This is a genomic window from Marinomonas sp. THO17, assembly GCF_040436405.1.
GTDB lineage: Bacteria > Pseudomonadota > Gammaproteobacteria > Pseudomonadales > Marinomonadaceae > Marinomonas.
On record NZ_AP031575.1, the window covers coordinates 2095795 to 2153465 of the forward strand.

A 57671-nucleotide genomic window follows, 5' to 3' on the forward strand; every position below is an offset into this window, starting at 1 on the left:
CTTACGCCTTCATGACCAAAACGATCATAAGCCGAACGTTTTTCTTCAGAAGACAATACTTCATAGGCTTCAGCCAGTTCCTTGAATTTATCAAGTGCTTCTGGGTTATCTGGGTTCTTGTCCGGGTGATACTTATTCGCTAAAGAGCGATAAGCTTTTTTAATCTCTTTCTTATCCGCGCTTTTGGACACCCCAAGAACGTCGTAATAGTCTCTTTTGCTCATCGCAGGTATTCCTGAATAGTAAAAGTCTGCATATCTTATTTAAACAAGCATTCAAGCCCTTGATTAAACAGCAAGGCACGGTATTAACCGTGCCTGCCATCGCCTGCCTCACAATGAGGCGGTTTTTTCAGCATCGACGATTATTTTTTATCGTCTTTTACTTCTTCAAACTCCGCGTCTACTGCATCGTCCTGAGGTTGCGCTTGTTCTGCACCTTCAGCCGCACCTGCAGCCGCTTCAGCATCTGCGTACATCTTCTGAGCCAAAGAACTAGACGCTTGCGTCAAGGCATTGGTTTTCTCTTCGATTTTCTCTTTATCGTTAGAAGTGAGCGCTTCTTCCAATTCAGAGATCGCTGTTTCGATCGCCGTTTTCTCTTCTTCAGTGGCTTTATCACCAGCATCTGCAAGGGTCTTACGTGTCGCGTGGATCATACCGTCAGCTGTGTTACGAACTTGTACAAGCTCTTCAAACTTACGATCTTCTTCCGCGTTCGCTTCCGCATCTTGTACCATTTGTTCGACTTCTTCATCGCTTAGACCAGAAGACGCTTTGATGACGATAGACTGCTCTTTACCAGTCGCTTTGTCTTTCGCAGAGACACTCAAAATACCGTTGGCATCAATGTCGAAGCTTACTTCGATTTGTGGCACACCACGTGGTGCAGGTGGAATGTCTGCCAAGTCGAAACGACCTAGAGATTTATTCTGCGACGCTTGCTTACGCTCACCCTGCAAGGCATGGATAGTTACCGCATTTTGGTTGTCTTCTGCCGTCGAGAAGGTTTGCGATTTCTTAGTAGGAATCGTCGTGTTCTTCTCAATCAAAGTGGTCATCACGCCACCCATTGTCTCGATACCTAAAGACAGAGGAGTCACGTCTAGCAATAGAACGTCTTTCACGTCACCGGCCAATACTGCACCTTGGATAGACGCACCAATGGCAACCGCTTCGTCAGGGTTCACATCTTTACGTGGCTCTTTGCCAAAGAACTCAGAGACTTTTGCTTGCACCAAAGGCATACGAGTCTGACCACCTACCAAGATAACTTCGTCGATATCAGAAGCAGACAAATCAGCATCTTTCAGTGCTTGGCGGCATGGTTCTAAAGACTTAACAACAAGCTCTTCAACCAAGGCTTCCAACTTAGAACGCGTCAATTTCACATTCAAGTGCTTAGGACCAGTCGCATCCGCGGTGATATAAGGTAAGTTCACTTCTGTTTGAGAAGAAGATGACAGCTCAACTTTCGCTTTCTCACCCGCTTCTTTTAGACGCTGAAGCGCTAATGGATCGTTGTGTAGATCGATGCCTGTGTCTTTCTTAAATTCAGCTGCTAAGAATTCGATCACACGCATGTCGAAGTCTTCACCACCTAGGAAAGTGTCACCATTGGTAGACAATACTTCGAATTGCTTCTCACCATCGACATCTGCAATCTCAATGATAGAGATATCGAAAGTACCACCACCAAGGTCATATACCGCGATAGTAGAATCACCAGAGTTTTTATCTAGGCCATAAGCCAAGGCAGCAGCTGTTGGCTCGTTGATAATACGTTTTACATCAAGACCCGCAATTTTACCTGCGTCTTTAGTGGCTTGACGCTGAGAGTCATTGAAGTAAGCAGGAACCGTGATAACCGCTTCAGTAACGGCTTCACCTAGATAGTCTTCTGCTGTTTTCTTCATTTTCTTTAGAACTTCAGCAGAAATCTGTGGTGGTGCTTTTTTGTCACCCTTGATTTCTACCCAAGCATCGCCATTTTCCGCAGAGATGATTTTGTAAGGCACCATAGAAATGTCTTTCTGTACCACATCATCCTCGAAACGACGACCAATCAAACGCTTAACAGCAAACAAAGTATTGGTTGGGTTGGTAACCGCTTGTCGTTTCGCTGATTGACCCACTAACACTTCACCGTCGTCTGCAAAGGCAACAATAGAAGGTGTCGTACGATCACCCTCGGCGTTTTCAATTACACGCGCTTTTTCACCATCAAGAACAGCTACACAAGAGTTAGTTGTCCCTAGGTCGATACCAATGATTTTACCCATCGCTTGTTTCTCCAATAAATTCGTTTATAACAAAGTTAATTCTGTATTTGGGTCCGCTTAAATACTTTTCAAGCGTCCAGTGTCAAAAAAATGACGGTATTTTATGCCGCGCTTGAAACCACCACCATTGCTGGTCTCAACAGACGTCCGTGCAGGGTATAACCCTTTTGCACAACATCCATTACCGTATTGGGTTCCAATTCAGGATTGGGCACCATGGTCATGGCCTGATGCAATTCTGGGTTGAAAGGTTCGCCATGTGGATCAACGGCTTTAATTTCAAAACGTCCCAAAGTTTCAAGCAAATCTTTCAGGGTCAATTCCACCCCTTCGCGTACCGGGTCGGTTTCTTCTGTGTCGGTCGCTGACGTAAGGGCTCGCTCTAGGTTATCCGCTACGTTGATGATGGCTTTAGCAAATTTTTCCAAGCCAAACTTGTGCGCTTTTTCAACGTCTTGTTCCGCACGACGACGAACGTTTTGCGCATCCGCCTGGGCACGCAGCGCCGCTTCTTTGTATTGCGCTACTTCTTCCAACGCTTTGGCAAGCTCATCGTCTGCTTCGGCTTCTAACACTTCCACTTCGGGCTCAAGCAGCTCTTCTACTGCTTCGGTTTGCGTTTCATTTTGCAAATCTTGCTCCGCCTCTTGGTTAGCACTTTTTTGCTGATCACTCATCTTTATAACTCCAAATAACAGAAACTCTCTTTCTCTGTGCTGGGTATATGGGGACAGCTTTTTACCTTTCAATACTAAATCCGCATAAAATTTATGGCGATTAATTGTCCAAGCAAGACTTGTCAAAAAACAAACAAATACTGTATAAATAACCATATAAAAATTTTCTCTTTATGGAGCCGACTATGCTAACCAGCATCGCCATTTCGAACTTTGCTATTGTGGAGTCCTTGGAGCTTGAGTTTAAGCAAGGCATGACAGTGATTTCCGGTGAAACGGGTGCCGGTAAATCCATCATGGTGGACGCCTTATCTTTGTGCTTGGGCGACAGAACCGATGCCGGGGTGGTGCGTCATGGGGAGAAAAAAGCCGATATTAGCGCCAGCTTCGACATTCAACTTTACCCTGACGTGCAAGAATGGCTTGAAGAAAGAGACCTAGAACAAGACCAGCACTGCATATTGCGTCGCGTGATTAGCAAAGAAGGCCGCTCTAAAGCCTATATTAATGGCCGTCCTTGCACTTTAAACGATCTCAAGGAAGTTGGCAGTCAGCTCGTCGACATTCATGGTCAGCATGAACATCAGTCGCTTTTAAAAAAGCACGCACAGCGTCAACAATTAGACGAATATGGCCAACTCACCGAACTCGCAAAACAAGTTCATCAACAATATGCTGTCTGGCGTCAATTAAAAGACGAACTCTTTGCTAAGCAAAATCAATCGGCTGAACAGGAAGCCAAAGTACAACTACTCTCTTATCAAGCTCAAGAGTTAGCACAGCTCGATCTAAAAGAAGGTGAAATCGAATCTTTAGAACAAGAACAAACCTTTTTATCCAATATTGCTGACTCGCAAATGAAAGCCTATCAAGCGAGCAATCTATTAGCAGATAACGAAGAAGGCAGCATTTGCTCTTTATTGAATCAAGCCATCAACAGCGCCAGCCAGATAAACCCTCAAACTCAAGCCCTTGAAGGCGCATTGGAAATGATGAATTCCGCTTTGATTCAGGCACAGGAAGCTACGGAAAGCTTACGCCACTATCAAGATACCCTTGAACAAGACCCGGAGCGATTAAGTGTCATTGAAAGCCGCTTATCAGATATTTACGACACAGCTCGTCGTCATAAATGTCTACCAGAGGCCTTACTGTCATTGCGCGAAAGCGTGGAAAACGAGCTCACTCAAATTCAAGGTGGCGAAGAAAGTTTGGAAGTTTTGAAAGAAAAAGAAGAGCAAGCTTACGAGCAACTTACCGCTCTGGCCACCACGCTAACCGAAAAGCGCATCGTCACCAAAGACGAATTGGCTCAAAAAGTAGAAGAGCAGATTCACGCTTTAGGCATGCCTCACGCACGTTTCTATATTCAGTGCCAGCCACTTAACCAAGTAACGGCCAATGGCTTTGAAGATATTGAATACATGATTGCCTCTAACCCGGGTCAACCTGCGCAAGCCTTACGCAAAGTTGCTTCTGGTGGTGAATTATCGCGTATCAGTTTGGGCATTCAGGTAGTAACGGCTCACACTTCCACCATTCCCACCTTGGTATTTGATGAAGTAGATGTGGGCATTAGTGGCGGTATTGCCGAAGTGGTTGGTCGTATGTTGCGCTCAGTAGGCCAACGGGGGCAAGTCTTCTCGGTCACTCACTTAGCGCAAGTAGCTGCCCAAGGTCATCAACATTTACGTGTCAGTAAAAAAGTCGCCAATGATGCAACCTCTTCACAGGTTGAAATATTGAAAGAGCAGGATCGCACACAAGAAATAGCGCGTTTACTAGGCGGCATTGAACTGACGGAACAAACCCTAGCCCACGCTCGTGAAATGCTTAGCAACGTCCAGTTGCAATAGTGTTCAGTGTCATTAAGACAGATCACCAAGGTTATTTAGTCTTTAGCCAATCATCCAATAAAGAAAAAGGGCTTAAACCCTAAAAGTTTAAGCCCTTCCGTTGCTCACAAAGAATGCCACCGTAAAGCGGCATCCTTCGCTATTGCTCTTAAATTCATTATTTTTGAATGAACTGTGCTTGAATTAATCGCGTTTTACTTATTTTTTCTTTGGACGCACGTATATAATCAAGCTGTGATCTTCAATATCGTAACCATGCTCTTCTGCAATCTCATGTTGACGCTTTTCAATCACAGGGTCAACAAATTCGATCACTTTGCCAGTATCCAGACAAATCATATGATCATGGTGATCGCCTTTTTCCAATTCAAATACAGCCGTACCTGCTTCGAAGTGGTGACGCTTAACTAGCCCTGCGGTCTCGAATTGAGTTAATACACGATAAACCGTTGCCAAACCTACGTCTTCACCTTGATCCAATAAAGTACGATAAACATCATCTGCACTTAGGTGATGGTCACCCGCTTTTTCAAGAATTTGTAAAATTTTCACTCTAGGCAAGGTTACCTTGAGTCCTGCTTTCTTTAGCTCTTGATTTTCACTAGTCATGAGTCATTCTCTATTTCGATCTTGTTGATAATTACTTTATCATTAGCATACCAGACTAAGGATAATACAAATGAAAAAACCAGTTTTAATTTTATGTACCGCCATGACGCTTAGCGCCTGCAGTCTTTTTCCACCGCCTTACAAAGTGCCAGTTGCTCAAGGCAACCTAATAACACAAGAGCAGTTTTCACAGCTCGAAATCGGCATGTCAGAATCACAAGTGACATATCTACTGGGCAATCCAATGATCAGAGACACTTTCAAACCCGACGAGTGGCACTATCAATACACTTCTCTCTATGCCACCCCAGAGACAAAAAAGAGCGAGATCACCAATTTAGTTCTAACGTTTGACAATGGCGTATTAACAAACATTAAAAACAACTAAGCCTTAGAGCTTTTTGCTGCTCGGTTGGCCCTAGCCTGTTTAGGGTCAACTTTTAGCTCACGATACAACTCAACTCGCTCACCTTCTTTTAGTGCTTGCTGATCGGCATTGCGTACTGCTTTACCAAAAATACCCAGTTTAACACTTTCCACATCCAGTTCAGGAAAGAAGGCATTAATATTAGAACGCCTTACCGCCTCACGAACGGTGCAGCCTTCTTCCACTTCTAAAGATACAATTTTCTGCTTTTCCGGTAGAGCGTAAGCCACTTCTACTCTCATATTATTCACCATACACGACTTTCGCACGCTTACTGAAAGAATCCACCATGGTATTGGCAATCTGACTAAACACACCACCAAAAGCAAACTTAAGCATGCCGCTTAATTCAAAATCAATACTCAAGGCAATTTTACAGCTGTTTGGCGACACTTCCGTAAAACTCCATACACCATGCAAACGCTTAAATGGCCCTTCCACTAACATCATCTCAATACGACGATGCTGCGCCAATAAATTTTTCGTAGTAAACGCCTGCTTTACGGGCCCTTTACCCACTTCCAATGAAGCCACTATTTCGGTCGGAGTTTGCGATATTAACTTAGCACTTAAACAGCCCGGTAAAAATTCAGGGTAAGCATTAATATCATTCACTAAATCATACATTTGCTCACAAGTATAATTAACATGAGCAAAACGCTCTATATGACTCAAACTAAGCTCCTATCCAACCTGCCAAGGTAATCACCACCATAGCAGGGATACTGATGTATTTTAACGTTCTATACCACCATTCAAAATGGTTACTTTGTTTGGTGATCATTTCATTTTGCAACATGGTACGAGGAATAAACCAAGCCACTAATACAGATAACAAAATCGCCACTACAGGCAATAAGATCATTGAAGTAATTTCGTCCAGTAATTCAAAAAAGTTCAAATCAAAGACAATTTTGTTGTCCCAATGATTAAAAGACAACAACACAGCAATACCAATAAACCAAACTACAATACCCAACAACAAAGCCGCTTTTAAACGAGCGATGTAAAACTTTTCATGCAACCAAGCAACAAACAATTCCAGCATGGAAATGGCAGAAGTTAACGCCGCAATCACCAATAAAGCAAAGAACACTCCTGCCACAACTTGACCTGCAGGTACACCACCAAAAATAATAGGCAAAGACACAAAGGTCAGACTCGGACCCGCTTCCACATCGATTTGAAACGAAAAGACCAAAGGAAAAATTAACAAGCCTGCTAGCAGTGCCACTAACAGATCTACACCAACCACTATGCCACATGCTCGCGTAATAGACATACGTTTACTCATGTAAGCACCGTAGGAAAACATGGCCCCCATACCCACACTTAAACTGAATAAAGCCATCCCCACTGCCGCCAACACCACATCAAAGGTAATGTCTTGCCAAGACCAGGCAAACATAAACTCCAATGTTTTTGTCATATTGCCTATGGAAATAGAGTAGGCGGCTAAACCAACCAAAATCAGTATCAAGGCGGGCAACAATATACGCACCAAAGCCGACAAACCTCGCGTAACTGATTGACCTACGGTTAATACCACCAGCACCATAAACACAGAATGCCACAGCAACATTTCCGTTGGATTTGCCAACAACCCCTCAAACATAGCTTCAGCGCCAAGCTGACTGATGTCTTTAAATTGTCCTGACAAAGCGCGTTCTAAATAGGCAATGGACCAGCCCGCAATCACACTGTAAAAGGTGAGAATGAGAAAGCCGGAAATACCGGCAAGCCAAGGTACAATCACCCAAGCTTTATGGACAATGCGACGTTCACTTAAATCATTCACCGTATCAATTGGGTTAGAACGAACCGTTCGACCTAATGCCACTTCTGCTACCAAAACAGGCAAGCCCACCAGCAACAAACATAGACAATACACCAATAAAAAAGCACCGCCACCGTTTTGCCCTAGTACATAGGGAAACCTCCAAATGTTTCCTAAGCCGACTGCCGACCCACTGGCCGCAAAAATAAATATCCACGGACTTGACCAAATACCTTGTAAACATCGACTTTCAGGCATAAATATAGGCTCTAATAAAACAACTTAGACATTTGAGCAAGCATAGCTTTCCTAGATGACGCACACTTTGCTCAGATATAATTAGTAAACAGATGTGAATTTTCCAACATTCGGACGCATACCTCAAGAAAAGCATAGGTTTTTGATTCTATCGACCGTATAATTTTCAACTATGAGTAAAGTTAAGAAAAAACCCAAAAGCACTGGCACCATCGCCCTCAACAAACGCGCTAAGTACGATTACTTTGTTGACCAGAAATTTGAAGCTGGCTTAGCCCTAGCTGGCTGGGAAGTAAAAAGTCTACGTGAAGGCAAAGCGCAACTTGTGGATTCCTTCGTTGTGATTCACCAAAACGAAGCTTGGTTGGTGGGAGCACGCATTACCCCATTATTGAGCGCCTCTACCCATGTGGTGTGTGAACCCTTGCGCCAACGCAAACTCTTGCTCAACCGCAAAGAGCTTGACCGCATCATCCAAGTCACCGAGCAGAAAGGTAAAACCTGTGCTGCCATGGCTTTGTATTGGAAAGGCAACAAGATCAAATGTGAAGTGGCATTGGTGACAGGTAAGAAAGACCACGACAAACGTGACACAGAGCGAAACCGCGACTGGTCTCGTGACAAAGAACGCCTGATGAAACACAAAATATAACCTGTGGAATCATAGGATCTGACTAGCGAAAGCCGCAAGGATTCGTTAGAATGGCCGCAACTTCGGGGATGACATGGTTTCGACGCCGGTTACAAAACCTGAGGTGCATGTCGAGAGCGATACGAGATCTCGTAAATCCACTTGTATCATTTAAATAGTCGCAAACGACGAAAACTACGCTCTAGCAGCTTAATAACCTGCTAGTGTGCTGCCCCCAGGTTGCTTGTAGCCCGGGATTCCGCAGTATCATAAATTACAAGATGCTATCCGATGCCCTGCCTGGGGATAAGGATCTAAGATTAATCAGGCTCGCCGATTACACCCTGTCCTTCGGGCGGTAATAGGTCAAAAAATAGAAGTGACTAAACATGTAGAGCCGATGGCAGAGGACTGACGGACGGGGGTTCGACTCCCCCCATCTCCACCAAATCGCAATAAGCCCTAACGACGTCAGTCGCTAGGGCTTTTTATTAGCTCGCAACTTTTATTGCATCTATGCACATCAACGAATACTTAGCTCTCTTTGCTTCATAAGTGTCTGATATTCATTCATAGTAATTCTTCCTACATCTACATTGCCATAGTCCCATTATGGGACTATTATTAACTTTATGAGAATCATCGCCATATCGACACTAAAAGCTTTCTGGGAAGAACAGCCAGAGCACATGGATGCGAAAGAGCCAACGCTTGCTTGGTATCGGCATGCCTTAGCAGCCGACTGGAGCGCACCGGCTGAGGTAAAGCAGGACTTCAGAAATGCCAGCATCCTCAAAGATGGGCGAGTGGTTTTCAATATAGCAGGTAACAAGTACCGACTGGTCGTTTGGATCAACTACGCCTACCGTGTGGTGTACATCCGCTTCATCGGTACTCATGCGCAATACGATAAAATTGATGCACAAACTATTTAATTACCCCAAAGGTAGATACGAGAGGTAAAAATTATGGACATCAAACCGATTAAAACTGATGCCGACTACCGAGCGGCATTAAAAGATGTTGAAAGTTTAATGATGGCAGGTCCTGATACACCTGAAGGTGATAAGCTGGATGTCATGGTCACGCTGATCGAAGCATATGAAGCCAAGCATTTTCCATTGGATCTGCCAGACCCTGTTGAAGCCATCAAGTTTGAGATGGAACGTAAAGGCTTAACAGTAAAAGACCTTGAGCCCATGATAGGAAAAAGCAACCGAGTCTATGAAATTCTCAATAACAAACGCTCGCTTACGCTCAAAATGATCTGGAAGCTTCATGAAGGCTTGGGTATTCCTGCTGAATCCTTAATCAAGCCACCGCAAGCACAAGCTTAGTCTTAATGCGAACATAAACAGCTTGATGACTTGGTGGCGATCACCTCAGACAACAAAAACTACCGTGATATGACCATCCCACTGCAAGGCCTAAGCAAACTTAAAATAATTGGCCGTGATTAGCTGCTCATCAGTGCCTAGCCACTACGCTAGGCAGACGCGGCGAACCGCGTTTCGCTTAAATAGCAAAAGAGGTTTTCACAAATTCCAAGCCATCTATCTTTTTGTATTTGCGTTGTATAGATGCGAAGGTTTTAAAGAAGGGTTCGTACCACTCGATTTTCTTATCCAAGTCTTCAAAGTCCTTTTTGGCTCTACGCTTTCCAAAATCCTTCTCGATCCTTTTCATTTGAGTAGTTGAATAAACAGACCTAAAGCGTTTATTCCAAAGCTGCTCGACGATAGGATCGTAGTGGTCGCCAGCCCAGCCCATGGATTGCATCAATTCACCATCGATAAAAACGCAAATCGCCAGTACGTTCTCTTTGATAAAACGTTTTCCAGTGCTATCTCTTTCTCACCTAGTTTGAATTTGACGACTCCCATAGAACCTTTAAGCGCCTTTCCGATTTCTTCCCATTGCTCTTTGCTGATCATGTTTTTCTCCTATTGCACTTGCATTCGAACAGGTTTAATCATTTCTTCATCTGCGATGGCGGCATTTAAAAAATCCGCCTTAAATTGCTGGCCTTCGATGCCGTGAATCGTCTTGATACAGACTGTTGCTAGGAATGAAGAAATGTCACTAATTTCACTTTCGCATTCATTCATTAATGTTTCGAAAGCACTTAGGGCTAATTTCATATGTTCTTTTTCATGCTTGTCTCCTTGGTGGTTCAATCATGTAGCCAATGCCATTAAGATAAGCGCCAACGTATTCAGGTGTTTCCAGCTCGCTCAGATTCGCACTGGCTAAGGCAATGACATGCATTAGGAACTGTCTGTATTCGCTCACCGCTACGGGTTGATTGAGTGCAGCTTGCGCCGCATTTTGAATGTCGTTATCAGCCATAAATCACTCCTTAAAGAGATGCGATATCTAATGAGATAGGTTTGAATTGGTCTGTATCACCAACTCGTTCATAAAAACGCACATAGCTTTTACTGCCGACGGCGATATACGCATCTGATATGATCGCTAACGCTTTAATCCAACGCTCATCGGTAATAGCAAATAGACGAAGGCCCCGAACACGATCCGTTTGAATTTCTCCATTTCCATCAACATTGAAAAAATCATTAACGAATAGCTTTAGTTCTGGCTTTGCCCCTTCACTTAAATCTGATAGATATTCATCTATAAGTGCTTTTGCGGCCTGCAAACGCTCATCAAACGCCATTTTTTTATTAACTGATCTTTGCACCTTGTATCTGCCGTCAAAGCTATAAAGAGTAATATTTCCTTGCTTTCCACCTAGCTTCACCCCGTACTCTTCAGCTGACATTTCAACAAATGCAGCGATGTCTCCAAAGGCGCAAGCTTTGAAATCTGCCATTTCTTCATGAAGCACTTTCACTTTTCCTATTAGCTCATTCACGAAAGAGTCCCGTGCTTGATCAATTGGTCTAATCATGTTTTCCGGTACAAAGTGGCCTTCAGCATTGACGCGCATACCTTCTGGCACCTTGATGAAAGTTTCTTGTTGTTGGTTAATGGACATTGTGGCTCTCCCATTCGATGTTGCAGTGGTGAACGTTGGCTCTTCTTGGCGCAAGTAGTCAGACTTAATAAAGTCCCACGCTTCTGGCGTGATATACGCAAAACGGTTTTTACGAATGCTCGTGGCCGCTTCTTTGTTCTTTGGCAACAGGACGGGCAACCAGTCCGCTTCATCAAAGTTCTTTAAGCTAGAAAACTCACGACGCACGCTGGCGAATGCCACACCAAATTCTTCGCACACAGACTCATAAGCCTGCATCTTTGGCACACCGCTGTTAATCAACTGGCTCAAAACCGTGAGATAAGACAGCTTCGCTTTTGCCTTGGCTTGCGCTTTGTTGCCTGCATTATTCCAGCGTGACCATAGCGCCTCGCGGCAATAACGATCCGACTTGGCTTTTCCCGTAGGAATATCTAAAACCTTATCGCCAACTTGGAGTTTTCCAGCGCGTTTGTATAACGCGGCTTGAGCGGCGACAGGCAAGATGCTGATATGGTATTCAAACGCTTTTGTGCCTTCGCGTTTGCGTTTGGTTGCCTCTGTTGATAGTAATTCAAGTCGAGCGCGTACATTGCTCACGTCCGTTGGGAATCCGTTTACACCTGCACACTCTTTAGCTGATACCCACATAGCAGCCTCCTTATGCGCATTTATCTGCGTAACGGGAAGGCCATATAACTTTAGGCGATACACCTATTTTTTTAGCTATGATTGCCTCACATTTTGGGTACTTGAAGCGCAAAGCATTTCTCAGTGTTGAACCTGCTAAATTGTTTTCTTTTGCTAATTGCTCGAAGTTCGTACCAGCTTTTTCAAGTGCGGCTTTAATATCTGCTACGTGCCAATCTCGATTGATTTCTTTCATCGTGCTACCCTTATGTGTTACATATCTGCGCAAACAACTAACGCTGCGCATTTGTGTTGCATATACTAGAACAGAAAAATACGCATTTCAATAGGCTTGCGCATTTTTATTTTATCTGGTGCGCATTTAAATATTTAAAAAGATTTCCTTTTATGTCAAACACTTACGAAGAAAAAAGCACTGATGAAGCAAAAGATGCGATTTACTCTATCAAATGAAGCAATAAATTGCTTTCCACATCGCTTAAAACAGACAATAGGCAACACATCAATTCGCACTTTTGCGAAGAAATGTGGCGTCTCCGAAGCTGTGGTGCGCAATTATCTAGCGGGAAAAACCTTTCCATCTTTGGATAAACTGGCGCTAATGGCTGAAGTTGGAGAAAAGAGCTTAGAGTGGCTATGTTCAGGATCATCCAATTACCTGTCAGGTGAGGGTGTTGAGGATCTATCCAATTACCTGTCAGGTGAGGGTGTTGAGGATCTATCCAAAGAGTTCGCCCTAATTCCTGGATATACAATTCAGGTTTCAGCAGGTCATGGAGCATTAAACACTGACAACCTAGAATCTAGTAGGTATTTAGCGTTCCACCGTAAATGGCTTAAGTTCAGAGGTTTTTCTGAGAAGGACTTGGCAATTGTGTGGGCAAAGGGGGATAGTATGGAGCCAACTATAAACAACAATGATATTTTGGTTGTGCATGTTGGTCGTAAGATACCGCAGGATGGTCATATCTACATATTTAGGGATGAGACACAATTGTTTGTTAAACGCTATCAGAGCATCATAGGTGCCTGGCGTTTGATTAGTGATAATCCAATGTATACGCCGCTGGATATCAAACGAGAAGAACAGCATCAGTTTGAAGTCATCGGCCAAGTCGTTCACATCTCAAAAGACATCGGCGACTGATTAAAGGTTTAAACGGTGTTTAAAGATTCGTTGTGCATCCGTTGCCGTTGCTCAACTAACAAGACTCAAAATGCCAATTTTAAAACCACTGCTCAAACTAGCGTAATTTTTCCACGCTGCTAAAATGCAAACGGGGCCAACGTCTAAACAGACCTCAACCCCGCTAATTCACTGGCTCTCTAGTTTTAAATCCCGTTCATTCTCTATGAATCCCGTTTAATCCCTAGATTGATCATTTAAGTAGTCCTTATACATAGAGACTGGAACCCCCTTCCTTCTAAATATAGAAATCAACCATATAGGAGCCAGCACCTTGGAAAATGAAAGTGAATTAACGATCCCATTCTCATATGTGAATCTGAATGGAGACTTATGCAAAGAATTTTTGAAGATTATCAAATTACCTGAAGAGTTTATGTGTGCTGTTAGCTTTAGAACAATTAGGAGAAGCTAGATATGGCCATTAAAAAAATCTCTACAGGTTTCGAAGTTCGTTTCCGTGTTGCTGGTCGTGGCAGTCGTGAATATAAGCGCACCTTTCCCACCAAAGGCGAGTGTGAACGCTTTATGCGTTACACCATTTCCCAACATGAGACCCAATTCGATGAAAAGCCTTGGTTAGAGAAACCCAAGGACAACCGTAAGTTATCCGAGCTTATTGATATTTGGGACGACATACATGGTCACTTTTTGAAAGACGGCAAACGCATCCAAGGAAATAACCTGTTTACCTTCTCAATCTCGGCCTTTCGTCGTGCCTTGAAACGCACCAGCATAGAACTGCCAACAGGCCAAGCCAGCCACGCATTTTCTTAAAAGAGCCGTCACACCTTCGCGAGCCACTTCATCATGAACGGCGGCAACATCTTGACCTTACAAAAGATACTAGGCCACACTGACATCAAAATGACCATGCGCTACGCACACCTAGCGCCGGATTATCTGAATTTATGCTTTCTTACTTTATAAATAGAAAAATCTATATTTACGTATTTTAGTAAACTTGGTTAAGAAGCCTGACAACAATCCAGCACGCCCAATCACCATTTATGCTTGAAGCAAGCGACGCTGAAGAAGTGATTGCATATCACGTCGGCCATCAACAATTGCCATCACATAAACATGCTTGCCAATGACTCGATAAATAATACGGTAGGGCTTGCAATAGAGCTCTCGATACTCTCGCAGTCCTACAGAGAGCAACTCATTTGGGTAGGCTCCGCGCTCTGGATTGTCCGCTAGGCTTGAGAATGTCTCCTCGATTTTGTCGAGAAGATACTCTGCTTTTTCGGGCGCATTATGAGATTCAATATAGTCGTATAAATCTTCAAGATCGTAAGCAGCATCGTCTGTAAGAAATATCTGGTAACTCATTAGCCATTCTTGTTCCGGCTACGCAGTTTAGCAACAACATCTCTCGCAGACTGAACATTTCCCTCATCAACCTGACGCTGGCCAAGTGCCAATATCTTAAGCAACGCCATCGTCTCTTGTGTTTGCTCATAACTTTTAATGTCCTGCATTACCGCCTTGGCCTCACCGTTTTGCGTGATCACTATGGGCTCCATCTGAGTAGACAGGTTACGTATGACTTCTGCAGCATTGGCTTTCAAATAACTAATTGGTTTGATTTGATCTGATAATTTCATAAGCACCTCTAATTAGGACCAAATATAGACCGTAAAAAGGTCGCCAGTCAATTTAAACAGTTCTCTACTACCATGTCTCGAACGACTTTTTATACTGATAATAGCAACAAAACATCCACTTTTATCTGAAACTAAAAACAGGCACCATCCATTATTCCTTGACGAGTTGAGCACGAAAAAAAGCCCTAACGACGTCAATCGTTAGGGCTTTTTTCATTTTAAACGCTCTATATCTATTAGGCCTTCAGTGTAAACGCCTGTGATAACGCATCTTTTAGGGATGCATCCATGTCTGCGTCCTTCATTACACCCGCTTCGGAATCAAACACTTCGTAGAATTTAGGCACGGATAGTGCGGCTTTTACATCCGCGGCAAAGTAAGGTGCAGAAGCTTGCGCCGATGCCAATACGCTGGAACCGCCCATTGAACCTGGAGAAGAGGCCAGCAATACCATTGGCTTGTTTTGATATACTTTCATATCGATGCGAGACATCCAGTCGAACAAGTTTTTGTACGCTGCTGTGTATGAGCCATTGTATTCTGCAAAGGAAATGATCACGCCATCTGCACTGCCAATCTTGTTGAAAAATTGGGTGGCCAATTCAGGCATGCCTTCTTCATTGCGCTCTGGACTGTATATCGGCATTTCGTAATCATTGATGTCTAGAATTTCAACTTCCGTTGCCTCGACCAATGACGATGCATACTGAACAAGCTGCTTGTTAATGGATTTTTGGCTATTGGTAGCTGCAAAAGCAAGTAGTTTCATGTTGTCTCCATTTGATGTGTTTGAATCACAAATCTCGTTCGACGAGTTGATACCACTCACTATAAATAAATTAGGTTAAGAAATTAATAATCGGATGGTTAAATCATCATTTCTGTTTTCTCAATAATGACACCTCTTACCAAGCATAAGCTTCTGGAGCTGGCTGATTTCTTAGTTGCTTGCCAGCTTGAATAGGAAATAATGTGTCTAATTGAGCTAAAGTATCATGGCTCAAATTCGCTTCAAGCGCTGCTTGCAAACCGTTAAATTGTGCCACAGTTCTGATACCAACAATCGCGCTGGCGACCGCAGGGTTAGCTAAAATCCAAGCGATGGCTAAAGCGTTACCAGACATATTCAAGGCTTTGCAAAGAGCATCATAGTCACGTAATTTTGGCTCATATATGGCTTCATCTAAGCCATACCAATCCATTACCGCTCTCGCACGCGAATCTTGTCGACTACGCTCGCTACCGGCAAGTAAACCTCCAGCTAATGGCATGTAAGCCAGTATCCCTATGCCAAAATCCTCTGCACATGGCATTAAATCCAATTCAGAATAACGACAAATTAAGCTATACATGGTTTGTTCAGAAACAAAACCCAAATGGCCTAATTGAGCCGCTTGCATTTGGTGTTTTGCCAATCCCCAGCCATTGTAGTTACTTGCACCAGCGTAAATCACCTTGCCCTGATTCATCAGACGATGAAAGCTTCCCCAAAGCTCTTCCCCACAAATGGTTCGATCCAAATGATGCACCTGATACAGGTCAATTCGATCCGTTTGCAGGCGAGACAAAGACTCCTCGATTTGTTTATGTATTTTATAAGCCGACAAACCCGCTTCTTCATTGGGTAAATGTGGAGCAGGTTTTTCTTGATATACCTTTGTCGCTAATATAATACGATCTCGCTTGGTTGGATTTTTCGCCAGCCAGTTCCCAATAATGGTTTCACTCGCCCCCCAATTCGGATTGCCATAATCATTAGAGGTGTCGATAAGATTAATTCCCATATCGAGCGCCATATCGAGAATGCGATGACTCTCTTTTTCTGTCGCAGTCACACCAAACGTCATAGTACCTAAGGTAATCGGACTGACTTTAAGATTGGTTCTACCTAGTTTTCGATAATACATTTGGGGATAACGCCTTTTAATATTGAAGGGAAATTCATAATGACTAAAGGCTAAGAAATAAATACTATGGCGTAAATGACAATAAAGAACGATATTCTGCCAATGCACTTTACTAGACGTATTTACTTTGTTCTCTACCCTAACTCTGCATTGCTCGATTATTCCGGGCCATCAGGTGTTTTTGCTGTAGCAAACGAACTCATTAAAGATACTGTCTACTCGCTTCATTGCGTTTCATCCACAGGCGGACTCATTCGACAAAATACCAATGTTTATATTGATACCTTAGCATTTGACCAAACAGAGTTAAGCATCGAAGACACCGTTTTAGTCATGGGCGCTCCAAGCTCGGCCATACAAGAGGCCATGGCCGACCCTGCCATCAAACAATATCTTGAGTACTCCAGTCAGACATGTGGTCGTTATGGCTCGGTTTGTACGGGTGCTTTTATATTGGGTGCGGCAGGCCTTCTCGATCATAAACAAACCAGCACACATTGGGCGTCACAAAAGTTATTAAAAAACAGTTATCCTTTGGCAAGGGTGAATCAAGACGCTTTGTATACGGTGGATGGAAACCTTTGGACATCCGCAGGTGTAACAACGGGTATAGATATGGCCCTTGCTATGGTCGAACAAGACTTAGGACGATCAATCAAATCACAAGTCGCAAAACACTTATTGGTTTATGCTCAACGCGCTGGACACCAATCACAATTTAGTGACATCTTACTCGCTCAAACCCACCATGATGATAGGTTCGCTCCTTTGGTTGAATGGCTGCAAGAACATTTGCATCATCCAATAAAGGTGGAAGACATGGCACACTTTATGGCCATGAGTAGCCGAAGTTTTCATAGGCATTTTATTCATGCATTTGGTCAATCCCCAGCCAGTTTTTTTGTTCAACTACGTTTAAACCAAGCGCAAAAATTATTGCAGGCTGGCGTTCCTGTTACACAGGTTGCCTCCAAGGTGGGTTTCAAATCTGTGTCCGCTTTTCGTACTGCATTCAAAGATTTTACCGGCATAACGCCGAAGTTTTTCAGTGGACTTGAGTAATCTCTAAGGGAAAGATGCGAACCCTCTGTTAAACCAACAAATTCATCGAAATGATAGGCAATTCTGTTCATCTCCCTCTACACTAACAGTAAGCATTGACTGGGAGAAAATAAGTATGAAAACAGGCACACTCTTCGTAAGAGACATTATGTCCCATGACGCTTATTACGTTTACCCTGATACCAGCATAGTAGATTGCGTAAAAGGGCTAACCAAACGTCATTTAGCCGGTGCTCCGGTGGCAGATAGACAAGGCCATTTGATTGGTTTTGTATCAGAACAAGATATTTTGCCTGCGCTAATGCAAAGTGCGTATTACAGTGAAGAGCCGAAGGACGTTAATTCCGTCATGAAGACCAATGTGCTCAGTGTCAGTCCGAATGATCATATTATCGAAATTGCTAAAATGATGTCTGAACCCAAACCCAAAATGTACCCTGTTGTACAAGAAGGACGTATTATTGGCATCATTACGCGTTACCATGTCACGAAAGCTTTACTCGCCGATCTGGAAATGGCTGTACCAGTTTAAGACAACTCATTGATCTGCTTAGTTGCAAATCGACACTGTCACAAGGAACAACACAATATTCCTTGTGACCCTGCTGTTAATCATCTGTGTTCAGAGTCTGATGGTTGAGATAACTCTCAGCCTGGGTTCTGTCCATGTATTTTGTTAATATTTTTAGTGGCACTTTGGTTAAGTCGACCATAATCAGGCCGTCTAATGCATCATTAAAATCATGATCCAGATTGAAACAGATCAATTTGCCATTCATTTTAAGGTATTGTCTGAGCAATACAGGCAAGCCTTTCCCTTGCTCCATGCGCGCCAATATTTTGGACAAGAGTTCTACACTGGTTAACGCTGACAAAAGATTCGGCTGCCAAAACTCCGCTGTATCCTTAGCCAAAGGCGTAGTTGCTTTAACTAGCTTGGCTCTTTGCTGATCATAATGATGCAAAGACAAGGTTTGCATCATAAGCTGTCGTGCGCAGTTGCTGTAATCTTTACTGATACTGACTGGTCCGAATAAGTGGGTGTATTGCGGATTACGCGATACTATTGTGGCAATGCCTTTCCATAACATCAGCAGAGAATTCAAGTTCTTTTGATAGGCCTCGGCCACCACCGAACGCCCCACCTCAATACTCATGCCCATACTGGCCAAAAAGCTTTGGTCATATTGAAACAAACTGCGTGAATACAAAGCTTGCAGACCTTTCTGCTCAAGTAACTGATCAACAAATCCAAGGCGATAGGCCCCAACAATTTTTTTATCCGCGTTATGCCACACAAACAATTGTTGGTAGTAATAATCGTATTCGTCCAGATCACAGGCTAAACCACTGCCTTCACCTACCGCACGAAAACTTAGCTCTCTAATGCGTCCTATTTCCTGCATTATATTGGGCAGTTGCTCGCGTCCAGCACAATACACAGCAAAATCCCCTTGCTCCAATAGCAGGGCCTCTACTGGCAAAGTTGCGATGTCATTTAACAAATTTTCAGTCGCTACAGGCGCTATCACCTCAGGCAAATTTGCTTGCCCTTTATCAGAGGACAATAAATAGGTGTTAAGGCGCAAATAATGCACCAAATCCTTCTCTTCATTGAAGCCTTTGAGCTCAGAGTAATCAATCGCTTGACCAATTGATAAACGAATTTTTGAGGCACGCTTATTGAGCAATTCTTTGGCCAACATCGCGGTTCTCAATAAGGGATGAATTCGCCCAGCGCGATAAAACATAGGGCTGTTTTGTCCATCAATAAAGATAGGCACCACAGCGGCTTGGCTGCGATTGATAAACTTAGCAACCGAATGACGCCATTCGGCGTCTGCCAATACCCTACTGCCTTTAGGATAAGTGGATACTTCTCCAGCAGGAAAGATAACCAACACGCCACCATCAGCCAAATGTTGATTGGCCTCGCGAATTGCCATACTGTTGGTTTTCGCAGCTTTACTGCCACCAAACACATTCACACCGATAAAGAGGTCACGAATTTCAGGTAAGCGTTTGAGCATTTCATTTGCCAGTACTTTTACATCTTGACGTACACTGGCCAACAAATCTGCCAATATTACACCTTCAATGGCCCCCAACGGATGGTTAGCAACGATCACAACCGGGCCTTTTTGGGGAATGTTCTGCAAAGAACCCGAAGCCAGTTGATAGTCTATTTCCAATGCTTTGAGGGTGTAATTCATAAACTCAAAACTGGACTGAGTGGGGGTTCGTTGCTGGTACAAGGCATCCAACTTACTCAACCCAGTCAGCCATTCTACACATTTTTCAGCAAGACCAAATGGTGTGACTCTGGGCAAACGAAATGGGCTATCTATCATCTTCTTCTCTCTTTTCTTGACTTACTTTGGCATCATTTCTGGCCAGTTTTGGTCCGCTTGAGTGATGTGCAAACTACGATCATCATCCCATTTTTGTTTTACCGATTTGTTATAGTTGAGATATAACTTGCCATCGACAATCGCCCATTGTTTTGGATCCGATGAAGCAAATCCCTTGTTTGCAGAGACAGCCCAAGCACAATAGCCACCATATTGTGGTGCGTATTTTTCAGGTTCAGCTAAAAACATGTCCAAATGCTGTTGCAAAGCAAAATACCAATCGGCTCCCTTGTACTCGGTTTTGAATTTGCTACTGCCTTCAACCGCTTCTTGCTCGGTAAAATATGCAACCGTGTCGTAACCACTGAGGGCTTTATTACTAAAGAAACCCGTTGAAATGGGATCTTCTGCCCACACCAATTGGCTGACAAAAAGACTGACAATGACGATAAATTGTTTCATTACATACTCCTTAGGAAGCCACCGACATAGCGGTTTGTTTGGATAAGGTAAGACGATTATTCGCTAGACTGCTTGGCGTCAAATAACGACAAGGTGAGCCAGCCACATAACTCATGTGCTGCTCGGTAGATGTCACAGAGACATGCGTAAAACTAACGGTTTGCGCATCGTCACGATGCATACAAACCGATTTATAAAGTTGCTCTTTATGGTGATGACAATGAAATGCCAAGTGCAGCGCTTGATCCATATTGTCCGCCACCATATCTTGATAAGCTTGGTGTCGATATTCACTGACGTCGGCTAACTCAACAGCAGAGGAAAAAACGGGAGAGTGCATGCCATCAATCCACAAGTTCTCACCATTCCAATGAAAGGCTCGCACTGGGTTTTCTTGTTTACCTAGATCAAGGTCAAAAGCCAATAAAATAAAAGGCGCAAACTCTTGCAGCTCAACCTTGATAAGGGCTTTTTCAACTTCCGCCGTATCAATATGTTTGGCCAAACGACTGAGCAGCAGACCACGACTGGTCAATGGAGGTGGCGGCATCTTGCCTTGATAATTATTTAATAAACATAAACTTAACCCTGCATCATTAGTGCTAATCCAACTGCCTTGTCCTACGGGATCAATTGGCATCATCACTTTCACTCCTGCCAACTCAGTCACCCTTGGAGGCAAGGCTTGAGCGCGCGTTATTTGCTCATCGCGATTAAAATAAATCTCATAGCCTGTCGGCGAAATTGACCAACTCACAGAACACATAATTAAGCCTTCCTCATGTAAGACAAAGTGGCCGCTGCGTAACCGAAATCATATTGGGTCTGACCACCCAACAGATTGACCACCACCTTAGTCATGGCAAAATGATGATTGGCATGCAAAGATACGAAAGTCAGTTCGCGCTCTAATGTCGAGGACATCGCAGCGGATTGGCAACCACAAACAGACACTTCCGATAACACCTGAACTGACTGCTTGATATCGTTTAATTCAAGCTTTTCCAACCTATCAATTAATTGTTCTGTCTCTAAAATCGCCTGATAACGACAGCTCTCCACTAGGTGACCACGCCGCCTTTGGTTATAGTCAATAAGGTTTTTATCAAGCCCTCCTGTCCCCATAACCAGCAGCACCTGATACATATCCAACAAATGACGAAAATGTTCACCAATACTGCTATCCACATAGGGTTTTGCTGTGCCTTGATACATTTCATCCGTTAAATCCGATAAAAAGTTTCTGCCTTGCTCTAAGGTATCAATCGCACCTTGAACAACAGCTAATTCACGCCCCATCAGAACCTTTTCAGCGGTACTTTTATTCCATTTGGATAGCATAAATTTATCTCTCCTTGTGTCTTTGTCAAAGAACGAACCCATCACTTAATCCGTTGCTGGATATTGTTCTGTTAAACGCTTTTCTTCACGCCACGCACTAAGCAATTCCTTCAATGAAGGTGGCTGGTATCCCTGCTTTTTTTGTTTGGCACCAATAGCAAACAAAAGGCGATACTGCTTGAGCAGCACACTAAATATGCTGATCAAGGAAGCATTTCTGTCCCAAATATGAGCCGCTTCGCTACTGGCTCCATTGAGTTCCAAAATGGTGAATTTTTCTCCCTGCATAAAGTCATGCAAGTTATCGAATTTGATGTCCAAACGGCCGTAGTAGTAACCTTTTACGTCCTTCAGAATATGATCTAATTTGCGCGTGAGTGATTCGGTGATGTATTGATTACCATCTCGAAAAATGGAACCACGACTGTGACTGCCGGCAAACGCCAGTTGGAATTCCTCACCTTGCGCAGGCACCCAATTCAATAAGGCTTGATGACGTGGCAAGTAGAGATGAGCAAGCTGACCCGCTCTCGGGTCCTGTCGAATCAGTTCTTCTAAAGTGAGTCGCCCATCGCCTACTACAGACGGAGCGTATTTCAGAGTAATGGAGAAAATTTCGCCACGCTCTGCATCAGGTTGACGCACATAAAACACACCTGCTTCCGCCTTATAAGGCGCTTTTTGCTGCAACACAAATCGAGCCTCTTGTGGAAAAGCCATAAAATAATCCACAAGTTGTTGTTCTGATTTCAATAATTTCACACCAACACCACGACACCCTAGATCCGGTTTAGCGACTATTGGCCAATTGAGCTTAAGTTCAGTGAGCTTTTTCAGTGTGTCTTCTACTTGTGTCCTAATGGCATCAGAAGTTTTCTCAACAGTGCAATAAGGGGCGATCCAAGGCCGAGCCGTTTCTCCAGCGAGACTCATAATGTCGTGCTTCGACTCACCCACCATGCCACTAAGTTTAATGCTAGGATTGGCAATTAACGGCAAACGCAAATCCCTGTAATACAAGGCTTGAAACAAACTTTGCACTACGACTGGTGTATAAAAAAACCAAGTGGGCATAAATTCAAAAGGCGATATAGCACCTTTATCATCAGCCTCTAACAAGGGCATCCCCCCATTGACTCGATGTGCTGGAATCAACTCAATGCCTGCTAATTTTTCCACTGAAGCCCTCTCAAAAAACTCAACTTTATTAATCGATTCACCGCCAACAAAACAACCAATGACCCAACAATAAACCACCATTGATAGGCCGCTATGTCTAACCAAGCTTGGCGACCAAACCAGTAAATCACACCGAATACCAAACCTGTCCAAAGCGAGGTGGCCAACAAGACCACCGCCAAAAATTGCCAGATAGGAAGGGCAATAAAACCTGCCAATGTGAACCCTAAGGTTCTAAAACCGGGAATAAAACGAATCACAAAAAGATTAAGCCTTTGCTGATGTTGAAAACGTCTTTTGACCATTTGAAAGTAGGGCATTTTATAAAGACGCCATCTGATCCAGCGCCATCGTTTTGCGCCACGACCCAAGGCATAAAGCCCTAAATCACCTGTCGCAATACCAAGAAATATTGCCAACAAAGCCAACGACACAGGCATATCACCTTGTACTGCCATGACAGCGGCACTGACAATAGCCAAATCCTCCAATAAATAGGACATCAGAACGATGCCAATAAACATCACACCCAGCGATGAGGAAGACTGAATTAATAAGGTATGCAACGCGTCTAGCACTCTTTTTCCCTTGGATAATCTGTTGGGTACTTAAGTGTTAGTCGTACGTAATGTGAAAATTGTTACAACAAAATTATGTTTAATCGAAATGAACGACGTTACTCAGATTCTCTGCACTTCAATACGGCTTTAAAGCAAGCCTCTTTCTCAGTGTTAATGTGGCGATGAGCCTATCCAGCAACATAGCTCAACAAAACAAGGCGTATTGCATAATAAACAACGTTAATGTTATGTTATAACATTAACGTTGTTTATTTTAGTGAGCGCCTGCCATGAACAAACTTCCAGTTACGGTACTGTCAGGATTTCTTGGTGCCGGTAAAACCACCGTCTTGAGCCACATTCTTAACAACCGCCAAGGTCGTAAAGTAGCAGTAATCGTCAATGACATGAGTGAAATCAATATTGATTCCGAAATTGTACAGAACGAAGTGTCTTTTAATCACAACGAAGAAAAGCTGGTTGAGATGAGTAACGGCTGTATTTGTTGCACGTTACGAGAAGACCTTCTAGAAGAAGTAGGCAAACTGGCTCAAGCCGGAAAGTTTGATTATCTCGTCATTGAATCAACCGGTATTTCTGAGCCGTTACCAGTAGCGGAAACCTTTACTTTTACCGATGAAAACCATGTCTCTTTATCTGATGTCGCCAATCTCGATACTATGGTCACAGTAGTGGATGCGGTTAATTTTCTAGTCGATTATAACCAAGCCAAATATTTAAAAGACACTGACCAATCTCTTGGTGAAGACGATGACAGAAGTATTTCCGATCTGTTGGTGGATCAAGTGGAATTTGCTGATGTGATTCTCATCAGTAAAACAGACCTTGTCGATGTTAAAGCAATCGACAACTTAACTGCCATTCTAAAAACACTTAACACGCATGCTCACATCATTCCAATTGCAAATGGCAATATCGATGTAGACCACGTTCTTAATACTGGACTGTTTAATTTTGAACGCGCGCAACAAGCCCCTGGCTGGTTAAAAGAAATGCGAGGGGAACACATTCCAGAAACCGAAGAATATGGGATCAGTAGCTTTAGTTACCGAGCGCGACGTCCCTTTCATCCAGAAAAGTTTCATCGTTTCATTGACGACATAAATACATTTGGCAAATTGATTCGCTCAAAAGGCTATTTTTGGCTCGCCTCAAGACCAACATTCGCTGGTCAATGGAGCCAAGCTGGAAGCATGGCACATTATGGGTTTGCTGGCGTATTTTGGCGAGCTATCCCCAAAGAAAACTGGCCTACCGACAAAGACTATTTAGCGAACATAGAAAAACTATGGCAAGAGCCTTTTGGAGATATGCGTCAAGAGTTGGTGTTTATCGGGCAGAATTTAAACAAAAGTGCCATGATCAGAGCCCTAGACGCGTGCCTATTAAATGAATACGAAACCTCTCTTGGCAAAGATTACTGGCTGAAATTAAAAGACCCTTTCCCAGCTTGGGGGCCTAACCACCCTTCCATCACAAGTTAAATACAAGGAAAACAATATGAAAAAGCCATCTGCTCTTATCATAAGTGCCCACGCTGCTGACTTTGTTTGGCGTGCAGGTGGAGCTATCGCCCTACATGCCGATATGGGCTATGAAGTGACTGTAGTTTGCTTATCCTATGGTGAACGAGGTGAAAGCGCTAAGTTATGGAAACAAGACGACATGACGTTGGAACAAGTGAAACAAGTTCGGCGCAAGGAAGCGCAGGCAGCAGCGGAAGCACTAGATGTCCATGACATACAATTTTTTGACTTAGGAGATTATCCGTTAGATCTGAACAATGAAGCGCGCAATCGTCTTGTCGATGTGATTCGATCTGTACAGCCGGATTTCATGATGAGCCATTCCCTGTGGGATCCATACAATACTGACCACATGAATACCACTCGATTTGTCCTAGAAGCACGTATGATAGCGCAAGCTTGGGGACATAATCCTGGCGAAAAAGTACTTGGTGCTCCTCAGTTGTATTTATTTGAACCTCACCAAACAGAACAAATGGGATGGAAACCCGATACTTTTTTAGACATCACCCAAGTTTGGCACAAAAAACAAGCCGCCATTGAGTGTATGCAAGGACAAGAACACCTCTGGCATTTCTATACCAATGTTGCCGAAAATCGGGGCAATCATTTTCGACGTAACTCTGGTGGTCAGGCTGGTGGACGCAACACCGAATATGCTGAAGGTTTTCAGTCAGTGTTCCCACGAACGGTAGACAAGTTATAAGTCAAAAAATTGTATCTCGGAAAGTTTATACAGTTTTTAGCTAGCAAACTTTGGAATGATGAAAGCCTAGTTAATCGCATGGTATTCATTAATAAGGATCTGGATGTAAACTACATCCAGCAATCCTTACCAAGCTGTTTGGCTTAAGAAAGGTACAAATATCATTGAAGAGTTAGGCGGCATGAAAGACATTAAGAATATTTTCCGTAATCTTGAAAAAAAGCTCAAACAATCAAAATGGTTTGAGGAGGATTGGGAAATTTATAACCGTGGACCTTACTTACAACTTTATAAGACCAGTTGGCATAATCATAATCAAGGTGGAATTCACTTCGAAACCTATATTGAAGCATCTCAAATAAAGCAAAAGTCTTTTCCCATTTGCCTACACGCAGAAGAAGATTGCCCATCCAGAACGGAATTTATACAGCGACTTTTAGATCGAGAAGAAGATACAATCAAAGCTTGGAAAGGCTATCAAATTATCGCTAAAGATTATCATATTCTGCAAAAGACAATGCCACTCAACTTTAAAAATCTAGAACAGCGCCTTTATGATGAGTTGAATCAATTAAGAAAACTGGCACCAAGTATAGAGCTAGTTTTACAAGAACTTGAGGCAGATACTGAAAGTTAAGGAAGCAAAAAATGAAATCTCAAAAAAGTCCTTGTATTGATGTCTGCGTGTTTTCTGGTCCAAAAGGTTGGTGTATTGGTTGCGCACGCACTCGACAAGAGTGTCAGCAATGGAAAAACATGAAACCTTACGATAAAAATTTGCTCAAAAAAGCTCTCACAAAAAGATTGCACCAATTACAGAATCAAGCCACCAAATAGCTGGCCAACATAAAATAAAAATCAACAAATTGACTATAAACACTACCTAGTAGTAAAGCAAACTAACCTTAACCCCAATCGATATTCCCAATCTCTATTGGGACCTTAATTGTGAAGATAGCACCTTACAAAATACAGCGTCCTTCTTTGAGCAAATCAAAAACAAAGCATCATCAGCCCCTATAACGCCATAAGATCTTAAAACCTATTTCTTTATAACAAAATTTTATTAATCCTTCCGTTGTTTGCTGCGTATGCAACTATACTGATGGTAAGCCACATGAGATGAGGGCGTGGCTGTATCAGGCATTTTCCAAATATTTAAGCGTTAGTTAGATAGCAACGAGGGGGAATCCATGATCAATCATGTTTGGGGTCTTATTCATCATCCAGATAAAGAATGGCGTGCCATCAACGAAGAGCACGAAACCGTTAGTCACATGTACTACCATCATGTGCTGTGGATGGCAGCTATTCCAGTAGTGAGTGCTTTTATCGGCACTACACAATTTGGCTGGTCGATTGGTGGAGAGTCCATTAAGGTATCACTGATGACTGGTTTAGGGCTGGGCGTCTTATTCTATGCTTTAATTCTGGTTGCCGTGGCCATGGTCGGCAGTGTCATTCACTGGATGGCACGCAACCATGCTAATCGCCCGCCACGACAAGAATGTATTGTCTTTGCAGGTTACATAGCGACACCACTCTTCCTAAGCGGTATCGTTGCCATTTACCCAATTATCTGGCTGTGTTTACTGACCTGCGTTTTGGCTGTTATCTACACAGGCTACCTGCTGTATCGTGGCACACCTAGCTTTTTAGGCATTAGTAACAAACAAGGCTTTATCCTTTCCAGTACCACATTAGGTATTGGCGTCTTAGTACTTGAAGCATTATTGGCCATAGTGGTCTTAGTGTGGAGCCTAGGTTCTGAGCACAGTATAGTATGGAAATTTTTTCAATAAGATTTTGATTCATAAAAACAATCTATCACTTCTTGTAACGATCGACGGAACTTTTTCCGTCGATTCTCGTCTCAAATTTACTTATTCTCAAACGCAATCTGTGATAATTTTGTCGGATATCGTTTTAGGTAGTGGTTTATCGGGCAAGGATGAACCAAACATAGTACTATGACAAAGTGCATTTATTGCCTATATTTTAGGAAACAACATGCTAGCACTCTGTTTTAACTCTGTTTTATTACCATTAACTAGGAAGGAGTTATTCCCTTGAGTTCACTGATCTGGCTGCCATTTCTCCCTTTATTAGGGACTCTGGTTCCTCTTCTTAGTGCCCGCTTAAGCCGAACGGCTTGCGCCTTTCTTACGGCAGCACTACCCGCACTCACTCTTTTGCTCGTGTTGGCCTATGCTGGAGACATTTTCCAAGGCGAACGTTTTCAGGCCATATTACCTTGGATTCCGACCATTGGACTGAATTTATCCTTCCGTTTGGATGGCTTGGCTTTGTTGTTTGCCATTTTAATTCTTGGCATAGGTTTACTGATCATTTTGTACGCTCGATATTATTTATCGGCACAAGATTCCATCGGTAAATTTTACGCTTACCTGATTTTATTCATGTTTGCCATGCTGGGTGTAGTGTTATCTAACAATCTGATTCAAATATGGTTTTTCTGGGAATTAACCAGTATCAGTTCCTTCTTATTAATCAGCTTCTGGGGACATAAAACCGAAGCCCGTAAAGGCGCCCGTATGGCGCTCACCGTAACAGGGGCTGGCGGCCTTGCCTTATTGGCAGGCCTGCTTATCTTAGGCAATACGGTTGACAGCTTTAACCTACAAGACATTTTAGACAGCGGCGATTTCATTAAAGCCAGCGCCAACTACCCAATCATAGTGGTACTTATTTTGCTGGGCGCGTTCAGTAAATCCGCGCAATTCCCGTTTCATTTTTGGTTGCCCAATGCCATGGCGGCTCCCACACCAGTCAGTGCTTACTTACACTCTGCCACTATGGTAAAAGCAGGCATTTTCTTAATGGCTAGATTCTATCCAGCCCTAGCAGATACCAATCTATGGTTCATGATAGTTAGTTTGACTGGTTTAGCCACCTTCCTCGTAGGGGCTTACATCGCTATTTTCCAGCACGACCTCAAAGGCCTATTAGCCAACTCTACCATCAGCCATTTGGGCCTCATCACTCTATTATTGGGTATGGGAACGGATTTGGCAGCCGTGGCGGCCATATTTCATATCATTAACCATGCGACCTTTAAAGCTTCCTTATTTATGGCAGCAGGCATTATAGATCACGAATCCGGCTCCCGTGATATGCGGCAACTAAATGGTCTTTGGAAATACATGCCCTACACAGCAACCCTTGCTATGGTGGCATCGGCTTCTATGGCTGGAGTGCCTTTACTCAATGGTTTCTTATCAAAAGAAATGTTCTTTACTGAGACTCTACACCAAGCCTCATTGGGCTCATTATCTTGGTTCATTCCTATCTTAGCTACCTTGGGAGGCGTGTTTGCTGTTGCCTACTCAACCCGCTTTATCCATGATGTATTCTTTAATGGGGAGCCCATTAACCTCCCCAAAACCCCGCATGAGCCACCACGCTATATGCGCGTTCCAGTGGAAGTGCTGGTTGCCTTGTGTTTGCTAGTCGGTATCTTCCCAAGCCTAGTGGTAGGAGATTTGTTATATGCTGCTGCAAGCGCAGCCCTAAATACGCCTCCACCAGAATACAGTTTGGCAATTTGGCACGGTTTCAACTTCCCATTGCTCATGAGTGTGGTGGCCTTAATCGGCGGTTTGTATATGTACTACAACCGCACTCATTTGTTTAAGTTCCAAGCACAATTCCCTGCCAGTGATCCAAAACTGGTATTTGAAAGTGTGGTTCAATACCTGACCAACAAAGCAAAGAGCATCATCACATTTACCGAGAATGGCTCTTTGCAACGCTACATTTTCTTTACCCTAGCATTAGCAGTGGTCATGACAGCTTCTTCCCTGATGAAACTGAACGCAACGGCAGGACAACGCCCAGAAATCCCTGTTGACGCCTTATCTATTACCTGCGCCGTTCTGCTCACTATTTCAGCACTGGCGACGGTAATTTGGCACAGACGCCGTTTAGTGGCCTTGTTAACCCTATCTGTAGTGGGGCTAATTGTTTCCTTAGCCTTTGCCCAATTCTCCGCACCAGACTTGGCTCTAACGCAACTATCGGTGGAAGTTGTCACTGTGATCTTGCTGATTTTGGCCCTGTTCTTCTTACCACAAAAAACCCCTAAAGAATCCTCTCCGCGCCGTGTTGTTCGTGACCTAGGTTTGGCTTCTTTAATCGGCGGTGTGGTTGGCACCATCAGTTATGCCTTGATGACCCGCCCATTGGACACAATTTCAACCTTCTTTACTGCCAATAGTAAAACCGGCGGCGGTGGCACTAACGTGGTCAACGTGATTTTGGTGGACTTCCGTGGTTTTGATACCTTAGGTGAAATTACGGTATTGGGCATTGCCGCACTAGGCATTTACAAGCTTATTGCGCGAATGAAGTTATTCATGCCATCCTCAGACGATAATGGCATGGCGTGGTCAACCGACCGTCATCCTATTCTTTTGTCCGTGATCTCACAAAGTTTATTGCCATTAGCCTTACTGGTGTCGGCCTACATATTTTTACGTGGGCATAACTTGCCTGGTGGTGGTTTCATTGCCGGCTTAATCACTTCTGTTGCTATCATTCAACAATATATTGCGCATGGTGTAGAGTGGATCAAAACCCGCATCAAATTGGATTATCAAATCATGATAGGTTGCGGCGTTGGCATTGCTACCCTAAGTGGTCTGGGCAGCTGGATCTTCGGCCATACTTTCTTGTCCTCATGGTTTGATTACTTCTATTTGCCTGTGATAGGTAAATTTGAGTTGGCCAGTGCCATGATTTTCGATTTGGGTGTCTACTTGACGGTTGTCGGAGCCACCATGTTAATTCTCGCCAATCTAGGTCAGCTAACCACCAGCGAGCGTCCTATTCAAAAGGAGCATGATTAATGGAAGGTTTATATGCATTCTGTGTCGGCTTGCTTACCGCTTGCGGTATTTTTTTAGCCCTTCGAGGTCGCAGTTTCTCAGTAGTTATCGGTCTGACTTTACTGTCCTATGCGGTCAACCTCTTCCTGTTTGCCAGTGGCCGTTTGAAGTTAAACGCGGCAGCGGTATTAGGTGAATCAGAACAATACAGTGATCCATTACCGCAAGCCTTGGTACTGACTGCCATCGTAATAGGTTTTGCTATGACAGCCTTTGCTGTCATTCTCGCCATGCGTGCTCGTGCCGATTTAGGTAATGACCACGTTGATGGCACCTTACCAAAACCACCCGCAGAAGCGCCGACTAAGTCATCTGGAGGCAATAAGTAAATGCAGCATTTGAGCATTTTCCCTGTTTTAATTCCGCTGCTGTTTGGCGCGATCATGTTGTTACCACCCATTTCGCGAGATTTGCAATCGCAACGCGTGGCCTCAATGGTAGGAACGCTATTTTTAATGATTTCTGCCGCGTTTTTGCTTTATCACGTCGATAGCGAAGGAACTCGTCTTTACGCATTAGGTGGCTGGCAAGCGCCTTTTGGTATCGTCCTAGTGGCGGATAGGGTATCTAGCTTGTTGGTGTTGCTCACCAGCTTTCTAGGCTTTGCAGTCATGCTGTATGCCATTGCTGGACGCGACAAAGGCGGCGCCTATTTCCATCCATTGTTTATGTTCCAATTAATGGGCATAAACGGGGCTTTCCTGACCGGCGATTTATTTAATCTTTTTGTCTTCTTCGAAGTGCTGTTGATTGCTTCTTATGCCCTGTTAATTCACGCCGGTGGCAAACAAAAAACTCAGGCCACGGTTCACTACGTTATTCTCAACCTAGTGGGCTCTAGTTTGTTCCTATTTGGCTTAGGTATTTTGTACGGCACTTTAGGCACCTTGAACATGGCGGATATGGCCGTCAAAGTAGGGCAATTGGAAGGGGAAACAGCCACTTTAGCAAAAACGGGCGCTTTATTTTTACTCGTGGTATTTGGTTTAAAAGCAGCCATGTTGCCAATGCACTTTTGGCTGCCTAAAACCTATGCCATTGCCTCCGCCCCCGTAGCAGCCTTGTTTGCCATTATGACCAAAGTAGGCGCGTACAGTATTTTCCGCGTTTATACAGTGATCTTCGGCGAGCACGCAGGTGAATTAGAAAACATTGCCACTCCGTGGTTGTGGCCCTTAGCTCTGTTAACCATCACCATCGGCAGCATTGGTGTGTTGGCCAGCCCAAGCGTTAGAACCTTGAGTGCCAACTTAGTCATAGTATCAAGTGGCAGCATATTGGCTTGTGCGGCTATCAATTCAATTGAAGCCACTTCAGCCGCCTTGTATTACATGGTACACAGCACTATTGCTTCTGCCGCTTTGTTCTTATTAGCTGATATCATCAGTCGACAACGAGGACAAGCGGAAGACCGCTTTGTAAAATCTCGCATGTTCTCAACACCTAAGTTGTTAGGCTTTGGCTTGGCAATCGCTGCACTCAGTTTGATTGGTATGCCGCCTTTTTCCGGCTTTGTCGGCAAAATCATGATACTTCAAGCAACTCAATCTTCGGTACAAACCATGTGGGTTTGGCCATTAATATTATTGGGCAGTCTAGCCGCTTTAGTAACCTTTTCTCGTGGCGGCACAACCTTATTTTGGCGTCATAGTGGTTCCCCAGCAACTGAAAGTGAACCTGCGAAAAACAGTGAAATTGCAGCCATCGTCTTATTGATGCTAGCCGCACCTTTGCTGGTCATCTTTGGTGGTGTAATCACGGAATACACCTTACAGGCCGCCACATCATTACATGATATCCAAGCTTCAGCCTACGACTTAATTCCAGGAGTAAGCCGATGAAACTTTTACCCATGCCATTTCACAGTGTTTTACTCTTTGTCGTTTGGCTGCTGCTGAATAATTCAATGAGCGCTGGACACATTGTTTTGGCCTTATTTTTTGCCATCGGCATTCCTTTGTTAATCAATAGCATGCATGACCAGCACCCCAAAATACTCAAGCCTTGGAAGGCCATTGGTTATGTTTTAATGGTAATGAAGGACATAGTGGTAGCAAATGTAGAAGTGGCACTCTGGATCATAGGTCCAGTGAAAAAGTTAAAACCTGGCTTTGTCGCCATTCCTATCAAAATTGAATCGGATTTAGGCATTACCATTCTCGCCAGTACCGTGTCTTTAACGCCGGGTACCGTCAGTGCAGAAGTATCACAAGACAAACAATGGCTGTATGTCCATGCTTTACATGTGGAAAGTGAACAAGACTTGATTGACTCTGTCAAACAGCGCTATGAGATGCCGATTAAGGAGATTTTTGGATGCTAACTTACACTATCTTTATTGTGGCTGTCTGTATCTGTATCGCCTTATTTTTAAACTTATGGCGTTTGATGACAGGCCCAACTATTTCTGATCGCATCTTAGCCTTGGATACCATGTACATTAATGCCATTGCTTTGATTCTGCTGTACGGCATTTATGCTGGTACCGCTTTATACTTCGAAGCGGCCTTACTGATTGCCATGCTAGGATTTGTTAGTACTGCAGCACTTTGTAAATACTTACTTCGCGGCGATATTATTGAATAGGACAAAATCATGCCATTGTATCTGGAAATTATTATCTGCATTTCGCTATTACTAGGTGGGATCTTTTTGTTGATAGGGTCGTATGGATTGGCACGTTTACCCGATATTTATATGCGCTTGCATAGCCCAACGAAAGCCTCTACCTTGGGGATCACTGGCGTGCTAGTTGCGTCTATGATCTTCCAAAGTCACTCCAAAGGCTTTTTGTCTATTCAGGAGTTTTTAATTACTTTATTCTTGTTAATTACCGCTCCTGTGGCAGCCAACATGATCGCCAAAACCGCTTTACACCATAGAACCAAAGCCCTCGACAAAACCCAAGGGCAGGATCTAATGGAAACCATTCGTGAGCGTCACTCCCCTAACCAGCAACACGATGCGGAGTAAATGCATCCACCATGGCATCCCCTATCATCGGACGTTCGAAATAATAACCTTGAAATATTTCACAACCGAGGGATGCCAAAGTCTCTGCCTGAGATAGTGTTTCCACTCCTTCCGCAACAATCAATAACTCTAAATTGTTTGCCAGATTAATAATAGTTTCACAAATCTTCGCGTCCTCAGTGTGACTATCACACTCTTCTACAAATGACTGATCGATTTTCAAGGTATCCAACGGCAAGCGTTTTAAATAACTCAAAGAAGAATACCCAGTACCGAAGTCATCAATCGCTATTCTGATATCAAGCGCTTTTAAATCTGCCAGCACTTCAACGCAACGAGCTATGTCTTGAAGCAAAACGCCTTCAGTTATCTCAATTTCCAACAGGCTGCCAGCCACATCATATTCCACCAATTTTTGTGCCACAAAAGGCACCAAAGAATCTGAAACCAAATGACGACCTGACAAATTCACCGCCACGGGCACCGCCCTCAGACCTTGCTGTTGCCAATGTTGAATTTGCCATAAGGCTTTATCTATTACCCACTCGTCTATTTTGACAATCAAGGACGATTCTTCTGCAATCGGAATAAATTCAGCTGGTGAGATCATACCCTTGTCAGGATGCTGCCAACGAATCAGCGCCTCTACTCCATAAAGTGTCTTACCATCACGTGCCACTTTCGGTTGAAAAACCAAAGAAAACTGACCATCGACCAAAGCTTCATGAATTTCTTTATCAAAACCAAACTTCTTGGTCACCACGTTCGCCATTTCTGGCGTAAAGAACTGCGCATTATCTCGTCCTTTTTCTTTGGCATAGTACATAGCAATATCGGCTTGCTGGATCAATTTATCCGCAACAATCGGTACATGATTAGTAAAGGTAATGCCGATACTCGTTGGTATAGTAAAGTCTTGCTCATTAATGTGAACAGGCACACGCATCGCCTGCAAAATATGTTGGGCTCTTTCCAGCAACAGACTTTCTGTGACATTTTGTGTAATCATTAAGACAAACTCATCGCCCCCCCAACGCGCAATTACATCCTGTTCCCCTGACACCGAGGATAAGCGCCTAGCCACTTCACACAAGAGCTCATCTCCGGCTTTATGCCCTAGGGTATCGTTAATGATTTTGAAATTATCGAGATCAAGGAACAATAAGCCTACCGAGGTTTTTTGCTTGGTGGCAATCAATAGAGAACTCACCAGTGCATCCATCAAATAAGTACGGTTATACAAGCTAGTCAAAGGATCACTGTAAGCTAAAAATCTGAGTCGTTCTTGCAGTTTAAGCTGCTTACTCATGTCTCGAATGTGCAAGGTGTATTCGCTATCTGAATTGCTATCGGTATTGGCCTTGGTAATGGCGATTTCTGCTGGAAAATCGTTGTTCGGACTGCGCTGCAAACGGAACGGATTTCGTCGATTCAATATCAAACCACTGGAAGACGAAAAGCCTGAATTCAGACTTTCAAAGATTTTTTTACGATCAGCCTCAAGTACAAACAAACCTATGAAACTCTTTCCTTCCACCTGTTTTTTCAAACAGCCAAAAGTACGCTCAGCTGCCGGATTAAATTCGATAACTGAGCCAAAACGATTGATGGTGACAATACAATCCATGGACGAATTCAAAATAGCGGACTTACGCATTTCACTCTTTTGGAAACGCATCAAGGCATCATCTCGCTGCGCAATTTCACTGCTAACTCGATCAATCACCTGATTATACTTATGGGCAATCTGTCCCACTTCCGTAAAAGGCTCTTCCGGAACAGGCTTAGAAAAATCGGCGTTATTCTGCTGATATTGCATAGAAGTGAGCAAATCCAACAATTCCGTTGTGGCCTTGTGTTCCGCCACGTTCAGCCCTTGTTCCTCTTGCTCTTTTGTCGCACGAAGCGGCATCACTCGATTTAGCAACCAAATACCTGCGTAACCCACGACAAAACAATAAGCTCCAATGGCAATCACACCCAATGACTGCACTCCCAATTGCGCCCAAAAGCTCAAACCATTATCAATCAATTTAGCATTGCCAAACAAAGCTACCGCAATTGTGCCCCAAGCCCCAGCAAACAGGTGGGCGGGCACCACATCCAGAGCATCATCCAAACGCAATTTTTCCATAAATAGGCTGCCGTAATACACAATCACGCCAGAAACCGCTCCAATAACGATGGCACTGCCTGGCAACACCACATGACAAGACGCAGTAATACCTACTAAACCAGCAATGGTGCCATTGAGCACAAAACTGACTTCCACAAAGCCATCACGAAGGTAATTGATCCCCGCCGCAATCAAACCGCCCCATGCTGCAGAAATAAAAGTATTGAGAATAATCATGGGCACATCATTGGTTAACGCCAAGGTGCTACCACCATTAAAGCCAAACCAACCAAACCAAATCAGTAGCGCACCCAACGCGGACAAAGGTAAATTATTTCCGGGCGGTAAACGAATACCTTGCTCAAAACGACCTAACCTTGGTCCAATAATCATAATCGACGCAAGCGCCACCCAACCGCCAACCGAATGCACTACGGTCGAACCTGCGAAGTCAATAAACCCCATACTCTCTAACCAACCCTGTGGCCCACTCCCGCCATATATGCCTGACCATGCCCAATGTCCGGCGACAGGGTAAATAAACGCACTCAGAATAAGGGTTACGGCCAGATACCCCATGAAGGTCATACGTTCAGCCACAGCACCAGAGGTTAACGTAGCAGCCGTACCACAAAACATCATTTGGAAAATAAAGAAGCTAATCTGCCAAGGTGAATGTTCATTGCCAAAAGCAAAATCACTAGTACCGAACAGACCCAATACAGAATCGCCGAACATGATGCCAAAACCAAAGCACCAGAAGAGCGTAGTGGAAACGATAAAATCAGAAATATTTTTTGCCGCCACATTGATACTGTTTTTACTGCGAATACGGCCACTTTCAAGACACAAAAAACCTGCTTGCATGACAAACACAAATGCCGCGGTCACTAACAACCAATTAAAATCTGCCATTTTCACCCTAACCATTACAATCTAAGAAAAAAACGCACCAAAATGAAACACACATTCAGAATGTGAATCAAAACACGAACGGTCTAATCCTTCAGACTAGGTAAAGTACGAAGTAAAAACGGATCCCCATACAGCTCAACATAAGAGGAGAGCGGACCAGAGCAAGGTAAAACAATGCCTTAGCCAGTGGAATTCGTACCTTCCTTGAGTATTACAGCCTAAATGCCATGCTTGACGGGGGTAAATTTTACTATTCAATAGTTGCGCCAATGTTGAGGTTAACAAAAGATTTTATTGCCTTTTCCTCATTAGCTGCATAAAACAAAAAGCAATACACAAGCGGATTGGCTTTTTCATTCAGAAAGACCACTTTCTATATTCCAAAATAGTTTATCCAGACGGATTGTAATAACTAAATCTTTTAATTATTCTTACCCACAATTAAGAATGAATAGCATTAAAGCTGAGGTTAGGCATGCAATTTAAATCTGGTATTTTCAAAACCATACTCGTAAGTTTGCTGCTTAGTAGCGCCGTTCAGGCGTCTGCTGCAGATCAAACCATCTTGAACACTTCATACGACATCGCACGTGAATTGTTCGCCACTTATAACCCGACCTTTCAAAAACATTGGCAAGAAAAAACGGGGCAAACTGTTGAGATCAAACAGTCTCATGCCGGCTCTTCTAAGCAAGCCAATGCCATCATGAATGGGCTACAAGCGGACGTTGTTACTTTTAATCAGGTGACGGATGTGCAAGTCTTGCACGACAAAGCTCGCATGATCCCAGCAGATTGGAAAGCAGAGTTTCCGAATAACAGCTCACCCTATTACTCCACAACGGCCTTCTTGGTACGTAAGGGCAATCCAAAAAACATCCAAGGTTGGGGTGATCTAGTCCGTGACGATGTTGCTCTAGTCTTTCCAAATCCAAAAACCTCTGGTAATGGTCGATACACTTACCTTGCTGCATTGGGCTACGCACAAAATACCTTTGGTAAAAACAACGAAAGCCAAATCGATGATTTTCTCAGCACCTTTTTGAAAAACGTATCTGTATTCGATACTGGTGGTCGCGGCGCAACCACTACCTTTGTTGAACGTGGAATTGGTGACGTACTGATCACCTTCGAATCAGAAGTGAACAACATTCGCAATCAATACGGTGCAGATCAATACGAAGTGGTGGTACCTAAAACCTCGATCTTGGCAGAATTTCCCGTCGCAGTTGTGGCGAAAAATGCTAAAAAACACGGTACGGAAGAAGTGTCTCATGAGTATTTGAATTACTTATACAGTGAAGCATCACAACGTCTATTAGCAGGCTTCAACTACCGCATTCACAACCCTGTAGTCAAAGCTGAGTTCGCACAGAAGTTTCCTGAAGTCACTTTGCTGACGGTAGAGGAAATTGCTGGCGGTTGGCCAAAAGCCACCAAAGAGATCTTCCGCAATGGTGGTAAACTTGACAAGTTACAACGTCGCTAAATTTTTCATTAAGCGATGGCCGAGTACGTTCACGTATTCGGCTTTTGTCGTTTAAAAATGGACAAAAATACGCAACACACTAACCTTCAATAGGCAATACCATGGCAACACACCTAAGCGTGGTGGAAACACGTCCCAAGCACAAAAGAGTCTTACCCGGGCTGAGCTTAAGCCTCGGCACCTCACTGCTCTTTATCAGTCTGATCATGCTACTGCCGATGACCGGCTTAATCATGCAATCAGTCGATATGGGGTGGGACGAATATTGGTACGTCATTACCAACGAAAGGGTGGTTGCCAGTTATAAAGTCACCTTGTGGGCGGCCTTTTTTGCGTCCATTTTTAACGGTTTATTTGGTTTGCTACTGGCGTGGGTTCTAGTACGTTATGATTTTCCCGGGCGCCGTATACTAGACGCTTTGGTTGACTTACCCTTTGCTCTACCCACCGCAGTAGCAGGTATTACATTGGCAACCTTGTACTCACAAAATGGTTGGTACGGTGATCTCTTAACGCAATTAGGCATCAAGGTAGCCTATACGCCGGTTGGTATTATTCTCGCCATGGCGTTTACCAGCATTCCTTTTGTGGTTCGTACGGTTCAACCCGTGTTGGAAGAGTTATCCGTTGAGGAAGAAGAAGCTGGTATGACCCTAGGTGCGTCCGATTGGGCAGTATTTCGTCGGGTTATTTTCCCAGCCCTTTGGCCAGCGCTGATGACGGGGATTGCCCTTTCATTTACTCGCAGCCTAGGAGAGTTCGGTGCCGTGATTTTCATTGCCGGCAACATGCCATACATAAGTGAAATTACCTCATTGATGATTTTCGTCAGTCTCCAGGAATTTGATTTTCCAGCGGCCAGCGCGATTGCCTCTGTGGTCTTGATGGCGTCCCTCATTCTGTTGTTTGCGATTAACCTATGGCAAGCGCGTTACTTACGTCGCTTGCACGGACGATAAAGAGGAACTTGATTCATGTCTAAACCCTCATCACAAGGTCATCAGCTAAGAGTCGGTGACAGTCCGCTGGTTAAATACAGTTTGATTGGCATCACCTTAGTATTAACGCTGATTTTATTAGTGGTCCCACTGATCGCCATTTTCCAACAAGCCTTAGTGGAAGGTGTGGGCCATTACCTGAATAGCATAGTCGAAGCAGATACACTTCATGCTATTGGTCTGACACTCTTCGTGGCTTTGCTTACCGTGCCCATTAATTTGGTCTTTGGTGTGTTGTTCGCTTGGGCAGTGACACGTTTTGAATTCCCTGGTCGCAAGCTCTTAATGACCTTGATGGATATTCCTTTTGCCGTGTCACCTGTCGTGGCAGGTTTGTTGTACTTATTGCTCTATGGCAACAATGGCTGGATTGGATCTTGGCTCTATGATCAAGACATACAACTCATGTTCGCATGGCCCGGTATCGTCATGGTCACAGTGTTTGTCACCTGCCCCTTTGTTGCCCGTGAATTGATCCCATTAATGCAGCAACAAGGCCGCGAAGACGAAGAAGCTGCGGTAATTCTTGGCGCTTCTGGCTGGCAGTTATTCCGTCGCGTCACCTTACCTAATATCAAATGGGCCTTAATCTATGGTGTCATTTTGACCAATGCCAGAGCGGTTGGCGAGTTCGGTGCCGTGTCGGTCGTATCCGGTAATATTCGCGGTGAAACCAACACCTTACCTTTGCATGTGCAACTGCAATATGAGGACTACCAAGCGGCAGCGGCTTTCGCCAGTGCTTCGTTGTTAGCCTTAATCGCACTGATTACCTTGCTGTTCAAAACTTATATTGAATGGCGCCAAGAAAAGTTATTGAACCATGAGTCTGAAAAACAACAGCAGGTAGCAAAATGAGCATTCTGATTAACAATATTTCCAAACACTTCGGCTCATTTCAGGCCCTATCACCCTTATCACTGGATATTCAAGAAGGTGAAATGATCGGTTTGCTTGGACCTTCTGGTTCAGGTAAAACCACTTTACTGCGCATCATTGCCGGCTTAGAAGGTGCTGACACAGGCCGCATCCAATTTGGTGATCGCGATGTGACCAACCTACATGTTCGTGATCGTCGTGTTGGTTTTGTGTTCCAAAACTACGCTTTATTTCGCCACATGACAGTCGCAGACAATGTCGCCTTTGGCTTACAAGTATTGTCCAAGTCAAAACGACCAAGTAACACTGAAATAAGCAAACGCGTCAGTTATCTACTCGACATGGTACAGCTTGGTCATTTAGCGCAACGCTATCCTTCTCAGCTTTCTGGCGGACAAAAACAACGTATTGCTTTGGCACGTGCCCTCGCCACCAAGCCAGAAGTACTATTACTCGACGAACCCTTTGGCGCTTTGGATGCCAAAGTACGTAAAGAACTACGCCGCTGGTTACGTGGCTTGCACGACGAGCTAGGCTTTACCAGTGTGTTTGTAACCCATGATCAGGAAGAAGCATTAGAGTTATCCGATCGCGTTGTAGTAATGAGCAACGGCCACATTGAGCAAGTAGATAAACCTGGTGATTTGTACGCATCGCCAAAAAGTCGCTTTGTGTTCGATTTCTTAGGCAACACCAATGTATTTGAAGCCAAGCACCAAAATGACCAATGGCAAAATGGCCTAGCTAACTTACAATTACCTGCCAACGCACCGCAAAAATCAGGACAAGTGTATCTTCGCTCCCATGAGTTTTTTGTGTCTTCCGTGGCGACAGAAACCGCCTCTTTGCCTTTAAAAGTCATCGCCATTAACTTAATTGGCGCGGAAGTACGTTTAGAATTGTCGCCTCTCGATTGGCACAGTGACGACATATGGGAAGTGGACTTACCACACAAAGCTTTTGATAAGCACTGTTTTGAGAAAGGGCAAAGGGTATTTGTGACACCCAAGTCTGGATATTTTTTCCCTAAGGGAGAACAAGAACACATTCAGATACATTGGGCGTAATAAAGCTTGCGCCCATATTGAATTAAAGTCTCATTAAGCTCTTAATGTGACAAAAGGCGGCACGACCTAAGGCATCTAGGTTGTAGCCGCCTTCTAACACAGACACAATGCGTCCATTACAATATTCATCCGCCACGGCCATTAATTGCTCAGTAATCCATACATAGTCACTTTCATCCAAACGCAGCTGTCCCATTGGGTCTTCTTTGTGTGCATCAAAGCCTGCTGAGATCAAGATCAATTCGGGCTGAAATGCCTGCAAAGTCGGTAACAATTGCTCACTAATGGCTTGGCGAAAGACTTTACCATTCGAACCCGCCTCCAATGGAATATGCACAATATTATCATGGGACGCACCCGGGTCTGCAAAAGGATAAAAAGGGTGCTGATAACTGGATGCGTAGAGAACCCTTTGATCACTTTGAAAAATGTTCTCTGTGCCATTGCCGTGATGAACATCAAAATCAACAATGGCCACACGCTCTAAACCCAGTTCAGTAACCGCGTATTTTGCTCCCACCGCAATGTTATTGAACAAACAAAAACCCATGGCTTTATCAAATTCTGCATGATGGCCTGGCGGTCGAACCGCACAGAACGCATTTTCCACTTGTTTATTCATTACTAGATCAATGCCTTGAATCACAGCTCCAGCAGCATAAAGAGAAGCATTTAAGGTATGTGGCATCATAAAAGTATCTGGATCTAACTCAACCTGCCCTTGCTCCGGAGAGCGTGCAAAGATGGCAGCGACATAATCTGCATCATGAGTTGCCAAAAGTTGTTCACGGGTGGCGGCTTGCGCTTCAAAGCAACGCAAAAAATCCAACAATTGTCCGTTAATCAAACGATTCTGAATGGCACCAAGACGCTGCGGAGATTCTGGATGATCCGCGCCTAAGTTGTGTTTGTCGCAAAGATAGTGAGTTATATAGGCTGTTGTCATAAAATTTGGTAAGTGCGTCACAATTTTTATTAGTGGCTTGCCCTATATCAAGCCACACCTTTACCAAGACAGTCTACCCTACCATAGTCTACAATTCTTGAGATAACCCCTTGTGTTATCTTTACCACAACGATTCGTATTGCAAGGAATAACCAAAGTGAGCTTGCACGCCTTAGAACCGCTTCTGGCCCCAAAATCCATGGTGATTTTGACTGGTGATGATCCGCACAACCCTTTGCTGTTGGCTCTACTCTCGTCCCTCAATAATGCGCCAAAGCAATGTCCTATTCAATTGGTTGGTGTGGTGCCAGAACATGACAATGACTTCCCCCATGTCGTCAATTTAGATAGTTTAAATCAACCGACTGATTTGGCCGTTTTAGTAGGCGAACATCAACAGCAAAGCATGCAAGACATCATTCGCGAGTGCGGACAGGCAAGCATTCATTCTCTCCTAATGTTATCTTGGACGAATACTCCAACTCAGGAATTAAACGATTGTCTTCGCGAACACAATGTTCGCTTACTTGGCCCCAACAGCTTTGGCGTTTGTCGTCCCAAACAAGGCGTGTACGCTTGGCTTGGCTTAACCCACCCTTTACAGGGCAAATTAGCGCTTATGTCTCAATCAGGCACAGTCGCCAGCGCCTTGGTCGACTGGGCAACGTGGCAAGGCATCGGCTTTTCCCAAGTGGTTGCTATGGGAACCCCTATCGATGTGATGCCGTCACAGGTCTTAGACTACTTATCACGGGACTTTGATAGCCAGGCCATCTTGATGTATTTGCAAAAAATTGGCCGTCCGACTCGTTTTCTCAGCAGCCTTAGAGCCACAGGTCGAAGCAAACCTGTCGCCGTGGTTGCCGAGCACGCCTTGGGTGCCGATCAACGGGTCCTGGACGCAGCCCTAAGTCGTACGGGCGCAGTACGTGGTCGTCGCCTTAATGACCTCATCGCCGCCGCTTCCGTCATGACCAATGCCAGACGCGTCAAAGACGGCTCATTGCTTATCATAGGCAATGGTGCAGGCCCAGGAGAACTAGCAGCACAAAGAGCAATGGAATTAGGTATTGACCTATTGAACCCTTCTGGAGAATTACAACATAAGTTAGAGCACACCATGGCAGGCCGAGGAGGAATAGGGCCAGTCACCACAGTATGGGCCAGCACTGCTAGCGACCTTTACATAGAGCTCGCAGCCGCTGCACTAAGCTCAGAAGATTGTGGTGCAGTACTACTCACTCTGAGTCCAACTGCTCTGATGGACATAGACAGCTTGTACGATTTAGTTACTCAATTGCACCGTACTCAGAAAAAGCTGGTAATGGTGTGTCTATTAGGCGGTGGCGGCATGACACGAATGCGTACTCGTATCAACGAAGCGGGTATACCAACCTTTCGTACACCAGAAACCGCCATAGAAGGCTTTCAATTCTTAGTACAATTTCAACGCAACCAACTGCTTGCTAAACAGGCTGCAGACAGTCACGCTTTTCGTTTTCAAATCGACGTACAACAAGCCAGTCAGCATTTGTTAAAACTCAATCGTCGCAAACAACAAACATTTGGTTTAGATGACTTAAAAGACTTATTCGAACTTTTCCATATTCGCCTAACCTCAAGAAGACAAGCTCAGCACCTACTCAATGCACCCATTCACCTTCGAGTCTTCCAAGACCCAGTGTTTGGCCCTACTATCGGTTTGGCACTGGAAGGCGCACAACAACATCAGCAAGCCGAAGCTGTGGCCTTGCCGCCTCTGAATACTCTTCTGGCGAAGGATTTAATATCACGGGCTTTTCCCGGTGAAAGCAGTTATGAGCTGGAAAGCTTGTTACGCAACCTATCGACTCTGGTGTGTGAACTAGCTGAGATAGACACTTTAGACTTAGCCGATGTGCGTTTACATGACAGTGGCAGCATCTACGCACATGTTGAAGCCAGCTTAAAAGACAGTCGATCGTTACGACGTTATGAGCATTTGGCAATCCAGCCTTATCCACGCCAATGGGTGACAGAACTCACCCTCAAAAACCAAGCGCTAGCAGTCATTCGCCCGGTATTACCAAGAGACGCTATCATTATGGCCGACTTTGTTAAAAACCTATCTCATGAAACACGCTATTTTCGGTTTATCTCCAACATAGAAGAACTTACACCAAGAATGCTCGCCACCTTATCACACATCGACTATGACAGAGAAATGGCGTTGCTGGCCGTGATACAACAAGACGGACAAGATCTACTCATTGGTACCGCCCGCTACATAGACAACTTTGATGATCAGAGCTGTGAGTTCGCAGTGGTATTGGACGATGAATTCCAAGGACTTGGACTTGCTTCCTATCTTATGCGACAACTCTTTAAAGTAGCTTATGACAAAGGACTCAAAGTCATGAAAGGCATAGTGTTAGCAGAGAACAAGCGCATGATACAGTTCTGCAAACACCTAGGCTTTAGCATCCAACGTGACCCAGATGACATAGGACAAGTGATTGCTACCATTAGATTGACGAAAGGACTTGTTGGGGAGTGAAGATTGCTTGCCCAGATACTTGTCGCATCTCAGGGGTCAGATCCCTGTAAGCGTATCAGATTCTTGCCATTACCAATGGCTTAGGGATCTACCCCTTTACAATTGCCCTATTTCACCTTCTTGTAGACGTAAAAAAGCCCCAACCGTTTCCGATCAGGGCTTCTTAATTAAGATCTTGATAAAGACCTATGCTTATCCCCTTGTGGGACTACCATAGACATAGCGAGCGCCTGTGGCGTATAAAGAGCCACTTCTGAGTTCGGGATGGGATTAGGTGGTTCAATCATACCATCGCAAGAATTGCGCCTTGGAGATTTACTCCCCTGCTTTTATTTTGAGCTTCTTCCAGACGTAAGAAAGCCCCGACCGTTTCCGATCAGGGCTTCTTAATTAAAATCTTGATAACGACCTACTCTCACATGGGATCTCCCACATGCTTATCCCCTTGTGGGACTACCATAGACATGGCGAGCGCCTGTGGCGTATAAAGAGCCACTTCTGAGTTCGGGATGGGATTAGGTGGTTAACTCGTTAGAACGCCTTTATCCTCTGAAAAGCACTTTACCTATATTCATTCTGACTTTCTTACAGACGTAAAAAAGCCCCGACCGTTTCCGATCAGGGCTTCTTAATTAAAATCTTGATAACGACCTACTCTCACATGGGATCTCCCACACTACCATCGGCGATGGCGCTTTTCACTTCTGAGTTCGGGATGGGATCAGGTGGTTCAACGCCTCTATGATTATCAAGAAAACTCGGATGTGCTCAGCACAAATTCGTCAACTTGGTATCTTTAACAATCAACTTCTGAAACAGCGATAATCAAGTATCAAACCGGAACCTCCAAGGATGGAGGAAATACTGAAAATTGTCTGGAACAATTTCAGTACTATCGTAAATTCTTTGTAGTTCACTCTGTTTTCTTCAGAGTTCACCAAAACCACTTTGGTGTTATATGGTCAAGCCTCACGAGCAATTAGTATTGGTTAGCTCAACGCCTCACAACGCTTACACACCCAACCTATCAACGTCCTAGTCTCGAACGGCTCTTTAGGGGACTTAAGTCCCAGTGAGATCTTATCTTGAGGGAGGCTTCCCGCTTAGATGCTTTCAGCGGTTATCCCGTCCGAACGTAGCTACCCGGCAATGCCACTGGCGTGACAACCGGAACACCAGAGGTTCGTCCACTCCGGTCCTCTCGTACTAGGAGCAGCTCCTCTCAAATCTCAAACGTCCACGGCAGATAGGGACCGAACTGTCTCACGACGTTCTAAACCCAGCTCGCGTACCACTTTAAATGGCGAACAGCCATACCCTTGGGACCGGCTTCAGCCCCAGGATGTGATGAGCCGACATCGAGGTGCCAAACACCGCCGTCGATGTGAACTCTTGGGCGGTATCAGCCTGTTATCCCCGGAGTACCTTTTATCCGTTGAGCGATGGCCCTTCCATACAGAACCACCGGATCACTAAGACCTACTTTCGTACCTGCTCGACGTGTCTGTCTCGCAGTTAAGCGTGCTTTTGCCTTTACACTCTATGCATGATTTCCGACCATGCTGAGCACACCTTCGTGCTCCTCCGTTACTCTTTGGGAGGAGACCGCCCCAGTCAAACTACCCACCACACAGTGTCCTCGATCCCGATAAGGGACCTGAGTTAGAACCTCAAACATACCAGGGTGGTATTTCAAGATCGGCTCCACTAAAACTGGCGTCTTAGTTTCAAAGCCTCCCACCTATCCTACACAAGTAGGTTCAAAGTTCACTGTGAAGCTATAGTAAAGGTTCACGGGGTCTTTCCGTCTAGCCGCGGATACACAGCATCTTCACTGCGATTTCAATTTCACTGAGTCTCGGGTGGAGACAGTGTGGCCATCGTTACGCCATTCGTGCAGGTCGGAACTTACCCGACAAGGAATTTCGCTACCTTAGGACCGTTATAGTTACGGCCGCCGTTTACTTGGGCTTCGATCAAGAGCTTCGCCTAAGCTAACCCCATCAATTAACCTTCAAGCACCGGGCAGGCGTCACACCCTATACGTCCACTTTCGTGTTTGCAGAGTGCTGTGTTTTTAATAAACAGTCGCAGCCACCTGGTATCTTCGACCGACCAGTGCTTACGGAGCAAGTCCTTCACACCGGTCGGCGTACCTTCTCCCGAAGTTACGGTACCATTTTGCCTAGTTCCTTCACCCGAGTTCTCTCAAGCGCCTTGGTATTCTCTACCTGACCACCTGTGTCGGTTTGGGGTACGGTTCACACATATCTGACGCTTAGAAGTTTTTCCTGGAAGCAGGGCATCAACCACTTCGTCCAAAAGAGGACTCGTCATCAGTTCTCAGCCTTCTCTAAAAGAGGGCGACCCGGATTTTCCTAAGTCACCAGCCTACAACCTTAAACGCGGACAACCATCGCCGCGCTGGCCTAGCCTTCTCCGTCTCTCCATCGCAATATGCATAAGTACAGGAATATTAACCTGTTTCCCATCGACTACGCTTTTCAGCCTCGCCTTAGGGGCCGACTCACCCTGCCCTGATTAACATGGGACAGGAAACCTTGGTCTTCCGGCGAGGGAGGTTTTCACTCCCTTTATCGTTACTCATGTCAACATTCGCACTTCTGATACCTCCAGGGTGCCTTACAGCTTCCCCTTCAACGGCCTACAGAACGCTCCTCTACCATACTAGTAAACTAGTATCCGTAGCTTCGGTGTACAGTTTGAGCCCCGTTATATCTTCCGCGCAGGCCGACTCGACTAGTGAGCTATTACGCTTTCTTTAAAGGGTGGCTGCTTCTAAGCCAACCTCCTAGCTGTCTAAGCCTTCCCACATCGTTTCCCACTTAACTGTAACTTGGGGACCTTAGCTGACGGTCTGGGTTGTTTCCCTTTCCACGACGGACGTTAGCACCCGCCGTGTGTCTCCCGTGCTCATACTCATTGGTATTCGGAGTTTGCATGGGGTTGGTAAGTCGGGATGACCCCCTAGCCCAAACAGTGCTCTACCCCCAATGGCAATACACGAGGCGCTACCTAAATAGCTTTCGAGGAGAACCAGCTATCTCCGAGCTTGATTAGCCTTTCACTCCTATCCACAAGTCATCCCCGGACTTTTCAACGTACGTGGGTTCGGTCCTCCAGTTAGTGTTACCCAACCTTCAACCTGCTCATGGATAGATCGCCCGGTTTCGGGTCTATTCCCAGCAACTATACGCCCTATTAAGACTCGGTTTCCCTACGGCTCCACTACATGCTTAACCTTGCTACTGAAAATAAGTCGTTGACCCATTATACAAAAGGTACGCAGTCACGGTGTCACTCAAACTCCCTGCTTGATTTTTTGCGGTTGGCCTTGCTTCGCTAAGGCAACCATCAAGAAGCTTGAGTTGACACCGCTCCCACTGCTTGTACGTACACGGATTCAGGTTCTATTTCACTCCCCTCACTGGGGTTCTTTTCGCCTTTCCCTCACGGTACTGGTTCACTATCGGTCAGTCAGGAGTATTTAGCCTTGGAGGATGGTCCCCCCATGTTCAGACAGGATAACACGTGTCCCGTCCTACTCGTTTTCATTCAAAAGGCGTTTTCGTATACGAGGCTATCACTCTCTACGGCCGCTCTTTCCAGAGCCTTCTACTAACACCAATTAAACTTAAGGGCTAATCCCCTTTCGCTCGCCGCTACTCAGGGAATCTCGGTTGATTTCTTTTCCTCCGGGTACTTAGATGTTTCAGTTCCCCGGGTTCGCCTCGTATGGCTATGGATTCACCATACGATACCCGCAAGCGGGTGGGTTTCCCCATTCGGACATGTTCGGATCACAGCGTGTTTATCCACTCCCCGAACCTTTTCGCAGATTACCACGTCCTTCATCGCCTCTGACTGCCAAGGCATCCACCGTGCACGCTTAGTCACTTGACCATATAACCCAAAATAGTTTTTTAACTTTCTAAGTGATACTTAGTCCGTCACTACTCTGAACTACATACCAACGCCGCTTTTGTCTCAGCATTGGATTTACGATCTTAGATTGTCGTCATTCTTAATCAGAAGGAAGTAAGATTAAGCACAACGCAATCCACCGGTTTGACGCTTGATTATCGTCTATTTCAAAAATTAAATTGTTAAAGAGCAAGTTTAGTGCAAAGCACTAAGTCAGATGCTTGATGATTCCATCAAACCTCTTGCTTAGAACTCTGTCTAATTCGCTTTAAGATAAGTAACCATGAGAACTCATGGCCATCAGATAATTTGTGTGAACGCTCACCAGAACTTTCATCGTTTAAGGAGGTGATCCAGCCCCAGGTTCCCCTAGGGCTACCTTGTTACGACTTCACCCCAGTCATTGACCACTCCGTGGTAACCGCCATCCCTAAGGTTAAGCTAGCTACTTCTGGAGCAATCAACTCCCATGGTGTGACGGGCGGTGTGTACAAGGCCCGGGAACGTATTCACCGTGGCATTCTGATCCACGATTACTAGCGATTCCGACTTCATGGAGTCGAGTTGCAGACTCCAATCCGGACTACGACGCACTTTATGGGATTCGCTTACTATCGCTAGTTCGCAACCCTTTGTATACGCCATTGTAGCACGTGTGTAGCCCTACTCGTAAGGGCCATGATGACTTGACGTCGTCCCCACCTTCCTCCGGTTTGTCACCGGCAGTCTCCTTAAAGTTCTCGGCATCACCCGCTAGCAAGTAAGGATAAGGGTTGCGCTCGTTACGGGACTTAACCCAACATTTCACAACACGAGCTGACGACAGCCATGCAGCACCTGTCTCAGAGCTCCCGAAGGCACCAAAGCATCTCTGCTAAGTTCTCTGGATGTCAAGAGTAGGTAAGGTTCTTCGCGTTGCTTCGAATTAAACCACATGCTCCACCGCTTGTGCGGGCCCCCGTCAATTCATTTGAGTTTTAACCTTGCGGCCGTACTCCCCAGGCGGTCTACTTATTGCGTTAGCTGCGCCACTAAGTCATTACAACCCAACGGCTAGTAGACATCGTTTACGGCGTGGACTACCAGGGTATCTAATCCTGTTTGCTCCCCACGCTTTCGCACCTCAGTGTCAGTATCAGTCCAGGGTGTCGCCTTCGCCACTGATGTTCCTTCCTATATCTACGCATTTCACCGCTACACAGGAAATTCCACACCCCTCTACCGTACTCTAGCCTGCCAGTATCCGGTGCCATTCCAAGGTTGAGCCCTGGGATTTCACATCAGACTTAACAAACCACCTACGCGCGCTTTACGCCCAGTAATTCCGATTAACGCTCGCACCCTCTGTATTACCGCGGCTGCTGGCACAGAGTTAGCCGGTGCTTCTTCTGGAGCTAACGTCAAAATACTTGGGTATTAACCAAGCACCCTTCCTCACTCCTGAAAGTGCTTTACAACCCTAAGGCCTTCTTCACACACGCGGCATGGCTGGATCAGGCTTGCGCCCATTGTCCAATATTCCCCACTGCTGCCTCCCGTAGGAGTCTGGGCCGTGTCTCAGTCCCAGTGTGACTGGTCATCCTCTCAGACCAGTTAGAGATCGTCGCCTTGGTAGGCCTTTACCCCACCAACTAGCTAATCTCACGCAGGCTCATCTAATAGCGGAAGGCTCAAAAGAGTCCCCTCCTTTCCCCCTAAGGGCGTATGCGGTATTAGCATGCGTTTCCACATGTTGTCCCCCTCTACTAGGCAGATTCCTACGCGTTACTCACCCGTCCGCCGCTCGTCGGCAAGAAGCAAGCTTCTCCCGTTACCGCTCGACTTGCATGTGTTAAGCCTGCCGCCAGCGTTCAATCTGAGCCATGATCAAACTCTTCAGTTAAAATCTTTTAACTAATTGCTCGAAAGCAAAAGTTTGCTCACTCAAATATCGAAACACTAACAATTACTTTATAAAGCGAATTGACGTGTTTGACTCTCGTAAGACTTCAATTTTCTCGAAGCCCCAGCGAGCGCCCACACAAATTATCTGATTATCTATTTTAAAGAGCGTCTGACTTAATATTGGATGTTTCATTGTTCTGAAGAGCACCCCGTGTCAGTGGGTGCGTATACTACCTTGCCAATTTTTTTAAGCAAGCACTTTTTTCATTTATTTATAAAAAAGGCGGTAGAGCTTCTACCGCCTTTTGCCTAGACTCACCAAACCAACAGCTTATTTAACTTTGATAAGTTGCCATTGTTGTTCTTCCGCTCCATCGTAAGTCAACAACTTCACTTCTTTATCTGAAGATATTGTCGCTCCATGAGGATCAAGACTTAAAGATGCTGCGTATTTAGAGCTGATATGGAAGTAACCATCTTTAGTTCTAGTGAATCCCCAAAGCTGGTTATCACCTCCATTATCATCCCAAAGGCCAATATCAGAGCTGTCACTATTACGAAAGCTATAATCGTCCATCATACGACCACTTGTCCCCATCACTTTGTAGTAATTACTACCAAGGTTAGTCAAAGTCCACTGCTGATCATCCGCGCCACTATACTGATCTTGAACCAGTAAGGTGTTGTTTGATGTGCCACCATCTTTAGGTGTCAAAGCTAATCCACTTTTACGGGCAACAATTTTATATATACCGTCTTCTATGTAGGCTGGTGAGTTATTCGCTTCATTCGGAATGTTAGCCATTGAGTTTGTATCCCAGTTATAGATATCTTGTATCTCCTGATCAGTAAGCGCGCCTCTATAAATACGAAACTCATCGATTGCCCCTTTAAACATAGGCCAACCAGTGTCATGAGCTTTACCAAGCATATTAACTGGCAAGATTCCCAACTGATTTGGATTGAAGCGAACAGAATCACTCGATGTTTTCTCTTCCCCATTGATATAGAGTTTTACTGTTTTACCAGAAACACTAATCGCAACGTGACGCCAAGTACCACTGGATAACGAGCTTATATTGAGTCGATCTTCACCTGTTTGCCCTGTTTTCGTCGTCGCGTAACGCGTTTCATTCGAATTTGTCTTTGGAATGAAGGTCATGTATTGCAGAGTGTTCTCACCCAAAGCAAATAATTGCGCCCATACTCTTCCCTCAGATTGCTTAAACCAAGTCGAGATAGTGTAATCAACCAATCCTGCAGTTGATATTTTTGGCAACTCGACGTAATCATCGTCACCATCCAAAAATACAGCCTTACCATGAACACCGTCGGTTAAAGTCGAACCATTTTTCAAAACCGCATCACCAAAGCCCACTTCGTTCGACACTTTATTGTTCGACTCGCTATCAAACGTCCAGTTGAACAATAAACGAGGGCCAGCTTTCCCAACCGCCACATTTGAATCAATACTTTCAACACTGTCTTTAACAGCACTCACTTTATAGTAATAATTCTGGCCAGAGGTTATGTTGTTATCAGAATAGGTAAGCGTATTACCCGATTGAACCGTGGTAACAGTTGAATAGGCTCCAGAAGCAGAAGTCGCACGTTTTACATTATAACTATCTGCACCAACAGCACCCCACCATGAAAGAGTAATGCTCGATGTACTGGAATCAACACTAAGATCAGAAGGGGCTCCACCCTCTGTAATACGATCCCGACTAAAAGTTAATGTGCCGTAACCTAACTCATCTCCATTTCGAAAACCTTCTGGGCGCACTTCAGCTGCCATTTTTTTGGACCAAGGAGCTGCGACCCCCAAGATATTCTCGTAATAATTGTAGATTAGCTCCCAAGCAGGACGCTTAATACCACGATCGTCATCAGAAATTACATCTTGTCTTGTACTTGCCCCCGTGCAATTTTGACCATATGGAGTATAAGGAACCTCTTCATTGAGATTGTATTTAGCAACGTATTCGGATATTGCAAGCACCTGTTTGTTATTGTACGCAAAGACATCATCACCTTGGTTATGAATTGTCTGTCCAATCACCCCCATCATTGAGACACCAAGAGTTGAATGCCCTTGGTCTCGGCCGCTTTCTTGGTATTGCCACATATACCCTGGATGTTTGTAATAAACCATGCTTTTTAGGGCACCATTACCATCGCCATCATGTAGATAGCTAATAGCTTCATCATACTTATCTTGGTCATCAGCGAAGATAGCAATCGACACAATTCCAGCAATACTAATCATGTCCCAATTAGCCCAATAGTTCCCTAAACAAGCGCCGTTATGATTTTTCAAGAAGTCAGAGCTTATTGGATAGAAAAGATTCACCAGCATATTTTTATATGCAGTTTGATCACTGGAAGCCCAACCACTGTAATCGCGCATCATCTCGCCGATATTTGCTAGTTCATATCCATAAAGCCCGGCTGCCAAGTAGCGATCATTATTCCCCGTGACCTCAGTCAAAGTCGAAGACCAAGCATTCATAAACTGAACAACAGAGTCAGCGTATGCAGTATCTCCCGACACCTTCCAACGTAGCCCCATCGCATACATTTTGTGAATATCAGAAACTAAGGTGCCAAAATTTGAGCCGTCTCCCCCCCTAACTAATTTTGTCAGTGGATTGGGAGACTGTCCGAGTTTTGATGCATCGTCAGACGTCAACTCATTGTAGCCTGACAACCAAGGTTCAGCACTCGCTGCTACTTTATCTTTCATTCGATCAAAGTCTGCTTGAGTATGTAACAATCCAGGATGAATAAAGTCAGCCAACAAAGATGAAGAAGCCATGATTGAGGACACCAGCGCGCTTCCAATTAGCGTGTCCTTGAATAGTTTGGCAATACCAATATTCCCAAATACCTTAAACTCAGTACGATTGATTAATCCCAATATATTATGATTTCTCATATTACTACTTCCTTATTGATAGATGTAAACACCCGCAAGCATCTGACATGAGAAATGATCTTTCACGCAGAAACTAGCAGATAGAGAGTTAAAAAAACGAGATTCACCCTCTGGACAGAGGAGCATTTGGTGGGGAATGTGTCTTCCTTAACTATAAATTCAGACTTACTTTTAAGCAGAAAAACAAAGATTCAAGATCTTTATTATCCAACAGGCTAAACAAGATTCTTAATCAAGAATTAGTGTAACATTTTGTAATTTTGCAGCAAGCTTTATCAATTAAAAAATAATAAAACTCAATTAAATCAAAGACAAAATAAGCATCAAAAATTATCATTTCAAAAATAATAAAAAACCTCTAAGACAAGTCTTAGAGGTTTTTTAAGTAAAGCTAACATGATTTATACGACTGTGTTAGCCAAGCCACTTGCGCGCATTTTGGAACAGACGCAACCAAGGCGCTTGTTCTTGCCAGTCGCTTGGGTGCCAGCTATGTTGGATAGTACGATAAACACGTTCGGGGTGCGGCATCATGATGGTGACTCGACCATCTTCCGTGGTTAAACCCGTGATACCTTGAGCTGAACCATTCGGGTTAAATGGGTATCTTTCTGTCGCTTGACCATAGTTGTCTACATACTGCAGTGCCACTTGCTGATTAGCTTGTAGGGCTGCTTGGTGTGCAGCATCACGGTATTCTGTTTGACCTTCACCATGCGCAACAGCAATAGGCAAACGCGAACCTTCCATACCCGCCAACAGAATCGAGTTGGATTTTTGCACTTCCACTTGTACCAAACGCGCTTCAAACTGAGCAGACTGGTTACGCACAAACTTAGGCCAGTTTTGCGCACCCGGAATCAAATCATGCAAGTTCGATAGCATCTGACAACCATTACACACACCTAAGCTGAATGTATCTTGGCGGTTGAAGAAGGACTCGAACTGATCGCGAGCACGAGCATTAAACAGAATGGACTTGGCCCAACCTTCACCCGCACCCAATACGTCACCGTAAGAGAAACCACCACAAGCAACCAAACCAAGGAATTCCGCTAGGTCTACTTTGCCTGTCAGAATGTCACTCATGTGAACATCCACTGGTGTAAAACCTGACTTATGAAAAGCCGCTGCCATTTCGACTTGGCCATTGACACCCTGTTCTCGCAACACTGCCATGCGAGGTTTCACGCCTGTAGCAATGAAAGGTGCAGCAATGTCTTCGTTGTGATCGAATGTAACCTGAGCAGACAAGCCTGGATCTTTCGCATCCAACAAGTTATCAAATTCTTGTTGCGCAGATTCTGGATTATCACGCATGGCTTGAATACGGTAACTGGTTTCAGACCAAACACGCTGCCAGTGAACACGCGATTCTTCCAATAAAGACTGACCTGCTAAACGAATACGAATTTGATCATCACCGGACAAAGTTGCAATTGGCGCAACCGCGACACCCGCTTTAGCGTAAGCCTCCACAACTGCCTCGACATCGGCTTGCTTCACTTGTACAACCGCACCCAATTCTTCATTGAATAAGGCTGGCGCAACTTGTTGTGCAGAGCTCACCACAGCATCCAGATCTATGTTCAGGCCTAAATGACTGGCAAAGGACATTTCTGTCAAAGTGGCGAACACACCGCCGTCGGAACGGTCGTGGTACGCCAACAATTTGTTTTCTGCATTTAAGGCTTGAGTCGTATCAAAGAAGCCCGCCAACACAGATGCATCGTCTACATCCGGCGCTTGTTGACCTAACTTATTGTAGACCTGTGCAATAACAGAGCCGCCAAGACGATTTTTGCCTGCACCTAGGTCAATCAACAATAGCTGCGTATCGGCTCTGTTTTGCAACTCAGGTGTTAAGGTTTTACGCGCATCTGCCACAGGTGCGAAAGCGGAGATCACCAAAGACAATGGAGAAGTAACGGCTTTTTCTTGCTCGCCTTCTTTCCATACTGTCTTCATCGACATAGAGTCTTTACCGACAGGAATGGCAATATCCAATGCAGGACACAATTCCATACCCACCGCTTTTACGGTTTGATAAAGTTTTTCGTCTTCCCCTTCATGACCCGCTGCGGCCATCCAGTTTGCCGATAGTTTGATGTGGTTACGTTTGGTGATTTGTGCCGCGGCTAAGTTGGTTAGCGCTTCACCTACCGCCATACGACCTGACGCAGGCGCATCCAATAATGCCACAGGGGTTCTTTCGCCCATGGTCATGGCTTCACCTGTGTAACTATCAAGGGAAGAGGTGGTTACCGCTACATCTGCAACAGGCACCTGCCAAGGACCAACCATTTGATCACGCGCTACCATGCCTGTAATGGTACGATCACCAATAGTGATCAAGAAGTTTTTGCTGGCAACCGTTGGCAAGCTCAATACTCGCTTAGCCGCCTCCGCTAAATCCACGCCCATAGCCGAGAAATCATCGCCTGAGATAACCGCTTTGTTAGCTTGACGGTGCATTTTGGGTGGCTTGCCAAATAACACTGACATTGGCAAATCCACTGGCTTGTTGTTGAAATGCTCATCAGCCACTTCTAAATGAAGCTCTTCTTTGGCATCACCAACAATGGCAAAAGGACAACGTTCACGTTCACAAATCGCGGTAAATTCTTCGATTCTATCGGGAGATACAGCCAATACGTAACGCTCTTGCGATTCGTTACACCAAATCTCAAGCGGTGACATACCTGGTTCGTCGTTTAATACTTTACGTAAATCGAAAGCACCACCACGCTCTCCGTCTTTTACCAATTCAGGCAAAGCGTTTGATAAACCACCCGCACCTACATCATGAATAAAGCTAATCGGGTTTTTGGCACCCAATTGCCAGCAACGGTCAATCACTTCCTGACAACGGCGCTCCATTTCTGGATTACCACGTTGCACAGAAGCAAAATCCAAATCCTCGTTACCATCAGAAGAGGCCATAGACGAAGCTGCGCCACCGCCCAGACCGATTAACATCGCAGGGCCGCCTAACACAATCAGCTTAGCGCCGACTTTGATTTCATCTTTTTCAACGTGTTCACGGCGAATATTACCAATGCCGCCCGCCAACATGATCGGCTTATGGTAACCACGCACTTCGGTTTGAGAGGGACCTTGAATCGCTTGCTCATAGGTACGGAAGTAACCCAACAAATTCGGACGACCGAACTCGTTGTTAAAGGCTGCACCACCAATAGGCCCTTCAATCATAATATCCAATGGCGTGACGATACGAGCTGGCTTGCCATATTGGCTTTCCCAAGGCTGTTCAAAACCGGGGATTTTTAAATCAGAAACCGTATATCCTGTTAAGCCTGCTTTTGGCTTAGCACCAATACCCGTTGCACCTTCGTCACGGATTTCACCACCAGACCCGGTTGCTGCACCTGAGAATGGCGAAATCGCGGTTGGGTGGTTGTGTGTTTCTACCTTCATCAGGATATCGATATTTTCCTGACTGAAATCGTATTCACATGAATCTGGGGCTGGGAAAAAGCGTCCCGCTTTATGACCTTCCATGACCGCCGCATTGTCTTTGTATGCTGACAAGGTGCCATCAGGATTGTGCTCATGGGTGTTTTTGATCATCTTGAACAAAGAGCGTTCTTGCTCTTCACCATCGATTGTCCAAGAGGCATTAAAAATTTTGTGTCGACAGTGTTCAGAGTTAGCTTGGGCAAACATCATCAACTCAACATCTATTGGGTTGCGCCCTAACTCTACAAAAGCCTCAACCAAGTAATCGATTTCATCTTCTGCCAAGGCCAAGCCCAAACTTTGGTTTGCCTCAACCAAAGCTGTACGACCACCAGCCAACACATCAACGCTTGTCATAGGTGCAGGTTCAGCATGAGAGAACATCTGTGCAGCGTCGCTTAATGCCGGAAGCACGCTTTCTGTCATACGATCATGCAGCATGACAGACAACAAATCTAACTCATCAACCGTTAATGCTTGTTTGCTGTGAATAAAATATTCAACACCTCGTTCAACACGAGCCACAGCAGACAAGCCACAGT

The 57671-nt window shown here is 44.6% G+C and carries 51 protein-coding genes, 3 rRNA genes, 2 other RNA genes and 1 pseudogene (2 of these 57 only partly in view); 26 read left to right on the top strand and 31 right to left on the bottom strand.

What is annotated here, in order from left to right; all coding sequences use genetic code 11:
* From dnaJ to grpE, 3 genes are all read right to left on the bottom strand, one after another.
* Nucleotides 1-224, bottom strand: partial view of a molecular chaperone DnaJ gene (gene dnaJ, locus ABXS85_RS09975; RefSeq protein ID WP_353666382.1) — the 5' end (the start) only. The gene continues 904 nt to the left of window position 1, outside the view; the window shows 224 of its 1128 coding nt (coding positions 1-224); its start codon is at nucleotides 222-224; its stop codon lies off the left edge, out of view.
* A 140-nt stretch (nucleotides 225-364) separates the two neighbouring features.
* The gene (gene dnaK / locus ABXS85_RS09980) at nucleotides 365-2281 is read right to left on the bottom strand and encodes a molecular chaperone DnaK (RefSeq protein WP_353666383.1); all 1917 of its coding nucleotides are present in this window, start codon (nucleotides 2279-2281) and stop codon (nucleotides 365-367) included.
* Nucleotides 2282-2382: 101 nt separating this feature from the next.
* Entirely contained in the window at nucleotides 2383-2958 is a 576-nt protein-coding gene (grpE, locus tag ABXS85_RS09985) for a nucleotide exchange factor GrpE (protein WP_353666384.1), read from the bottom strand.
* Nucleotides 2959-3143: 185 nt separating this feature from the next.
* Between grpE and recN the strand changes: the two genes are divergently transcribed.
* Nucleotides 3144-4814 (top strand): DNA repair protein RecN, encoded by a 1671-nt coding sequence (gene recN, locus ABXS85_RS09990; RefSeq protein ID WP_353666385.1) that lies wholly within the window; start codon nucleotides 3144-3146, stop codon nucleotides 4812-4814.
* 198 nt (nucleotides 4815-5012) lie between these two features.
* On the opposite strand, the gene fur is transcribed toward recN, so the two are convergent.
* A complete protein-coding gene (gene fur / locus ABXS85_RS09995; RefSeq protein ID WP_353666386.1) occupies nucleotides 5013-5423 on the bottom strand; it encodes a ferric iron uptake transcriptional regulator in 411 nt (136 codons plus the stop codon).
* Between the two features lie 70 nt (nucleotides 5424-5493).
* Here fur and bamE point away from each other — a divergent pair, with 70 nt between their 5' ends.
* On the top strand, nucleotides 5494-5811 hold the full coding sequence (gene bamE / locus ABXS85_RS10000) for an outer membrane protein assembly factor BamE (RefSeq protein WP_353666387.1): 318 nt from the start codon (nucleotides 5494-5496) through the stop codon (nucleotides 5809-5811).
* Here the strand turns inward: bamE and ABXS85_RS10005 are convergent.
* From ABXS85_RS10005 to ABXS85_RS10015, 3 genes are read right to left on the bottom strand one after another with little or no spacing between them, the layout of a single operon-like run.
* Entirely contained in the window at nucleotides 5808-6092 is a 285-nt protein-coding gene (locus ABXS85_RS10005) for an RnfH family protein (RefSeq protein WP_353666388.1), read from the bottom strand. The genes bamE and ABXS85_RS10005 overlap by 4 nt on opposite strands.
* 1 nt (nucleotide 6093) lies before the next feature.
* Nucleotides 6094-6525 (bottom strand): type II toxin-antitoxin system RatA family toxin, encoded by a 432-nt coding sequence (locus tag ABXS85_RS10010; protein ID WP_353666389.1) that lies wholly within the window; start codon nucleotides 6523-6525, stop codon nucleotides 6094-6096.
* A 1-nt stretch (nucleotide 6526) separates the two neighbouring features.
* A complete protein-coding gene (locus ABXS85_RS10015) occupies nucleotides 6527-7885 on the bottom strand; it encodes a sodium-dependent transporter (protein WP_353666390.1) in 1359 nt (452 codons plus the stop codon).
* A gap of 172 nt (nucleotides 7886-8057) precedes the next feature.
* On the opposite strand from ABXS85_RS10015, the gene smpB reads away from it, so the two are divergent.
* From smpB to ABXS85_RS10035, 4 genes are all read left to right on the top strand, one after another.
* The gene (gene smpB, locus ABXS85_RS10020; protein ID WP_353666391.1) at nucleotides 8058-8537 is read left to right on the top strand and encodes an SsrA-binding protein SmpB; all 480 of its coding nucleotides are present in this window, start codon (nucleotides 8058-8060) and stop codon (nucleotides 8535-8537) included.
* A 64-nt stretch (nucleotides 8538-8601) separates the two neighbouring features.
* Nucleotides 8602-8964: a transfer-messenger RNA gene (gene ssrA / locus ABXS85_RS10025) on the top strand.
* 184 nt (nucleotides 8965-9148) lie between these two features.
* Nucleotides 9149-9451, top strand: coding sequence for a type II toxin-antitoxin system HigB family toxin (locus ABXS85_RS10030; RefSeq protein ID WP_353666392.1), 303 nt, complete (start codon nucleotides 9149-9151; stop codon nucleotides 9449-9451).
* A gap of 33 nt (nucleotides 9452-9484) precedes the next feature.
* Nucleotides 9485-9853: a helix-turn-helix domain-containing protein gene (locus ABXS85_RS10035; RefSeq protein ID WP_353666393.1), complete on the top strand. Its 369-nt coding sequence runs from the start codon at nucleotides 9485-9487 to the stop codon at nucleotides 9851-9853.
* A 117-nt stretch (nucleotides 9854-9970) separates the two neighbouring features.
* Here the strand turns inward: ABXS85_RS10035 and ABXS85_RS10040 are convergent.
* The 7 genes from ABXS85_RS10040 to ABXS85_RS10070 all read right to left on the bottom strand — a co-directional run bounded on the left by ABXS85_RS10040 (nucleotide 9971) and on the right by ABXS85_RS10070 (nucleotide 12379).
* An RNA gene (locus ABXS85_RS10040) (hammerhead ribozyme type II) lies at nucleotides 9971-10033 on the bottom strand.
* Complete coding sequence (locus ABXS85_RS10045) at nucleotides 10032-10295, bottom strand: hypothetical protein (RefSeq protein WP_353666394.1); 264 nt, start codon at nucleotides 10293-10295, stop codon at nucleotides 10032-10034. The genes ABXS85_RS10040 and ABXS85_RS10045 overlap by 2 nt, the downstream gene beginning before the upstream one ends.
* Complete coding sequence (locus tag ABXS85_RS10050) at nucleotides 10295-10450, bottom strand: hypothetical protein (protein ID WP_353666395.1); 156 nt, start codon at nucleotides 10448-10450, stop codon at nucleotides 10295-10297. The genes ABXS85_RS10045 and ABXS85_RS10050 overlap by 1 nt, the downstream gene beginning before the upstream one ends.
* A 9-nt stretch (nucleotides 10451-10459) precedes the next feature.
* Nucleotides 10460-10657 carry a hypothetical protein gene (locus ABXS85_RS10055; RefSeq protein WP_353666396.1) on the bottom strand — a complete coding sequence of 66 codons (198 nt, stop codon included), beginning with the start codon at nucleotides 10655-10657 and terminating at the stop codon, nucleotides 10460-10462.
* A 10-nt stretch (nucleotides 10658-10667) separates the two neighbouring features.
* Nucleotides 10668-10865, bottom strand: a complete 198-nt coding sequence (locus tag ABXS85_RS10060; protein ID WP_353666397.1) for a hypothetical protein — start codon at nucleotides 10863-10865, stop codon at nucleotides 10668-10670.
* Nucleotides 10866-10875: 10 nt separating this feature from the next.
* Entirely contained in the window at nucleotides 10876-12144 is a 1269-nt protein-coding gene (locus tag ABXS85_RS10065; RefSeq protein WP_353666398.1) for a DUF3164 family protein, read from the bottom strand.
* A gap of 10 nt (nucleotides 12145-12154) precedes the next feature.
* Nucleotides 12155-12379 carry a helix-turn-helix domain-containing protein gene (locus ABXS85_RS10070; protein ID WP_353666399.1) on the bottom strand — a complete coding sequence of 75 codons (225 nt, stop codon included), beginning with the start codon at nucleotides 12377-12379 and terminating at the stop codon, nucleotides 12155-12157.
* 183 nt (nucleotides 12380-12562) lie between these two features.
* Between ABXS85_RS10070 and ABXS85_RS10075 the strand changes: the two genes are divergently transcribed.
* Both ABXS85_RS10075 and ABXS85_RS10080 read left to right on the top strand, forming a co-directional pair.
* Nucleotides 12563-13291, top strand: coding sequence for a LexA family transcriptional regulator (locus ABXS85_RS10075; RefSeq protein ID WP_353666400.1), 729 nt, complete (start codon nucleotides 12563-12565; stop codon nucleotides 13289-13291).
* A gap of 744 nt (nucleotides 13292-14035) precedes the next feature.
* Nucleotides 14036-14260: pseudogene (locus ABXS85_RS10080) on the top strand (tyrosine-type recombinase/integrase); the annotation flags it as partial.
* A 78-nt stretch (nucleotides 14261-14338) separates the two neighbouring features.
* Here ABXS85_RS10080 and ABXS85_RS10085 read toward each other — a convergent pair.
* The 4 genes from ABXS85_RS10085 to ABXS85_RS10100 all read right to left on the bottom strand — a co-directional run bounded on the left by ABXS85_RS10085 (nucleotide 14339) and on the right by ABXS85_RS10100 (nucleotide 16848).
* On the bottom strand, nucleotides 14339-14665 hold the full coding sequence (locus ABXS85_RS10085; protein ID WP_353666401.1) for a type II toxin-antitoxin system RelE/ParE family toxin: 327 nt from the start codon (nucleotides 14663-14665) through the stop codon (nucleotides 14339-14341).
* Nucleotides 14665-14940, bottom strand: coding sequence for a type II toxin-antitoxin system Phd/YefM family antitoxin (locus ABXS85_RS10090; protein ID WP_353666402.1), 276 nt, complete (start codon nucleotides 14938-14940; stop codon nucleotides 14665-14667). Before ABXS85_RS10090 ends, ABXS85_RS10085 begins: the two co-directional genes overlap by 1 nt.
* A 236-nt stretch (nucleotides 14941-15176) precedes the next feature.
* Complete coding sequence (locus ABXS85_RS10095; protein ID WP_353666403.1) at nucleotides 15177-15710, bottom strand: NAD(P)H-dependent oxidoreductase; 534 nt, start codon at nucleotides 15708-15710, stop codon at nucleotides 15177-15179.
* Between the two features lie 136 nt (nucleotides 15711-15846).
* A complete protein-coding gene (locus tag ABXS85_RS10100) occupies nucleotides 15847-16848 on the bottom strand; it encodes an aldo/keto reductase (protein ID WP_353666404.1) in 1002 nt (333 codons plus the stop codon).
* A gap of 75 nt (nucleotides 16849-16923) precedes the next feature.
* On the opposite strand from ABXS85_RS10100, the gene ABXS85_RS10105 reads away from it, so the two are divergent.
* Nucleotides 16924-17910, top strand: a complete 987-nt coding sequence (locus tag ABXS85_RS10105; protein ID WP_353666405.1) for a helix-turn-helix domain-containing protein — start codon at nucleotides 16924-16926, stop codon at nucleotides 17908-17910.
* Nucleotides 17911-18025: 115 nt separating this feature from the next.
* Entirely contained in the window at nucleotides 18026-18442 is a 417-nt protein-coding gene (locus ABXS85_RS10110) for a CBS domain-containing protein (protein WP_353666406.1), read from the top strand.
* A 76-nt stretch (nucleotides 18443-18518) separates the two neighbouring features.
* Here the strand turns inward: ABXS85_RS10110 and ABXS85_RS10115 are convergent, their stop codons facing one another.
* Genes ABXS85_RS10115 through ABXS85_RS10140 form a run of 6 tightly spaced genes read right to left on the bottom strand, consistent with a single transcriptional unit; the run spans nucleotide 18519 to nucleotide 23821 of the window.
* Nucleotides 18519-20261, bottom strand: a complete 1743-nt coding sequence (locus ABXS85_RS10115) for a GNAT family N-acyltransferase (protein ID WP_353666407.1) — start codon at nucleotides 20259-20261, stop codon at nucleotides 18519-18521.
* A 21-nt stretch (nucleotides 20262-20282) separates the two neighbouring features.
* Nucleotides 20283-20723, bottom strand: a complete 441-nt coding sequence (locus ABXS85_RS10120) for a YHS domain-containing (seleno)protein (RefSeq protein ID WP_353666408.1) — start codon at nucleotides 20721-20723, stop codon at nucleotides 20283-20285.
* Nucleotides 20724-20733: 10 nt separating this feature from the next.
* Nucleotides 20734-21489, bottom strand: a complete 756-nt coding sequence (locus ABXS85_RS10125) for an NRDE family protein (protein ID WP_353666409.1) — start codon at nucleotides 21487-21489, stop codon at nucleotides 20734-20736.
* Between the two features lie 2 nt (nucleotides 21490-21491).
* Entirely contained in the window at nucleotides 21492-22064 is a 573-nt protein-coding gene (locus tag ABXS85_RS10130; RefSeq protein ID WP_353666410.1) for a hypothetical protein, read from the bottom strand.
* Between the two features lie 45 nt (nucleotides 22065-22109).
* Nucleotides 22110-23243 carry a D-alanine--D-alanine ligase gene (locus ABXS85_RS10135; RefSeq protein WP_353666411.1) on the bottom strand — a complete coding sequence of 378 codons (1134 nt, stop codon included), beginning with the start codon at nucleotides 23241-23243 and terminating at the stop codon, nucleotides 22110-22112.
* Nucleotides 23231-23821, bottom strand: coding sequence for a VTT domain-containing protein (locus ABXS85_RS10140; RefSeq protein WP_353666412.1), 591 nt, complete (start codon nucleotides 23819-23821; stop codon nucleotides 23231-23233). Before ABXS85_RS10140 ends, ABXS85_RS10135 begins: the two co-directional genes overlap by 13 nt.
* Before the next feature lie 272 nt (nucleotides 23822-24093).
* Between ABXS85_RS10140 and zigA the strand changes: the two genes are divergently transcribed.
* The 11 genes from zigA to ABXS85_RS10195 all read left to right on the top strand — a co-directional run bounded on the left by zigA (nucleotide 24094) and on the right by ABXS85_RS10195 (nucleotide 33936).
* Nucleotides 24094-25308, top strand: a complete 1215-nt coding sequence (gene zigA, locus ABXS85_RS10145; protein ID WP_353666413.1) for a zinc metallochaperone GTPase ZigA — start codon at nucleotides 24094-24096, stop codon at nucleotides 25306-25308.
* Between the two features lie 16 nt (nucleotides 25309-25324).
* Nucleotides 25325-26056, top strand: coding sequence for a PIG-L deacetylase family protein (locus ABXS85_RS10150; RefSeq protein ID WP_353666414.1), 732 nt, complete (start codon nucleotides 25325-25327; stop codon nucleotides 26054-26056).
* A gap of 181 nt (nucleotides 26057-26237) precedes the next feature.
* Nucleotides 26238-26693, top strand: a complete 456-nt coding sequence (locus ABXS85_RS10155; protein WP_353666415.1) for a hypothetical protein — start codon at nucleotides 26238-26240, stop codon at nucleotides 26691-26693.
* 11 nt (nucleotides 26694-26704) lie between these two features.
* Nucleotides 26705-26893, top strand: coding sequence for a DUF1289 domain-containing protein (locus ABXS85_RS10160; protein WP_353666416.1), 189 nt, complete (start codon nucleotides 26705-26707; stop codon nucleotides 26891-26893).
* 356 nt (nucleotides 26894-27249) lie between these two features.
* Nucleotides 27250-27858, top strand: coding sequence for a Yip1 family protein (locus ABXS85_RS10165; RefSeq protein WP_353666417.1), 609 nt, complete (start codon nucleotides 27250-27252; stop codon nucleotides 27856-27858).
* A gap of 267 nt (nucleotides 27859-28125) precedes the next feature.
* Nucleotides 28126-30924: a monovalent cation/H+ antiporter subunit A gene (locus ABXS85_RS10170; RefSeq protein WP_353666418.1), complete on the top strand. Its 2799-nt coding sequence runs from the start codon at nucleotides 28126-28128 to the stop codon at nucleotides 30922-30924.
* Nucleotides 30924-31292: a Na+/H+ antiporter subunit C gene (locus ABXS85_RS10175; RefSeq protein WP_353666419.1), complete on the top strand. Its 369-nt coding sequence runs from the start codon at nucleotides 30924-30926 to the stop codon at nucleotides 31290-31292. Before ABXS85_RS10170 ends, ABXS85_RS10175 begins: the two co-directional genes overlap by 1 nt.
* A complete protein-coding gene (locus ABXS85_RS10180) occupies nucleotides 31293-32804 on the top strand; it encodes a monovalent cation/H+ antiporter subunit D (RefSeq protein ID WP_353666420.1) in 1512 nt (503 codons plus the stop codon).
* A complete protein-coding gene (locus ABXS85_RS10185) occupies nucleotides 32801-33286 on the top strand; it encodes a Na+/H+ antiporter subunit E (protein ID WP_353666421.1) in 486 nt (161 codons plus the stop codon). Before ABXS85_RS10180 ends, ABXS85_RS10185 begins: the two co-directional genes overlap by 4 nt.
* On the top strand, nucleotides 33280-33549 hold the full coding sequence (locus tag ABXS85_RS10190; protein ID WP_353666422.1) for a K+/H+ antiporter subunit F: 270 nt from the start codon (nucleotides 33280-33282) through the stop codon (nucleotides 33547-33549). The genes ABXS85_RS10185 and ABXS85_RS10190 overlap by 7 nt, the downstream gene beginning before the upstream one ends.
* A 9-nt stretch (nucleotides 33550-33558) precedes the next feature.
* A complete protein-coding gene (locus ABXS85_RS10195; RefSeq protein ID WP_353666423.1) occupies nucleotides 33559-33936 on the top strand; it encodes a Na+/H+ antiporter subunit G in 378 nt (125 codons plus the stop codon).
* On the opposite strand, the gene amt is transcribed toward ABXS85_RS10195, so the two are convergent.
* Entirely contained in the window at nucleotides 33911-36967 is a 3057-nt protein-coding gene (gene amt / locus ABXS85_RS10200) for an ammonium transporter (RefSeq protein ID WP_353666424.1), read from the bottom strand. The genes ABXS85_RS10195 and amt overlap by 26 nt on opposite strands.
* Nucleotides 36968-37442: 475 nt before the next feature.
* Between amt and cysP the strand changes: the two genes are divergently transcribed.
* The 4 genes from cysP (at nucleotide 37443) to ABXS85_RS10220 (ending at nucleotide 41400) form a co-directional block, all read left to right on the top strand.
* The gene (cysP, locus tag ABXS85_RS10205; RefSeq protein ID WP_353666425.1) at nucleotides 37443-38456 is read left to right on the top strand and encodes a thiosulfate ABC transporter substrate-binding protein CysP; all 1014 of its coding nucleotides are present in this window, start codon (nucleotides 37443-37445) and stop codon (nucleotides 38454-38456) included.
* 101 nt (nucleotides 38457-38557) lie between these two features.
* The gene (gene cysT / locus ABXS85_RS10210) at nucleotides 38558-39415 is read left to right on the top strand and encodes a sulfate/thiosulfate ABC transporter permease CysT (RefSeq protein WP_353666426.1); all 858 of its coding nucleotides are present in this window, start codon (nucleotides 38558-38560) and stop codon (nucleotides 39413-39415) included.
* Nucleotides 39416-39430: 15 nt separating this feature from the next.
* The gene (gene cysW, locus ABXS85_RS10215) at nucleotides 39431-40312 is read left to right on the top strand and encodes a sulfate ABC transporter permease subunit CysW (protein WP_353666427.1); all 882 of its coding nucleotides are present in this window, start codon (nucleotides 39431-39433) and stop codon (nucleotides 40310-40312) included.
* A complete protein-coding gene (locus ABXS85_RS10220; RefSeq protein ID WP_353666428.1) occupies nucleotides 40309-41400 on the top strand; it encodes a TOBE-like domain-containing protein in 1092 nt (363 codons plus the stop codon). The genes cysW and ABXS85_RS10220 overlap by 4 nt, the downstream gene beginning before the upstream one ends.
* A 22-nt stretch (nucleotides 41401-41422) precedes the next feature.
* Here the strand turns inward: ABXS85_RS10220 and ABXS85_RS10225 are convergent, their stop codons facing one another.
* A complete protein-coding gene (locus ABXS85_RS10225) occupies nucleotides 41423-42346 on the bottom strand; it encodes a histone deacetylase family protein (protein ID WP_353666429.1) in 924 nt (307 codons plus the stop codon).
* Nucleotides 42347-42503: 157 nt separating this feature from the next.
* Here ABXS85_RS10225 and ABXS85_RS10230 point away from each other — a divergent pair, with 157 nt between their 5' ends.
* Nucleotides 42504-44882 (top strand): GNAT family N-acetyltransferase, encoded by a 2379-nt coding sequence (locus ABXS85_RS10230; RefSeq protein WP_353666430.1) that lies wholly within the window; start codon nucleotides 42504-42506, stop codon nucleotides 44880-44882.
* A gap of 638 nt (nucleotides 44883-45520) precedes the next feature.
* Here the strand turns inward: ABXS85_RS10230 and rrf are convergent.
* From rrf to purL, 5 genes are all read right to left on the bottom strand, one after another.
* Nucleotides 45521-45635 (bottom strand): 5S ribosomal RNA (rrf, locus tag ABXS85_RS10235).
* A 205-nt stretch (nucleotides 45636-45840) separates the two neighbouring features.
* Nucleotides 45841-48806: ribosomal RNA gene (locus ABXS85_RS10240) — 23S ribosomal RNA — on the bottom strand.
* Nucleotides 48807-49168: 362 nt separating this feature from the next.
* Nucleotides 49169-50709 (bottom strand): 16S ribosomal RNA (locus ABXS85_RS10245).
* The 16S, 23S and 5S rRNA genes sit together here, the layout of an rRNA operon.
* Nucleotides 50710-51042: 333 nt before the next feature.
* On the bottom strand, nucleotides 51043-53649 hold the full coding sequence (locus tag ABXS85_RS10250) for a LamG-like jellyroll fold domain-containing protein (protein ID WP_353666431.1): 2607 nt from the start codon (nucleotides 53647-53649) through the stop codon (nucleotides 51043-51045).
* A gap of 414 nt (nucleotides 53650-54063) precedes the next feature.
* A protein-coding gene (gene purL / locus ABXS85_RS10255) for a phosphoribosylformylglycinamidine synthase (RefSeq protein ID WP_353666432.1) crosses the window boundary here: on the bottom strand, nucleotides 54064-57671 show its 3' portion. The gene runs 292 nt beyond the window's last position; 3608 of the gene's 3900 nt are visible here — the last part of the coding sequence; its start codon lies off the right edge, out of view; it ends in the stop codon at nucleotides 54064-54066.

Coding starts and splice junctions, on each gene's coding strand:
- ABXS85_RS10160 (WP_353666416.1), top strand. CDS start 26,705: ATGAAATCTCAAAAAAGTCCTTGTATTGATGTCTGCGTGTTTTCTGGT.
- recN (WP_353666385.1), top strand. CDS start 3,144: ATGCTAACCAGCATCGCCATTTCGAACTTTGCTATTGTGGAGTCCTTG.
- ABXS85_RS10250 (WP_353666431.1), bottom strand. CDS start 53,649: ATGAGAAATCATAATATATTGGGATTAATCAATCGTACTGAGTTTAAG.
- bamE (WP_353666387.1), top strand. CDS start 5,494: ATGAAAAAACCAGTTTTAATTTTATGTACCGCCATGACGCTTAGCGCC.
- ABXS85_RS10070 (WP_353666399.1), bottom strand. CDS start 12,379: ATGAAAGAAATCAATCGAGATTGGCACGTAGCAGATATTAAAGCCGCA.
- ABXS85_RS10035 (WP_353666393.1), top strand. CDS start 9,485: ATGGACATCAAACCGATTAAAACTGATGCCGACTACCGAGCGGCATTA.
- ABXS85_RS10165 (WP_353666417.1), top strand. CDS start 27,250: ATGATCAATCATGTTTGGGGTCTTATTCATCATCCAGATAAAGAATGG.
- ABXS85_RS10105 (WP_353666405.1), top strand. CDS start 16,924: ATGACAATAAAGAACGATATTCTGCCAATGCACTTTACTAGACGTATT.
- ABXS85_RS10195 (WP_353666423.1), top strand. CDS start 33,559: ATGCCATTGTATCTGGAAATTATTATCTGCATTTCGCTATTACTAGGT.
- ABXS85_RS10015 (WP_353666390.1), bottom strand. CDS start 7,885: ATGCCTGAAAGTCGATGTTTACAAGGTATTTGGTCAAGTCCGTGGATA.
- zigA (WP_353666413.1), top strand. CDS start 24,094: ATGAACAAACTTCCAGTTACGGTACTGTCAGGATTTCTTGGTGCCGGT.
- cysP (WP_353666425.1), top strand. CDS start 37,443: ATGCAATTTAAATCTGGTATTTTCAAAACCATACTCGTAAGTTTGCTG.
- ABXS85_RS10225 (WP_353666429.1), bottom strand. CDS start 42,346: ATGACAACAGCCTATATAACTCACTATCTTTGCGACAAACACAACTTA.
- ABXS85_RS10090 (WP_353666402.1), bottom strand. CDS start 14,940: ATGAAATTATCAGATCAAATCAAACCAATTAGTTATTTGAAAGCCAAT.
- ABXS85_RS10190 (WP_353666422.1), top strand. CDS start 33,280: ATGCTAACTTACACTATCTTTATTGTGGCTGTCTGTATCTGTATCGCC.
- smpB (WP_353666391.1), top strand. CDS start 8,058: ATGAGTAAAGTTAAGAAAAAACCCAAAAGCACTGGCACCATCGCCCTC.
- ABXS85_RS10130 (WP_353666410.1), bottom strand. CDS start 22,064: ATGCTATCCAAATGGAATAAAAGTACCGCTGAAAAGGTTCTGATGGGG.
- amt (WP_353666424.1), bottom strand. CDS start 36,967: ATGGCAGATTTTAATTGGTTGTTAGTGACCGCGGCATTTGTGTTTGTC.
- ABXS85_RS10185 (WP_353666421.1), top strand. CDS start 32,801: ATGAAACTTTTACCCATGCCATTTCACAGTGTTTTACTCTTTGTCGTT.
- ABXS85_RS10220 (WP_353666428.1), top strand. CDS start 40,309: ATGAGCATTCTGATTAACAATATTTCCAAACACTTCGGCTCATTTCAG.
- ABXS85_RS10115 (WP_353666407.1), bottom strand. CDS start 20,261: ATGATAGATAGCCCATTTCGTTTGCCCAGAGTCACACCATTTGGTCTT.
- ABXS85_RS10175 (WP_353666419.1), top strand. CDS start 30,924: ATGGAAGGTTTATATGCATTCTGTGTCGGCTTGCTTACCGCTTGCGGT.
- ABXS85_RS10005 (WP_353666388.1), bottom strand. CDS start 6,092: ATGAGAGTAGAAGTGGCTTACGCTCTACCGGAAAAGCAGAAAATTGTA.
- ABXS85_RS10125 (WP_353666409.1), bottom strand. CDS start 21,489: ATGTGTTCTGTGAGTTGGTCAATTTCGCCGACAGGCTATGAGATTTAT.
- ABXS85_RS10095 (WP_353666403.1), bottom strand. CDS start 15,710: ATGAAACTACTTGCTTTTGCAGCTACCAATAGCCAAAAATCCATTAAC.
- ABXS85_RS10060 (WP_353666397.1), bottom strand. CDS start 10,865: ATGGCTGATAACGACATTCAAAATGCGGCGCAAGCTGCACTCAATCAA.
- ABXS85_RS10045 (WP_353666394.1), bottom strand. CDS start 10,295: ATGCAATCCATGGGCTGGGCTGGCGACCACTACGATCCTATCGTCGAG.
- ABXS85_RS10030 (WP_353666392.1), top strand. CDS start 9,149: ATGAGAATCATCGCCATATCGACACTAAAAGCTTTCTGGGAAGAACAG.
- ABXS85_RS10085 (WP_353666401.1), bottom strand. CDS start 14,665: ATGAGTTACCAGATATTTCTTACAGACGATGCTGCTTACGATCTTGAA.
- cysT (WP_353666426.1), top strand. CDS start 38,558: ATGGCAACACACCTAAGCGTGGTGGAAACACGTCCCAAGCACAAAAGA.
- ABXS85_RS10180 (WP_353666420.1), top strand. CDS start 31,293: ATGCAGCATTTGAGCATTTTCCCTGTTTTAATTCCGCTGCTGTTTGGC.
- ABXS85_RS10120 (WP_353666408.1), bottom strand. CDS start 20,723: ATGAAACAATTTATCGTCATTGTCAGTCTTTTTGTCAGCCAATTGGTG.
- cysW (WP_353666427.1), top strand. CDS start 39,431: ATGTCTAAACCCTCATCACAAGGTCATCAGCTAAGAGTCGGTGACAGT.
- dnaK (WP_353666383.1), bottom strand. CDS start 2,281: ATGGGTAAAATCATTGGTATCGACCTAGGGACAACTAACTCTTGTGTA.
- ABXS85_RS10055 (WP_353666396.1), bottom strand. CDS start 10,657: ATGAAATTAGCCCTAAGTGCTTTCGAAACATTAATGAATGAATGCGAA.
- ABXS85_RS10065 (WP_353666398.1), bottom strand. CDS start 12,144: ATGTGGGTATCAGCTAAAGAGTGTGCAGGTGTAAACGGATTCCCAACG.
- ABXS85_RS10100 (WP_353666404.1), bottom strand. CDS start 16,848: ATGTATTATCGAAAACTAGGTAGAACCAATCTTAAAGTCAGTCCGATT.
- ABXS85_RS10155 (WP_353666415.1), top strand. CDS start 26,238: ATGAAAGACATTAAGAATATTTTCCGTAATCTTGAAAAAAAGCTCAAA.
- ABXS85_RS10110 (WP_353666406.1), top strand. CDS start 18,026: ATGAAAACAGGCACACTCTTCGTAAGAGACATTATGTCCCATGACGCT.
- grpE (WP_353666384.1), bottom strand. CDS start 2,958: ATGAGTGATCAGCAAAAAAGTGCTAACCAAGAGGCGGAGCAAGATTTG.
- ABXS85_RS10050 (WP_353666395.1), bottom strand. CDS start 10,450: ATGATCAGCAAAGAGCAATGGGAAGAAATCGGAAAGGCGCTTAAAGGT.
- fur (WP_353666386.1), bottom strand. CDS start 5,423: ATGACTAGTGAAAATCAAGAGCTAAAGAAAGCAGGACTCAAGGTAACC.
- ABXS85_RS10075 (WP_353666400.1), top strand. CDS start 12,563: ATGAAGCAAAAGATGCGATTTACTCTATCAAATGAAGCAATAAATTGC.
- ABXS85_RS10150 (WP_353666414.1), top strand. CDS start 25,325: ATGAAAAAGCCATCTGCTCTTATCATAAGTGCCCACGCTGCTGACTTT.